Annotated in this window: 63 protein-coding genes, 1 tRNA gene and 1 pseudogene; 24 read left to right on the top strand and 41 right to left on the bottom strand. The window is 66.2% G+C overall.

Translation table 11 applies throughout. From position 1 onward, the window contains the following. Positions 1–50: 50 nt before the first annotated feature. The 4 genes from AC4JJG_RS05585 to AC4JJG_RS05570 form a co-directional block, all read right to left on the bottom strand. A complete protein-coding gene (locus AC4JJG_RS05585; protein ID WP_495399943.1) occupies positions 51–1,055 on the bottom strand; it encodes a glycoside hydrolase family 6 protein in 1,005 nt (334 codons plus the stop codon). Positions 1,056–1,150: 95 nt separating this feature from the next. Further along, positions 1,151–1,603, bottom strand: a complete 453-nt coding sequence (locus tag AC4JJG_RS05580; RefSeq protein ID WP_495399942.1) for a GNAT family N-acetyltransferase — start codon at positions 1,601–1,603, stop codon at positions 1,151–1,153. Positions 1,604–1,616: 13 nt separating this feature from the next. Next, on the bottom strand, positions 1,617–3,143 hold the full coding sequence (locus tag AC4JJG_RS05575) for an acyl-CoA carboxylase subunit beta (RefSeq protein ID WP_495399941.1): 1,527 nt from the start codon (positions 3,141–3,143) through the stop codon (positions 1,617–1,619). 29 nt (positions 3,144–3,172) lie between these two features. Continuing rightward, a complete protein-coding gene (locus AC4JJG_RS05570) occupies positions 3,173–3,868 on the bottom strand; it encodes an alpha/beta hydrolase (RefSeq protein ID WP_495399940.1) in 696 nt (231 codons plus the stop codon). 144 nt (positions 3,869–4,012) lie between these two features. Between AC4JJG_RS05570 and AC4JJG_RS05565 the strand changes: the two genes are divergently transcribed. Further along, on the top strand, positions 4,013–4,489 hold the full coding sequence (locus AC4JJG_RS05565) for a MarR family winged helix-turn-helix transcriptional regulator (RefSeq protein WP_495399939.1): 477 nt from the start codon (positions 4,013–4,015) through the stop codon (positions 4,487–4,489). Between the two features lie 28 nt (positions 4,490–4,517). Continuing rightward, positions 4,518–5,423 carry a helix-turn-helix domain-containing protein gene (locus tag AC4JJG_RS05560; RefSeq protein ID WP_495399938.1) on the top strand — a complete coding sequence of 302 codons (906 nt, stop codon included), beginning with the start codon at positions 4,518–4,520 and terminating at the stop codon, positions 5,421–5,423. Here AC4JJG_RS05560 and AC4JJG_RS05555 read toward each other — a convergent pair. Together AC4JJG_RS05555 and AC4JJG_RS05550 are read right to left on the bottom strand one after the other, a co-directional pair. Next, a complete protein-coding gene (locus tag AC4JJG_RS05555) occupies positions 5,381–6,667 on the bottom strand; it encodes an MFS transporter (RefSeq protein ID WP_495399937.1) in 1,287 nt (428 codons plus the stop codon). The two genes, AC4JJG_RS05560 and AC4JJG_RS05555, sit on opposite strands and share 43 nt — an antisense overlap. Positions 6,668–6,760: 93 nt before the next feature. Beyond that, positions 6,761–7,870, bottom strand: coding sequence for an oxygenase MpaB family protein (locus AC4JJG_RS05550; RefSeq protein ID WP_495399936.1), 1,110 nt, complete (start codon positions 7,868–7,870; stop codon positions 6,761–6,763). A gap of 106 nt (positions 7,871–7,976) precedes the next feature. Here AC4JJG_RS05550 and AC4JJG_RS05545 point away from each other — a divergent pair, with 106 nt between their 5' ends. The 4 genes and pseudogenes from AC4JJG_RS05545 to AC4JJG_RS05530 all read left to right on the top strand — a co-directional run bounded on the left by AC4JJG_RS05545 (position 7,977) and on the right by AC4JJG_RS05530 (position 11,647). Next, on the top strand, positions 7,977–8,570 hold the full coding sequence (locus AC4JJG_RS05545; protein ID WP_495399935.1) for a TetR/AcrR family transcriptional regulator: 594 nt from the start codon (positions 7,977–7,979) through the stop codon (positions 8,568–8,570). 317 nt (positions 8,571–8,887) lie between these two features. Next, a pseudogene (locus AC4JJG_RS05540) lies at positions 8,888–9,043 on the top strand (zinc transporter permease); the annotation flags it as partial. Positions 9,044–9,109: 66 nt separating this feature from the next. Continuing rightward, entirely contained in the window at positions 9,110–10,027 is a 918-nt protein-coding gene (locus tag AC4JJG_RS05535) for an NAD-dependent epimerase/dehydratase family protein (RefSeq protein ID WP_495399934.1), read from the top strand. A 378-nt stretch (positions 10,028–10,405) separates the two neighbouring features. Next, positions 10,406–11,647 carry a lipase family protein gene (locus AC4JJG_RS05530; RefSeq protein WP_495399933.1) on the top strand — a complete coding sequence of 414 codons (1,242 nt, stop codon included), beginning with the start codon at positions 10,406–10,408 and terminating at the stop codon, positions 11,645–11,647. On the opposite strand, the gene AC4JJG_RS05525 is transcribed toward AC4JJG_RS05530, so the two are convergent. From AC4JJG_RS05525 to AC4JJG_RS05480, 10 genes are all read right to left on the bottom strand, one after another. Next, positions 11,644–11,904, bottom strand: a complete 261-nt coding sequence (locus tag AC4JJG_RS05525; RefSeq protein ID WP_495405745.1) for a hypothetical protein — start codon at positions 11,902–11,904, stop codon at positions 11,644–11,646. The genes AC4JJG_RS05530 and AC4JJG_RS05525 overlap by 4 nt on opposite strands. Before the next feature lie 47 nt (positions 11,905–11,951). Next, the gene (locus tag AC4JJG_RS05520; RefSeq protein WP_495399931.1) at positions 11,952–12,458 is read right to left on the bottom strand and encodes a DUF429 domain-containing protein; all 507 of its coding nucleotides are present in this window, start codon (positions 12,456–12,458) and stop codon (positions 11,952–11,954) included. Continuing rightward, positions 12,451–12,876 (bottom strand): DUF6817 domain-containing protein, encoded by a 426-nt coding sequence (locus AC4JJG_RS05515; protein ID WP_495399930.1) that lies wholly within the window; start codon positions 12,874–12,876, stop codon positions 12,451–12,453. The genes AC4JJG_RS05520 and AC4JJG_RS05515 overlap by 8 nt, the downstream gene beginning before the upstream one ends. 55 nt (positions 12,877–12,931) lie before the next feature. After that, positions 12,932–13,909, bottom strand: coding sequence for a glycoside hydrolase family protein (locus AC4JJG_RS05510; protein ID WP_495399929.1), 978 nt, complete (start codon positions 13,907–13,909; stop codon positions 12,932–12,934). Positions 13,910–13,978: 69 nt separating this feature from the next. Continuing rightward, positions 13,979–14,332, bottom strand: a complete 354-nt coding sequence (locus AC4JJG_RS05505) for a DUF1801 domain-containing protein (RefSeq protein ID WP_495399928.1) — start codon at positions 14,330–14,332, stop codon at positions 13,979–13,981. A 245-nt stretch (positions 14,333–14,577) separates the two neighbouring features. Continuing rightward, entirely contained in the window at positions 14,578–14,997 is a 420-nt protein-coding gene (locus AC4JJG_RS05500; protein WP_495399927.1) for a hypothetical protein, read from the bottom strand. A gap of 336 nt (positions 14,998–15,333) precedes the next feature. Continuing rightward, positions 15,334–15,852, bottom strand: a complete 519-nt coding sequence (locus AC4JJG_RS05495; protein WP_495399926.1) for a hypothetical protein — start codon at positions 15,850–15,852, stop codon at positions 15,334–15,336. A gap of 107 nt (positions 15,853–15,959) precedes the next feature. Then, a complete protein-coding gene (ychF, locus tag AC4JJG_RS05490; RefSeq protein ID WP_495399925.1) occupies positions 15,960–17,039 on the bottom strand; it encodes a redox-regulated ATPase YchF in 1,080 nt (359 codons plus the stop codon). A gap of 6 nt (positions 17,040–17,045) precedes the next feature. Next, entirely contained in the window at positions 17,046–18,320 is a 1,275-nt protein-coding gene (locus AC4JJG_RS05485) for an AI-2E family transporter (RefSeq protein WP_495399924.1), read from the bottom strand. A gap of 17 nt (positions 18,321–18,337) precedes the next feature. Next, positions 18,338–18,649, bottom strand: coding sequence for a hypothetical protein (locus AC4JJG_RS05480; RefSeq protein WP_495399923.1), 312 nt, complete (start codon positions 18,647–18,649; stop codon positions 18,338–18,340). A 113-nt stretch (positions 18,650–18,762) separates the two neighbouring features. Between AC4JJG_RS05480 and AC4JJG_RS05475 the strand changes: the two genes are divergently transcribed. Genes AC4JJG_RS05475 through AC4JJG_RS05460 form a run of 4 tightly spaced genes read left to right on the top strand, consistent with a single transcriptional unit; the run spans position 18,763 to position 23,119 of the window. Further along, positions 18,763–20,307 (top strand): Ada metal-binding domain-containing protein, encoded by a 1,545-nt coding sequence (locus tag AC4JJG_RS05475; protein WP_495399922.1) that lies wholly within the window; start codon positions 18,763–18,765, stop codon positions 20,305–20,307. Positions 20,308–20,335: 28 nt separating this feature from the next. Then, on the top strand, positions 20,336–20,872 hold the full coding sequence (locus AC4JJG_RS05470; RefSeq protein ID WP_495399921.1) for a methylated-DNA--[protein]-cysteine S-methyltransferase: 537 nt from the start codon (positions 20,336–20,338) through the stop codon (positions 20,870–20,872). 44 nt (positions 20,873–20,916) lie between these two features. Then, on the top strand, positions 20,917–22,074 hold the full coding sequence (locus AC4JJG_RS05465; protein ID WP_495399920.1) for a DNA recombination protein RmuC: 1,158 nt from the start codon (positions 20,917–20,919) through the stop codon (positions 22,072–22,074). A 34-nt stretch (positions 22,075–22,108) separates the two neighbouring features. Beyond that, a complete protein-coding gene (locus AC4JJG_RS05460; protein WP_495399919.1) occupies positions 22,109–23,119 on the top strand; it encodes a DUF6542 domain-containing protein in 1,011 nt (336 codons plus the stop codon). On the opposite strand, the gene AC4JJG_RS05455 is transcribed toward AC4JJG_RS05460, so the two are convergent. The 5 genes from AC4JJG_RS05455 to trhO all read right to left on the bottom strand — a co-directional run bounded on the left by AC4JJG_RS05455 (position 23,086) and on the right by trhO (position 27,927). Continuing rightward, on the bottom strand, positions 23,086–23,667 hold the full coding sequence (locus tag AC4JJG_RS05455) for a nucleosidase (protein ID WP_495400487.1): 582 nt from the start codon (positions 23,665–23,667) through the stop codon (positions 23,086–23,088). The genes AC4JJG_RS05460 and AC4JJG_RS05455 overlap by 34 nt on opposite strands. Further along, positions 23,667–24,596 carry an SDR family oxidoreductase gene (locus AC4JJG_RS05450; protein WP_495399918.1) on the bottom strand — a complete coding sequence of 310 codons (930 nt, stop codon included), beginning with the start codon at positions 24,594–24,596 and terminating at the stop codon, positions 23,667–23,669. The genes AC4JJG_RS05455 and AC4JJG_RS05450 overlap by 1 nt, the downstream gene beginning before the upstream one ends. Positions 24,597–24,655: 59 nt before the next feature. Further along, positions 24,656–25,756 carry an N-acetylmuramoyl-L-alanine amidase gene (locus AC4JJG_RS05445; RefSeq protein ID WP_495399917.1) on the bottom strand — a complete coding sequence of 367 codons (1,101 nt, stop codon included), beginning with the start codon at positions 25,754–25,756 and terminating at the stop codon, positions 24,656–24,658. A gap of 171 nt (positions 25,757–25,927) precedes the next feature. Continuing rightward, positions 25,928–27,046 carry a CobW family GTP-binding protein gene (locus AC4JJG_RS05440; RefSeq protein WP_495399916.1) on the bottom strand — a complete coding sequence of 373 codons (1,119 nt, stop codon included), beginning with the start codon at positions 27,044–27,046 and terminating at the stop codon, positions 25,928–25,930. Then, positions 27,043–27,927: an oxygen-dependent tRNA uridine(34) hydroxylase TrhO gene (trhO, locus tag AC4JJG_RS05435; RefSeq protein ID WP_495399915.1), complete on the bottom strand. Its 885-nt coding sequence runs from the start codon at positions 27,925–27,927 to the stop codon at positions 27,043–27,045. The genes AC4JJG_RS05440 and trhO overlap by 4 nt, the downstream gene beginning before the upstream one ends. Before the next feature lie 88 nt (positions 27,928–28,015). Between trhO and AC4JJG_RS05430 the strand changes: the two genes are divergently transcribed. Together AC4JJG_RS05430 and AC4JJG_RS05425 are read left to right on the top strand one after the other, a co-directional pair. Beyond that, positions 28,016–28,738, top strand: a complete 723-nt coding sequence (locus tag AC4JJG_RS05430) for a hypothetical protein (protein ID WP_495399914.1) — start codon at positions 28,016–28,018, stop codon at positions 28,736–28,738. Positions 28,739–28,906: 168 nt separating this feature from the next. After that, entirely contained in the window at positions 28,907–29,242 is a 336-nt protein-coding gene (locus AC4JJG_RS05425) for a histone-like nucleoid-structuring protein Lsr2 (RefSeq protein ID WP_495399913.1), read from the top strand. 70 nt (positions 29,243–29,312) lie between these two features. On the opposite strand, the gene AC4JJG_RS05420 is transcribed toward AC4JJG_RS05425, so the two are convergent. Both AC4JJG_RS05420 and AC4JJG_RS05415 read right to left on the bottom strand, forming a co-directional pair. After that, positions 29,313–29,663 carry a DUF2200 domain-containing protein gene (locus AC4JJG_RS05420; protein ID WP_495399912.1) on the bottom strand — a complete coding sequence of 117 codons (351 nt, stop codon included), beginning with the start codon at positions 29,661–29,663 and terminating at the stop codon, positions 29,313–29,315. Positions 29,664–29,712: 49 nt separating this feature from the next. Then, entirely contained in the window at positions 29,713–31,374 is a 1,662-nt protein-coding gene (locus AC4JJG_RS05415; protein WP_495399911.1) for an ABC-F family ATP-binding cassette domain-containing protein, read from the bottom strand. 113 nt (positions 31,375–31,487) lie between these two features. Between AC4JJG_RS05415 and AC4JJG_RS05410 the strand changes: the two genes are divergently transcribed. After that, the gene (locus AC4JJG_RS05410) at positions 31,488–32,609 is read left to right on the top strand and encodes an NAD(P)H-dependent amine dehydrogenase family protein (RefSeq protein WP_495399910.1); all 1,122 of its coding nucleotides are present in this window, start codon (positions 31,488–31,490) and stop codon (positions 32,607–32,609) included. 1 nt (position 32,610) lies between these two features. After that, a complete protein-coding gene (locus tag AC4JJG_RS05405; RefSeq protein ID WP_495399909.1) occupies positions 32,611–33,099 on the top strand; it encodes a carboxymuconolactone decarboxylase family protein in 489 nt (162 codons plus the stop codon). 98 nt (positions 33,100–33,197) lie between these two features. Here AC4JJG_RS05405 and ykgO read toward each other — a convergent pair whose 3' ends face one another. Genes ykgO through mrf form a run of 3 tightly spaced genes read right to left on the bottom strand, consistent with a single transcriptional unit; the run spans position 33,198 to position 34,881 of the window. After that, a complete protein-coding gene (gene ykgO / locus AC4JJG_RS05400; RefSeq protein WP_495399908.1) occupies positions 33,198–33,320 on the bottom strand; it encodes a type B 50S ribosomal protein L36 in 123 nt (40 codons plus the stop codon). A 14-nt stretch (positions 33,321–33,334) separates the two neighbouring features. Next, positions 33,335–33,580, bottom strand: coding sequence for a type B 50S ribosomal protein L31 (locus tag AC4JJG_RS05395; RefSeq protein WP_495399907.1), 246 nt, complete (start codon positions 33,578–33,580; stop codon positions 33,335–33,337). Further along, positions 33,577–34,881, bottom strand: coding sequence for a ribosome hibernation factor-recruiting GTPase MRF (mrf, locus tag AC4JJG_RS05390; protein WP_495399906.1), 1,305 nt, complete (start codon positions 34,879–34,881; stop codon positions 33,577–33,579). The genes AC4JJG_RS05395 and mrf overlap by 4 nt, the downstream gene beginning before the upstream one ends. Before the next feature lie 116 nt (positions 34,882–34,997). Here mrf and rpmB point away from each other — a divergent pair, with 116 nt between their 5' ends. Genes rpmB through rpsR form a run of 4 tightly spaced genes read left to right on the top strand, consistent with a single transcriptional unit; the run spans position 34,998 to position 35,961 of the window. Continuing rightward, the gene (gene rpmB, locus AC4JJG_RS05385) at positions 34,998–35,234 is read left to right on the top strand and encodes a 50S ribosomal protein L28 (protein WP_495399905.1); all 237 of its coding nucleotides are present in this window, start codon (positions 34,998–35,000) and stop codon (positions 35,232–35,234) included. Then, a complete protein-coding gene (gene rpmG, locus AC4JJG_RS05380) occupies positions 35,234–35,398 on the top strand; it encodes a 50S ribosomal protein L33 (protein ID WP_495399904.1) in 165 nt (54 codons plus the stop codon). The genes rpmB and rpmG overlap by 1 nt, the downstream gene beginning before the upstream one ends. After that, positions 35,398–35,700: a 30S ribosomal protein S14 gene (gene rpsN, locus AC4JJG_RS05375; protein WP_495399903.1), complete on the top strand. Its 303-nt coding sequence runs from the start codon at positions 35,398–35,400 to the stop codon at positions 35,698–35,700. The genes rpmG and rpsN overlap by 1 nt, the downstream gene beginning before the upstream one ends. 15 nt (positions 35,701–35,715) lie before the next feature. Next, complete coding sequence (rpsR, locus tag AC4JJG_RS05370) at positions 35,716–35,961, top strand: 30S ribosomal protein S18 (protein ID WP_495399902.1); 246 nt, start codon at positions 35,716–35,718, stop codon at positions 35,959–35,961. Position 35,962: 1 nt separating this feature from the next. Here the strand turns inward: rpsR and AC4JJG_RS05365 are convergent, their stop codons facing one another. Next, a complete protein-coding gene (locus AC4JJG_RS05365; RefSeq protein WP_495399901.1) occupies positions 35,963–36,544 on the bottom strand; it encodes a DUF1707 SHOCT-like domain-containing protein in 582 nt (193 codons plus the stop codon). Positions 36,545–36,702: 158 nt separating this feature from the next. Between AC4JJG_RS05365 and AC4JJG_RS05360 the strand changes: the two genes are divergently transcribed. Together AC4JJG_RS05360 and AC4JJG_RS05355 are read left to right on the top strand one after the other, a co-directional pair. Beyond that, the gene (locus tag AC4JJG_RS05360; RefSeq protein WP_495399900.1) at positions 36,703–37,923 is read left to right on the top strand and encodes an acyltransferase; all 1,221 of its coding nucleotides are present in this window, start codon (positions 36,703–36,705) and stop codon (positions 37,921–37,923) included. Positions 37,924–38,103: 180 nt separating this feature from the next. Further along, positions 38,104–38,244 (top strand): hypothetical protein, encoded by a 141-nt coding sequence (locus AC4JJG_RS05355; RefSeq protein WP_495399899.1) that lies wholly within the window; start codon positions 38,104–38,106, stop codon positions 38,242–38,244. Positions 38,245–38,257: 13 nt separating this feature from the next. On the opposite strand, the gene AC4JJG_RS05350 is transcribed toward AC4JJG_RS05355, so the two are convergent. Next, complete coding sequence (locus tag AC4JJG_RS05350; RefSeq protein ID WP_495399898.1) at positions 38,258–38,668, bottom strand: TIGR03667 family PPOX class F420-dependent oxidoreductase; 411 nt, start codon at positions 38,666–38,668, stop codon at positions 38,258–38,260. 115 nt (positions 38,669–38,783) lie between these two features. On the opposite strand from AC4JJG_RS05350, the gene AC4JJG_RS05345 reads away from it, so the two are divergent. The 3 genes from AC4JJG_RS05345 to AC4JJG_RS05335 all read left to right on the top strand — a co-directional run bounded on the left by AC4JJG_RS05345 (position 38,784) and on the right by AC4JJG_RS05335 (position 40,266). Beyond that, positions 38,784–39,353, top strand: a complete 570-nt coding sequence (locus AC4JJG_RS05345; RefSeq protein WP_495399897.1) for a hypothetical protein — start codon at positions 38,784–38,786, stop codon at positions 39,351–39,353. After that, positions 39,350–39,940, top strand: coding sequence for a cysteine hydrolase family protein (locus AC4JJG_RS05340; protein WP_495399896.1), 591 nt, complete (start codon positions 39,350–39,352; stop codon positions 39,938–39,940). The genes AC4JJG_RS05345 and AC4JJG_RS05340 overlap by 4 nt, the downstream gene beginning before the upstream one ends. Positions 39,941–40,002: 62 nt before the next feature. Then, positions 40,003–40,266 (top strand): HigA family addiction module antitoxin, encoded by a 264-nt coding sequence (locus AC4JJG_RS05335; protein WP_495399895.1) that lies wholly within the window; start codon positions 40,003–40,005, stop codon positions 40,264–40,266. Positions 40,267–40,401: 135 nt separating this feature from the next. Here AC4JJG_RS05335 and AC4JJG_RS05330 read toward each other — a convergent pair. The 3 genes from AC4JJG_RS05330 to pgm all read right to left on the bottom strand — a co-directional run bounded on the left by AC4JJG_RS05330 (position 40,402) and on the right by pgm (position 43,060). Beyond that, a tRNA-Ala gene (locus tag AC4JJG_RS05330) sits at positions 40,402–40,474 on the bottom strand. A 107-nt stretch (positions 40,475–40,581) separates the two neighbouring features. Next, positions 40,582–41,331, bottom strand: a complete 750-nt coding sequence (locus tag AC4JJG_RS05325; protein WP_495399894.1) for a DsbA family protein — start codon at positions 41,329–41,331, stop codon at positions 40,582–40,584. Between the two features lie 88 nt (positions 41,332–41,419). Beyond that, positions 41,420–43,060, bottom strand: coding sequence for a phosphoglucomutase (alpha-D-glucose-1,6-bisphosphate-dependent) (gene pgm / locus AC4JJG_RS05320; protein WP_495399893.1), 1,641 nt, complete (start codon positions 43,058–43,060; stop codon positions 41,420–41,422). 99 nt (positions 43,061–43,159) lie between these two features. On the opposite strand from pgm, the gene AC4JJG_RS05315 reads away from it, so the two are divergent. Next, on the top strand, positions 43,160–43,819 hold the full coding sequence (locus AC4JJG_RS05315; protein WP_495399892.1) for a dienelactone hydrolase family protein: 660 nt from the start codon (positions 43,160–43,162) through the stop codon (positions 43,817–43,819). On the opposite strand, the gene AC4JJG_RS05310 is transcribed toward AC4JJG_RS05315, so the two are convergent. The 10 genes from AC4JJG_RS05310 to AC4JJG_RS05265 form a co-directional block, all read right to left on the bottom strand. Next, positions 43,820–45,622, bottom strand: coding sequence for a long-chain-acyl-CoA synthetase (locus AC4JJG_RS05310; RefSeq protein ID WP_495399891.1), 1,803 nt, complete (start codon positions 45,620–45,622; stop codon positions 43,820–43,822). A gap of 126 nt (positions 45,623–45,748) precedes the next feature. Next, positions 45,749–46,477: a hypothetical protein gene (locus tag AC4JJG_RS05305; protein WP_495399890.1), complete on the bottom strand. Its 729-nt coding sequence runs from the start codon at positions 46,475–46,477 to the stop codon at positions 45,749–45,751. A 22-nt stretch (positions 46,478–46,499) separates the two neighbouring features. Further along, positions 46,500–47,459 carry an MlaD family protein gene (locus tag AC4JJG_RS05300; RefSeq protein WP_495399889.1) on the bottom strand — a complete coding sequence of 320 codons (960 nt, stop codon included), beginning with the start codon at positions 47,457–47,459 and terminating at the stop codon, positions 46,500–46,502. After that, positions 47,456–48,496 (bottom strand): MlaD family protein, encoded by a 1,041-nt coding sequence (locus AC4JJG_RS05295; protein WP_495399888.1) that lies wholly within the window; start codon positions 48,494–48,496, stop codon positions 47,456–47,458. The genes AC4JJG_RS05300 and AC4JJG_RS05295 overlap by 4 nt, the downstream gene beginning before the upstream one ends. Beyond that, complete coding sequence (locus AC4JJG_RS05290; protein ID WP_495399887.1) at positions 48,493–49,599, bottom strand: MlaD family protein; 1,107 nt, start codon at positions 49,597–49,599, stop codon at positions 48,493–48,495. The genes AC4JJG_RS05295 and AC4JJG_RS05290 overlap by 4 nt, the downstream gene beginning before the upstream one ends. A gap of 2 nt (positions 49,600–49,601) precedes the next feature. Next, positions 49,602–50,606 carry an MlaD family protein gene (locus AC4JJG_RS05285; protein WP_495399886.1) on the bottom strand — a complete coding sequence of 335 codons (1,005 nt, stop codon included), beginning with the start codon at positions 50,604–50,606 and terminating at the stop codon, positions 49,602–49,604. Beyond that, positions 50,603–51,616, bottom strand: coding sequence for an MlaD family protein (locus AC4JJG_RS05280; RefSeq protein ID WP_495399885.1), 1,014 nt, complete (start codon positions 51,614–51,616; stop codon positions 50,603–50,605). Before AC4JJG_RS05280 ends, AC4JJG_RS05285 begins: the two co-directional genes overlap by 4 nt. Further along, entirely contained in the window at positions 51,613–52,650 is a 1,038-nt protein-coding gene (locus tag AC4JJG_RS05275; RefSeq protein WP_495399884.1) for an MlaD family protein, read from the bottom strand. The genes AC4JJG_RS05280 and AC4JJG_RS05275 overlap by 4 nt, the downstream gene beginning before the upstream one ends. Beyond that, positions 52,647–53,513 carry an ABC transporter permease gene (locus AC4JJG_RS05270; RefSeq protein ID WP_495399883.1) on the bottom strand — a complete coding sequence of 289 codons (867 nt, stop codon included), beginning with the start codon at positions 53,511–53,513 and terminating at the stop codon, positions 52,647–52,649. Before AC4JJG_RS05270 ends, AC4JJG_RS05275 begins: the two co-directional genes overlap by 4 nt. A gap of 2 nt (positions 53,514–53,515) precedes the next feature. Further along, entirely contained in the window at positions 53,516–54,247 is a 732-nt protein-coding gene (locus AC4JJG_RS05265) for an ABC transporter permease (protein WP_495400486.1), read from the bottom strand. Positions 54,248–54,414 lie beyond the last annotated feature (167 nt).

The raw sequence follows: 54,414 nt of genomic DNA, 5'->3' as shown, positions 1-54,414 counted from the left end.
CAAAACGCGTCCGCGTCGGCATGTCCCGGGTGGGCGAAGTGCCCACGCGGTCAGTTCAGCGCCTCCCACGCGACATCCGGGAGAAACTGTCCGCCGACGCTGCCCACCGCGTTGCCGCAACTGCCGTCCGAGGTGCCGGGCGCCTTGATCCACAGATTGGCGTCCATACCGTCGGCTCCCGGTGTCACCGTCCCCGGCAGCGCACCGATCTTCCGTCCGGTCGGGTTGCACCACGTACCGTCCCATGTCGGGTTGCCGTTCCGGCTCGAATCGACCACGTATCGGGCATTGATCTGCGCGCGAGCGAGATGCCGCCGGATCTCGGTGGCGTACGTGACGATGTCCGGCTGAGGCGCGAACGAACTGACGTTCACGGCAAACCCGACCCGGTCCGATGCGCCCGCCTTCCGCAGCAGCTGCGCCATACGACGAGTACTCACCGACCCGGAGCTCGTCCCCGCTTCCAGATACACATTGGTGGCGGGATTCGCGGTGAACTTCCGGGCGGCGTAGGCGAGCAGCGCCATCCGCTCGTCGAATCCCGCACGGTTCCGGCCGTATTGGCGATCGGCGAACCAGAGGGCATCCGGCTCGATGACGATGACGGACGGATAATTGCCGACCCGACGTGCCACCCGGTCCACCCACGCCCGGTAGGCCGCGCCGTCGACCGACTGATTCGGTGCGCTGATCCCGTCGTTTCGGCCGGGGATGTTGTAGAGCGTGATGATCGGCAGCGTGCTCGTCTGGCGGGCCTTGCGCATCACACCGTTCAGATTCCGGAAGTCGGACTGCTCTCCGGTCAACCAGACCGATACGGGACGGTTCGCCAGTTCCCGCCACATGCGCGGGGTCCGCGGATCCTTCGGGTGATCCGCGAGCCAGATGTGCGCCTGCGAACCCGGATACACCGTGAAGACCCGATTGGCGAGCTTCGACTCCGACGCGGTGAGCGACGGCGTCCAGTGATTCGTTGGCTGCGAACCCGCGCAACCGCTCAACACGGCGGCCACGACGGCGATGACGACGATGGGTACGGGCAGCCGGAATCGCATTTGTCGACCGCGCCGATTTCCCCCCAGAAAGCGGTACACGTGCCCGAGGCTACCAGCGACCGCTCATGGACCCGCGATTCGCGCAGGTCAGGGCGTTACCGCGACTCGGTGGCCGCGGTCAGGTGGAGCAGCGGATACGGCAGACCGTCGCCGTCGACCTCGCTTCGTCCGGTCCGTACGAATCCACGCGCACGATAGAACGCGACGGCGGCCTCATTCTGTTCGTTGACATCGAGCCGCAGCCCCGGAATGTCGTCGAGAATTGCCGCCAACAGCGCCGATCCGACGCCACGACCGCGGAAGTCGTTGTGCACGAACAGCATTTCCAAACGATCCTCGGCAACTCCGGCGAATCCAGCGAGTTTGTCGTCCACGACGGCGACGCTGATGCCGACGTTGGGGAGGTAATCCGACGGCAACCGCTCCTCGATGCGGTCGAGATGTTCGGGGTGCACGAAGTCGTGGGTCGCGTCGACAGCGCTGCGCCAGATCGTGACCAGTTCGGCGTACTCATGCGCACCTGCGCACGGACGGAGGTCGATCGGCATCACGCGGTACTCCTCAGGCACTCTGGGCGCGCCGCAGGGTCGCGGCGACCACCGATCGCGTCTCGGCGGGGTCGATGACATCGTCGATCTCCAGGACGCGCGCCACGTTCAGCGCCTTGGCATGTGCCCGCATGGCGGCGGTCTGCACGCGAACCGTCTCCTCACGTTCCTCTTCCGGCAGTGTCGCAAGGTGTTTCGCGAGCCCCAACCGCACGGCACCCTCGAGGCCCATCGGCCCCATATGCGCGTCGGGCCACGCCACTGTGAGCAGCGGCCGCAAGGTGTCACCACCAAGCATCGCCTGTGCGCCCAGTCCGTAACCGCGGCGCAGCACCACACCGACGAGCGGCACCGACAAGCGAGACCCGATGTTCAGCATTCGCGAGGCCGTCCGCACCAGACCGGTGCGTTCGGCCTCGGGGCCGACCATGAATCCCGGTGTGTCGACGAGACTGACCACCGGAATCCCCCAGCGCTCACAGAGTTCCAGGAAATCGGCCGCCTTGACCGAGGCATCCGATGTCAGTGCCCCCGCGAGATGTGCGGACTGATTGGCGATGACACCCACCGGCATGCCGTCGATGGCCCCTAGCCCGGTGACGATCTCCTTCGCCCAGCGATCCCGTAACCAGATGACCGTGCCCGTGTCACAGAGGATCTCGACGACCGGCCGCACATCGAAGGCCTCCCGATCGTTCTCCGGCAATGCATTTCGAAGATCGGCCTGATCCGCGGCGGCGGCACCGTCGCGAGCATTGCCGCCCCGCAGCAGCCCGATGAGTCGGCGGACGACGTCGACGGCCTCCTCCTCGTCGGCGACGAGGACGTCGATGACGCCGTTGTCGGCCTGTTCCTCCGCCGGACCGATCTCGTCGGCGCTCACCTCGCCGAGTCCACCGCCCGCGATCATCGCCGGGCCGCCCATGCCGAGATTCGCGTCCGGCGTGGCGATCCGGAGGTCCGCCGCACCCGCGAGCGCCGCATTGCCGGCGAAACAGCGTCCGGATACCACCGCGATCCTGGCCGCGACCTCGCCGAGTTGTCCCCACATCCGGAACGATCCGACGTCGAGTGCGGAGACGAGCGGAAAGTCGGTGTCGCCCGGGCGGCCGCCGCCGCCCTCGGTGAAGAAGACGGACGGCAACCGCATACGGGTCGCGATCTCCATCAGACGATCCGTCTTGCGGTGTCCGCGCATGCCCTGCGTGCCGGCGAGCACCATCCAGTCGTAGGACATGACCGCGCAGGGCACACCGTCGACCGTCGCGGTGCCTCCGATGATCCCGTCCGCGGGCGTCTGGGTAACCAGGTCCGCGAGGTCACGGGACCTCTCCTGGGCGGCCGTCGCGAACCGCCCGTATTCGACGAACGAGTCGTCGTCGATCAGATCGGCGATGTTCTCCCGGGCGGTACGCCGCCCGGCCGCATGACGTTTCGCGACCTTCTCGGGTCGCGCGGCGTCGGTGGTGAGGTAGCGCCGGGCGACGAGTTCGTCGAGGCCCTGTGCGGGTTCGGAGGCGGCGTCACCGGGTTCGGTCATGTACGCATCATGCCCCAACCCGGCCTGCGTCATCCGCGGGCCGCACGCTCCACCAGGTCGGCCACCGCCTTGGGGTGAGACACGTAGACCGCGTGACTGCCGGGCGATTCGACGATGGTCATCTCTGCCCGCTCGGCCATGCGGCGCTGCAACGGCTCCGAGAGCATCCGGTCGTCGCGTGCGATGAGGTAATAGCTCGGCTTCGACTTCCACGCCGGCGCCCTCACCGCTGCCTCGGCCGCCGCCACGCCCCAGCCCGGTTGGGCATCGGCCATGAATTGGGTCAGATCCGGATCGAGGTCGCCGGCGAAGGACTCGGCAAACTTCTCGCGGTCCAGATAGAGATAGCCGTCGACGGGCGGCAGTATCGGCGGAATCGGTGTCCCAGAAGGCGGATCGGCGATCAGATCGGTCACCGATTCACCGGACTCGGGAGCGAAGGCGGTGATGTAGACCAGGGCCCGCACCGTCGGATCGCCCCCTGCCTCGGAGATGATCACTCCCCCGTACGAATGCCCGACCAGCACGGTCGGCCCGTCCTGCGCCGCGAGGGCGCGCCGCACGTAGGCGGCGTCCTCGTCGAGCGCCGCGGTCGGGTGCTGGACGACGGTGACACGGAAACCCCTCGTAACCAATTCCGCGTACACCGCCTCCCAGCCCGAGCCGTCCACCCACGCACCGTGGACCAGGACGACGTTCTTCACTCCCCCATCGAGTTCTGTCATGGTTCCCACCCCTTTGATTATCGCGATAATTATTATCGCGATGTAGAGTTTGTACCGTGCGTGGCGAGGTTTGTAAAGCCACGACACATGCAGATAATGGGGACGGCTCGGACCATCGGCTGCGGCACAGAACATCGGGGACATATGAACCACGACGACCAGGGCACGATCCCCCTCGACGATCAGCTCTGTTTCGGGATCTACTCGGCTTCCATTGCCGTGCAACGCCTTTACAAGCCACTGCTGGACGAACTCGGCGTCACCTACACGCAGTACCTGGTGCTGTGCACCCTGTGGGAGAACGGCGGTCTGACCGTCGGGGCCGTCGGCCATCGACTCGCCCTGGAACCGAGCACCATCACGCCCGCCGTCAAACGACTGGAGACCGCCGGCTTCGTGACACGTCGACGATCGGCCTCCGACGAACGTCAGACGATCGTCGAACTCACCCCCGAGGGAACCGACCTGCGACCACGTACCCGTCGACTGAACGACACCCTGCTGCGACAATCCGGTCTCGACGTCCCGCAGTTGATCGCTCTCAACGCCTCGATCCGCGAGCTGACCGACCATCTTCGCGAACCGGACACCGCGTCGTCCGACCGATCCACAGCGGAATAATCCGTCGCGACGCACCGCTGAGCACGGAGTGACGACGCAGCTCGACCATGAGCCTTCCGCCTTCGGCCTCGACCGCGCCCTCGCCGCGGTCGACGCCACGCTGCACGGTTCCCGCGTGGACCCACTGCGCGGCGATCACCCGTTCGGCTGGTCCCATGCGGGTCCCGGCCTGATCTATCTGACCGAGGGGCACGCCCGGGTCGAACTGTCCCGGGACCGTTGCCGCTGCGTGGTCGACATGTCGGCGGGCGACCTCGTCGTCTTCCCCCGCGCGGTATGGCACCGAACCCTGCCACGCACCGACGGGACACTCGCCACGCTCTCGTTCACCTCGGGGGCCCGTTCGAATCCGGTCGTCGACACACTTCCCGACCGGCTGGTCGTCCCCGGCTTCCGGGACCGGGAACCGTCCATCGCGGGGCTGATCGAGGGCATCCGCTGCGACGTGGCGATCACCCGCCGTAGCCGGCCCGGCGATTCGGTCATCTGCAACCAGATTGCGCACACCATCCTCACGGTCGCCATCCGCGCGTGGGTCGAGGGCTGCGCGACACGGTGGTCCGGCCTGGTCGCCGACCCGCACGTGGCCCGCGCGGTCGACGCCATCAACACCGACCCCGGTCGGCCATGGACCATCGAGGAACTCGCCCGCATCGCGGCCATGTCGCGGACGGTCTTCGCCGAGCGTTTCCGGGACACGGTCGGCCAGTCCCCCGCCGCCTACGTCGCGACCATCCGGATGGAAACCGGAATGCGTCTGCTCGAAGCGGGAACGCTGAGCGTCGGCGAAACCGCACGGCAACTGGGTTATACGTCGGAAGCAGGCTTCAGCCGCGCATTCCGCCGCCACGTCGGGGTGACCCCGTCGGCGTGGCGGCGGAACGGCGCGACTCAGCAGCAGGCCGGTTCGGGCCTCCGGTCGACGGTCGCCTGATCGTCACCGCCGACCGGTTGGTCGGCGACCTCGATCACACGCTCATCGACCGTGTCCCGGCCGCTGCGTGCCGAACCGAACAGCAGGCCGCCGACCAATGCGGCCACCGCGGCCACGGACAGCGCGATGGTCGCCCCCGACAGGTCGACCAATAGCCCGCCGGCGCCCGCACCGATCACGATCGCGAGCTGGAATCCCGCCACGAGCAGGCCACCGCCCGCCTCCATCCGGTCCGGCGCGACACGCCCGATCCAGGTGGTCACGACGATGATCCAGGCACCGAACATGAAGCCCCACACCGCGACCGCGCCGATCACCGGAATACGTTGCGGCACCAGCGCAATCACCGCCACGGCCGCCGCGATCCCGAGTGGCACCACATACCGGATCACCGTGAGGTAGCGGTCGATCAGCATGCCGATGATGAAATTGCCTGCGACGCTGCCGATGCCGAAGACCACCAGAAGCGCGGCCGCACCCGAGGCGTCGAGTCCGGGCACCCGTTCGAGCGCGGGGCGGATGTAGGAGAAGGCCGCGAAGTGTCCGATCACGACGAGCACGTGACCGAAGAGCCCGATGCCGACGCCGCGGACCCGGAGGGTGGCACCGAGTGCTCCCAGTCCTGTCGACCTGGCGGGCGGAACGGGTGGCAGTATCAACCGAAGCGCCAGGGCAACGATCACCGACACCACCGCCACGCCGACGAACACCTTCTCCCAGTCGAAGATCTCACTGAGGTAGATCCCCAGCGGCACACCGGCAACCGTGGCCGCCGACGTCCCGGTGTTCACGAGCATCATGGCGCGCCCGAGGTTCTCCGGCCGTGCCAGCCGTGCGGCCACCGCGAGGGACATCGCCCAGAAGCCGCCGATCGATGCCCCCAGCAGCAGGCGAGCCAGGAGCAGCAGCCACAGGTTGGGAGCCACGGCCACCACGATGTTGGAGACCGCCGCGGCGATCGTCAACGATGCCAGCAGGGTCCGGCGGTCGAGTCGCGGGAAGATCAGGCCGATCGTCGGTGCGGTGACGAATCCGACCAGGGCCGTCGCGGTAACGGCTTGTCCCGCTTGACCTTCGGACACACCGAGCGATGCGGCCATCGCGGGCAACATGCTCGGTGGCAGGAATTCGGCGACCACCAGCACGAAACTGGTGAACATCATGACCACCACACCCGACCAGGAGGTCGGGTGTGCCGGTACCGGGGTGTCGACGTGCCGCGTGGGCAGTTCGGTCTGAGTCATACCGTCGAGCATGTCGGAGCGACAGCGCACGCACCTGACCGATCGTCCGCGATACCGGACCGATCGTCCGTAACCGTTCCGGTGAGATGATCGCTAGCTGAAGTCCGCCTCCACCTGGTCGCGTCCGCGCACCGGATCGCTCCCGAGGACGTAGGTGGGCTCCGTGTGCGGACAGGTGGTGCCGTCGGCGACGCGACGGCGGGCGGCCGTGAACTCCGGCGCCTCCCCCATCGTGGCGTGGAGTCCGTTGATCGCGGTCCACACCGCAGCCCGACGAGCCCGTCTCTCAATGGGATTGGGCGGCTGATACATCACGAGCTGCGCCGCCCACGACGGCATCGTGTCCCGCATCGCCCAGTCCACGAAGGCCTGAGCCGGGTTGGTCACGTTGGCCCCCGTCGCCATCGCGTTGCCGTAGGTGAGGCCCAATCGGGGCAGGTAGCCATGCAGGCATTCCAGCGTCTCGGCCTTGGTGGCAGGCAGATCCTCGCCACCGAGAGCGTGCCCGACGCGCACGAATTCGCCGTAGTACCTGTCGAGTTCGGCGCCGCGCAGTGGCCGTGGGTGATAGATCTCGTGGGCCGTCGCGATGCCCCAAACAACCGTGGCGTAGTTCCACCGCAACCAGTCCGGATCGTCGGCGTCGTACGGAAGTCCGTCCGGCCGAATGCCTTTGACGGTGTGATGCATCGACCGCACGGTACGTGAGACACGCTCCGCGGTCTCGGTGGTGCCGTAGGCGGTGCCGATGAAGAACGCCAGCGAATGCCCCAACCGGACGTTCACGCTTTCCGGGCGGACTCGCGGCAGACCGGCCGGGTCGTCCGATCGCTCCACCAGGCGCGAATGGTCCATACCCATCCAGTAGATGCTCGGGTCGAGCCGCTCGAGGTAGGACGCGCACTGCAGGCCGAAGATCAGGGCGGGTGTGTGAGAGTGGACGTACCAGGTAGCACTGTCCGGGCCGAACCAGCCCGGATCACCGTAGGGCGCCTCGAACTCCATGCCGCGGAAGTACTTCGAACGCACGTTCTCGGTGAATTTGTCGTTCAGCCACTTTCCGAAGTACTGATGCGGCAGCGGTACCGGCGTCTTGACCGTGGGCATGCGAACGGCGGGAATGCGGACCGGCGGCACCTTGACGGGTGGCACCCGGACGGTCGGCGGAGCGGGAAGTCGAACAGCATCCAGCAGCGGGGCCATCGTCTCATCCTCCGTTTGTGGTAACAGGTGTAGCCAGACTACGTCTTTGGCCACAGGTGTGGCCAGACTTTCGTGCGGTTACCTGAACGCGTCGTATGCTGGGCCGATGACGAGCCCGACGCGATGGGCAGGCGTGCCGCTGGCGGACCGCCGCGCCGAGCGCAAGACCGCCCTGGTCGCGGCGGGTTTCGACATTCTCGGCACCGAGGGCGAGGCCGCACTCTCGGTACGTTCGGTCTGCCGGGCGTGCGAGTTCCACACCCGATACTTCTACGAGAGCTTCACCGACCTCGACGAGCTCGTCGGTGCGGTGTACGACCTGGTGGCACTCGACCTGACCTTCGCCATCGGCGAGGCCATGGCCGGACTGGGCGCCGGGTCCGTTCGCGCCGGACTGCGCGCGGGCATCCGAGCGGTGCTTGACTTCGGCTCCGCCGACCCGCGTCGTGGACGGATCCTGTTCACCGAGGCGCGCGCCAATCCGGTCCTCGCCGCCCGTCGCGCGGCCACCCAGGATCTACTCCGCGAGTCGGCGCTCGCCGACGATCGCATCCACACCACCGACGCGCTCACCGATCGCGTCCGGGCCGCGATGTTCACCGGCGCCATGGCCGAACTCGCCCAGGAGTGGCTCACCGGAAACCTCGGCGACGAACTCGATGACGTCGTCGACCGTGCGGTCGGCCTGTTGATGCCGTAGCCCGGTGTCACCGATACTCTCGCCACACGGAATTCACCTGAGAGACAACCCAACTGGATAATCCGGCCGGGACCGCTGTGCGGTAAAGAATTTGTGGGCCGTCGGTCGATCACCGCCGCTTCGCTCAGCGGGAAGCATTGCCTGATGGCCATCCGAGGACTAGCTTACGAAGCGAGGGTCCCGGCCCCTCCGGTGGCGCCGCCTACGTTCACTGCGCACGCGGCGCCGCGTTCGACCGGGTGTCGTCGTCATACGACATCGCCGGTCGCCAGCATGAATGTCAGGCAACTTCTGCGAACCAGGGACCAGTGATGACAAGCGCCGATCAACACACCACCGCCGAGCACACGACCGCCGAACATGAGCACGGACCGAACTGTGGCCACGAGGCCGTTCAGCACGGCGACCACGTCGATTATCTCCACGGCGATCACCGCCACGCCCTTCACGGAGATCACTACGACGAACACTGACGGCCGAACCGGCTGCGAGCAGCATCACCATTGCGGTTGCCGCTGCCGCCTGCTGGTGTGGAGGCCATGAAGGTCTTCGTCACGGGTGGCACCGGCGCGATCGGGAAGTACACGGTTCCAGCGCTGGTCGGGGCCGGCCACGACGTCACAGCTCTGGCCCGCACACCGGAGAAGGCCGCGGAAATCACGGCCGTCGGCGCCACACCGGTCACTGTCTCCCTGTTCGACAGCGACGCGTTGACCGAGGTGTTCGCGGGGCATGACGCCGTAGCGAACCTCGCGACCAGGATGCCGCCCCTCCCGCTGTTCATGAGCGTGCGCGCGTGGGGGCCGACCGAGCGTGTGCGCACCGAGGGCTCGGCGGCCGTGGTCGATGCCGCACTCGCGGCAGGCGTGCCTCGGGTCATCCAGGAATCGGTGTCCGTGCTCTATCGCGATGGCGGCAGCAATTGGGTCGACGAGGATTCGCGGGTCGAGCATTACCGCATCACCCGGGGCAACTTCGCCGCCGAGGCCGGCGCGCACCGGTTTGCCGATGCCGGTGGCACAGCGCTCATGATGCGATTCGGCATCTTCCTCGGCGCGACCGCGTCGAACAGCGAAGCCTTGCTCGCACTCGCACGTCGTCACGTCAGCCCGGTGCTCGGAAAGCCGTCCGGGTACTCGCCGTCCATCCATCTCGCCGATGCGGCGACCGCCGTGGTCGCCGCACTCCACGCACCGGCCGGCACCTACAACATCGTCGACGACATACCGCTCACCAACCGGGAGTACGGTGATGCGGCCGCCGCGGCGGTTCGGACCACCCCCTGGTTACGAGCGCCGGGCCGGGCCACGCTGCTGGCCGCCGGTCGCCTCACATCGTTGACCCGCTCACTGCGGGTGAGCAACACCAGATTTCGTGAGGCCACCGGCTGGGCACCGCGCTATCCGAGCGCACGGGAGGGCTGGATCGCCACCGCGGAGGAACTCGGTCTCCGCTGATATCGCCACCGTTGATATCCGTGCCGTACCGCGATGTCCGGCAGGCCATCGTTTGCGGCAACGAGAACCGTAGCGGCGACCGTCATCCGCCGCCGTTTGTACTCCGAGAACTTGTCAGCGACGTCGCCCGGTGCGCACCCGCTTGCGCGTCATACTGCGGGCCGCCGGCGAACACATTTACTTGCGTGCGCCATTATCTATAATTTGCTGTTGGCGAATCGGCATTTATTGGCGGCCCCGGCAATGGTTAATCGAAATGACTTGGGTTACAGTGCTGTCCGTATTCGGATAGCAATTCGAGGCTTCACCAGTGCGAGTGCACGCAAATACCGGTGGCTTCCTGCTGATCTTGCCTGAGGGGATGAGGGGAATTTACGAATGACGTCGTCGAGGCGCGCTTTCGCCAGAAAATGTGTGGCGGTCGGTACCGCAGTGATCGGTGTCGTCGCCGGGCTTTCCACTGTCTCACCAGCCACCGCGGATCCGACGCCGGTTGCCGCACCCAAGCCGCTCGCCGATCGCTTCTATGCCGCCCCGGCCGATATCGCGAAGCACAAGGCCGGTGATGTTCTGGCAGTTCGCGGCAAACCGAACCCGCCCGGCTTCGTCGATGTGCGCACATATCAGCTCAAATTCGCGAGCACCGACATGCAGGGCAAGCGGATCGCTGCGATCACCACGGTCATGGTGCCCAATCGGCACCGGGCAAACGGGCCGCTCCTTTCTTTCCAGCACGTGATCAATGCGACCGGACTGCAGTGCGCTCCGTCGCAGGCACTGTGGACGACCGATCCGAATCTCACGATCCGGGAGGCGCCGGGCCTCAACGTCGCTCTCCAGCGCGGCTGGACGGTCGCGATTCCCGACCATCTCGGTCCCCGCAGTTCGTACGGCGCGGCCAAGCTCGGCGGACAGATCACCCTGGACGGCATACGGGCCGTCAAGAAGTTCGCCCCGGCACGCGCGGCACACAGCCGCGTCGGCCTCGCCGGATACTCGGGAGGCGGCATGGCGTCGGCGTGGGCCGCCGCGCTGCAGCCGAAGTACGCGCCGGATCTGCGCCTCGCGGGCGCTGCGTACGGCGGCGTGCCGATGAACATGATCAAGATGGCCGAGGGCCTGGGCTACAACAACCCGCATCCCGCGTTCGGTCTGGCCTTCGCGGCCGCCATCGGGTTCGCCCGCGAGTATCCCGCCGACATTCCGATGAAGGCCCATCTGTCGCCGATCGGCAAGCGCATGCTCCGCGAGATGGGCAATGCGTGCACCAACGACATCCTGCGTCTGGGCGCCGGGCACAGCGCTCGCCAGGTCACCACCGGCGGACGTGCGATCTTCGACAATCGGTCGGCACGAAAGGTCGTGGAGGGCAACAGCTTGTCGCTGTACCCGGGCATCCCTCGTACGCCGGTCTTCGAATGGCACAGCCCAATCGACGCCCTGATTCCGGTTGCCTCCATCGATCACACCATCGGCCGCTACTGCCGGGCCGGTGCGCGGGTCCAGACACTCAAAACGCCTACGCCCGACCACATGTCGGCCGCGGTCCTCGGCCTGCCGTCCGCGCTGAACTTCCTGCAGGACAGGTTCGACGGAAAGCCGGCGCCGAGCAACTGTTAGTCACCGGTCGCTCGTGACACCGTCGCCGCCACCTCACCGGGTGGCGGCGACGGCGGTCCTGCGGGCAGGCAGATCCAGCCTTCGGTCCGCGCTCGCGGGAGATCCTCCCCCTCGGGCCGAATGACGTTGCCGATCCCGACTTCTCGCGCCATCAGCGCGGCGATCACGGCGTCCAGTGCGTCATCGGATTGTTCACACAGGGGCCGAAAGTCCGCCCAGTGGAGCCACGGCAGATTACGGCCGATCGCATCGATCAACTGCGTACGAGCCGCAGCACCCGTAGCGCGTTTGTACCCTCTGCTGGTCAGGCCCCACCGGGACGCGTGGCTGCCGGATACACCTCGACGACCCTTCCACCACCGGTGCGGTCGACATCGGTACCGGCACTGCGCAGCCGCGCCGCGATCATCGCCCACCGCATCGCCGGGACCGCGATCTTGTCGGACGACACACTCAACGGTGTAAGGCCCGTCCGCCGGTGGACGAACCGGTCCGTCGCACGCTGGTTGACCGATCGGCGCCAATCGATCTCCGTGTCCGGCACCGCGCGCAGAGTATCCGAGTGATGTTCGGCGACAAGAGCAACGAAGCCATCCGGCCACCCGAACGGCACGTCCACGCCCACACGATCACACGCCTCGACGACCTCGAGGATGTCGCCATCGCTCACGCCCACGCGCAGTGACTCGATCACGACCCGTGCACCGTCGTCGCGCAATACGGCACAGCCGGTCTTCGCCGCAGCCGCGGCAAGGTCGATCCCACCCCATCGTGCGGTAGCCGGTCGTTCGGTCAGGACGTGCTTACGCATCCGGACCATCAGGTGCCGGGACGAGAAGCGAGAGATCACCACGTGCGGTGTCGGGCAGCCAGTGCGTCGACCTGATCGCCAGGTCGTGGAGTGCTTTTCCGTGCTTCTGTGCGAGGTCGTCGTTGTGCTGCATCACGTCGATCTCGTTCGCGAATGTGAGAGCGACAAAGGCGCGGGTCTGCTCATCGGTCAACCGCATGTCGTCGCCGGTGAACCGGTCGGCGAGAGTAAACGAATCATCAAGCGGGAACTGCGGATAGGACATCGAACGGTCGCAGGCTCCGTAGAGGTAGACGAGCGCCTCCGCGTCCGGACCGATGACCGCACGTAGCTCACCGCGTTGCCCGGGAGCGATCAGCGCATCGTCGGCGCCACGCGACCGCGACCAGTCGGCGGCGTCATCCCTCCGCGAGGTCATGGTCGAAGGCTACGCCGAAACTCCGGCGCGGCCCGCAACCGCATCGGTCACTGAATCAGCGCTCCCGCAGAATGCCGAAGTGACGGGCCGTTCCGGAGATGCCGGGCAGTTCCCTCGGCGACGACCAGGTGCGCAGTCCGTCCCGGCTGTCGGAGTACAGATACTTTCCGCGGGTGTAGGCATCCAGATAGATCCGCCAGTTCCCGTTCGGTAGCCGGACGACGGCCGGCCCTTCGACGAGCGACCCCCACGGCCCCGGCGCGACGTAGCGATACGGGCCCCCGAGCGATGTCGCGACCGCGTGGTCGATGGTCTTCTTCGTCTCGTTCTTCGTGAACGCGTGATACGTGCCGCCGGTCTTCACGACAGTGGTGTCGATGTGGTCGGCGCGGATACCCAGCAGGGGCACAGGCGGACTCCACACGCGCAGCGACGAGTCGAGTGCGGTCATCCGATACGGCACGAAGCCGCCACCCGTCGACATCGACAGGATGAGATTCACCTGTCCCCCGTCGACGAACCATTCCGGCGCCCAGGCCTTCGTGGTGAACGGCGACAGCGACGGACCGTTACTGGAACCGGCCGACCCCGACGACCCCGGACCGCTCGAACCGCCCAGCAAGCCTCGGCCGTCTCCGGTGCCCGGCAGGAACGCGCAGCAGAACGGCACCGGATAGTTCTGCATGAACGCCCAGTTCACGCGGTCGCGGCTACGAGCGAAACCGATGTTCGCACCGTTGGCCGTGGTGTACGCGACGTAGTACATACCGTCGGAATGCTGGAAGATGCTCGCGTCGCGCACGCGGCCCGACGGCGGCCGGTACGCCGCCCTCCGCACCAGCTGGAACGATGTTCCGTCGGCCGACTTGTAGACATCCATCGCACGATCGGTGGCATTGCTGAACGCCACCATCGTGTACCGCCAGTCGGCCGGCGCGGCAGCGCTGTCGCCGGGAACCGAGACGAGTAATCCTGCGACGACCAGAATCGCCACCACACACGCGGAAAAGGCAGACCGTTTACTTCGCGTCACGAGGGGATTATGTCCGATCGCACGCGATTGCGCTCCGGTTGCGGGACAAACGCGTACCGGTTCATTCCATCAGGCGACTGCGGCGCGGACGATCTCGGTGACCCGACGCTCGGTCGCCTCGTCGAGACCGGTGAAGAACCACGCTGACGGCACCAGTAATCCGTCCTTGGCGTCATTCGATTGCGGAGCGGCCTTCTCACTCACGCCGAGAGTCATCACATCGTCATTCCGGAAGAACACGAGGACCGGAGTGCTCGCCGACTTCGCGTAGCCCGGCATCCCGTACCAGATCCGCGGCTTGAGTTCGGGCGCCGCGGTGGTGATCACCTCGTGCATCCGCTGCATGACGCTCCGCTCGGGTTCATCCATGCCGGCGATCTTGTCGATGACCTGCTTGAGGTTCTTCTCGTCTTTCGCGCTCATATTCATGTCCTTTCGTCGGCCGATGATATATCCACCGGCCCAATGGAATTGGCGCACCACACGGCGCCGCACCCCATCCGGACATGCCCTGATCGATTACAGGTCCCTCCGCGATGATTCAGATGAATGCTCACCTGGAAGCGCAGATGTGGCAGCTGCCTACCACGACACGGATGGTAACAGTCACCGGGCGCAGCATGGATCAGGTCTCGACAGGAGGCCGCCAAACACGGATGCGAATGAAGTTACAATGCCTCTGATCCTGGCACGACCGGCGACAGACTCCGACGCACCGACGCGAGCTCCTTGATCTCACGATGCAGATCGTCACGAAGCGAAACTAAGCCCGTCGTATAAGAGTCGGGATCACGCTCCGCATTCTCCAAGTAGATGTTGCACGCTCGAATCATCCGCGCGAGCGGACGCTGCAGTGGCGGCACCTGCCGCACCTGCCTACGGACGTCTCGAATCTCATCGCGAGCAAGCAATACGCTGGCGTTGGTGCGGGAGTAATCGCTAGAATCTTTCGCACCGATAGTAGTGACTGCCGATCCAGAGAAGGCGCGCCGATGAGCCAGATCGGAAATGAGTAAATTCAAAGCGAGCAATTCACCGCGACGTACATTCAGCAGATAAGTCACATATGCAATCGCGACGGTCAGCACAGCACCTATGACGGCCACGAGTACACTCGGCCAAAATGTCGTCCACATATATGAGATCTTGCCACAGTTCACACCGTCGTTAAAGTTCCCCTGCTTTCGCACGGGACTCGACACCCCGCATGCCGGTGATCCACCGTCGCTCACAACTCTCGCCCCTCGGGGTGTCGCCCGCTCCTTCCGAACGGTACGGCCCGATAAGCTCGGCGAAAATTCGTTTCCCTCTGCAGTGACAGAACCGCAATCACACGTTGGATCGGAGGTCCACCGCGTTCCAAATAATGGAACGCCATGGAACGTTATCGCCGCAGAAGTGACGTTCAGTACCAATAGTGCAGACTACTCACGGCACACCGCCCTGCCAATCCCGATGATTCCGAGCTCTACCGCCGCGTCAACTTTGCGATCGAAACGAATCTTAGAATCTTGTGTACGACACTTGACTCGCACTGCACCGAGAATCATGTCTGCATCTTCGGAATCGAGCTTTCTGATGCGGTCAACGATGTGGCCCGGCAGTGCACGCTCGACCAGTGCCTCGTACTCGAAGAGACGTTTAACTTCAGGTGCGGTCTGTGCTTCAACAAACAGAAGGTGGTGAATGGAAGCTTCGTAGATCGAGGCGTACTGCTGAACCTGCAACTGAACCTGCGCCTGCTTTGCCCAAAGGTTATCTATCCTCAGCCCCTCCCACAGTTTGTACAGGAACCTGGCTGCATAGAATTCTTGCCCAAGGCGATCACGAAGACCTTCATCCTTAATGAAATTGAAGTAGTCAACATGCCAAGAGAGGTCGCCGGGCAAGTCCGCGCTCGCATAACTTACAATGTTCGAACGAGTTGGCTCAGGAAGAGGCATCTGGAGTCCTCAGTCAGTTAGTTGGATACCAGATATTCTGTTGTCATTAGCAAAACCGTATCCGGTGCGAGCCGGCCAGCCCGCTCGAAGTTGAACGGGAAACGGGCTCAGACGTTGAAGCGGAACTCGACCACGTCCCCGTCGACCATCACGTAATCCTTGCCCTCCATGCGAACCTTGCCCGCGGCCTTGGCGGCGGCCATGGAGCCGTTGGTGTCGAGGTCGTCGAAGGACACGATCTCGGCCTTGATGAAGCCCTTCTCGAAGTCCGTGTGGATGACGCCCGCGGCCTTGGGAGCGGTGTCGCCGCGGTGGATCGTCCAGGCGCGGGCTTCCTTGGGTCCGGCGGTGAGGTAGGTCTGCAGGCCCAGGGTGTGGAAGCCGGCGCGCGCGAGGGAGCGAAGGCCGGGTTCGTCCTGACCGATCGAGTCGAGCAGTTCCTGGGCGTCGGCCTCGTCGAGTTCGAGCAGCTCGCTCTCCACCTTCGCGTCGAGGAAGACCGCGTCGGCGGGGGCGACGGCGTCGCGCAACTGCTGCTTGCGGGCGTCGTCGGTGAGGACGGATTCGTCGGAGTTGAAGACGTAGAGGAACGGCTTCGTGGTCATCAGGTGCAGTTCGCGCACCGACGACGTGTCGAAGGAATCTCCTTGCGAGAACAGGGTTTTCCCTGAGTTGAGAATTTCCTGCGCCTTCTGTGCGGCGGCAAGGGTCTCGGCGAGATCCTTGTTCTTGCGGGCGTCCTTCTCCAGACGCGGGATCGCCTTCTCCAGGGTCTGCAGGTCGGCGAGGATCAGTTCGGTCTCAATGACCTCGATGTCGGCGAGCGGGTCGACACGGCCGTCGACGTGCACCACGTCGTCGTCGGCGAAGACGCGCACGACCTGACAGATCGCGTCCGCCTCACGGATGTTCGCGAGGAACTGGTTGCCCATCCCCTCGCCCTCGGAGGCACCCTTCACGATGCCTGCGATATCGACGAAGGACACTGTCGCCGGCAGGATGCGCTCGCTGGAGAAGATCTCGGCGAGACGATCGAGTCGCGCATCCGGGAGTTCGACGACACCGATATTCGGCTCGATGGTCGCGAACGGATAGTTCGCCGCCAGGACGTCGTTCCGGGTCAGTGCATTGAACAGAGTGGACTTGCCGACGTTGGGCAGTCCGACGATACCGAGGGTGAGGCTCACGGACGGTCAGTCTATCTGCCGTGGCGGATCGTCCGAACCGGCGCTGTCGGTCCCCGACGAATCCGGCACGTCCGAGTTCGCGGAGGCCGCGGCGGCGGCCTCCTCATCGGGGTGCGGGTCGTCGTCGGGTATGCCGACATTCCCCGACACCGGCGTGCCCTCGGGAGGCAGCGCATCGCCTGCCCGTTCGGCGATCTGCTCGTTGATGTAGCGCAGGATCACCGCGAGGCAGGCGACCGCGGGCACCGCGAGGAACGCGCCCGTGATACCGAAGAGTGTGCCGCCCAGTGTCACCGAGAGCAGCACGATCACCGCGTGCAGATCCATCGACTTCGCCTGCAGCCACGGCTGCAGCACGTTGCCCTCGAGCTGCTGCACCGCGAGGATGATCGCGAGCACGATGAGCGCCGTCGTCAGGCCGTTGGACACCAGCGCGATCAACACGGCGAGCGCACCGGCGACGAACGCACCGACGATCGGAATGAATCCGCCGAGGAAGGTAATCACGATCAGCACACCGGCCAGCGGCACCTGCAGGATGAACAGGCCCGCACCGATGAGCGCCGCGTCGACGAAGCTCACGATCGCCTGGGTACGGATGAACCCGCCGAGCGTGGCCCACATGCGTTGCAGGACTTCGCCGATATGGGTGCCGGACGGCTTGCCGACGGTCCGGTCCAGCCACGGGATGAACTTCGGGCCGTCCTTGAGGAAGAAGAACACCAGCACCAGCGCGCTGAACAAGGTCACCAGAATCGATGTGGCCGTACCGACCCCACTGAACACGCCGGCAGCGATACTCGACGCGCTCTGCTGGATCTTGTCGGTGATCGTCGAGACGACATTGTCGAGTTGCTCGTCCTTCACGTTCAGCGGCGGACCCTGCACCCAGTCCTGCAGTTTGAGCACACCATCGGTGGCCCGGGACGCGAGATCCGGGGCCTGACTCACGACCGACGGCACGATCAGGGCGATCACCCCGGCGAAAGCCCCGAGGCCGATCAACATCATCAGCAACGATGCGGCGGCGGCCGGCACCCCGTGCTGCCGCATCCACCGCACCGGTGGCCACAACACCGTGCACACGATGATCGCGAACAGCACCGGGAGAACGATCACCCACATCTCCCCGAGAACCCAGAACAGCAGCCACAGAGCTACCGCGACGAGCGCGATCTGCAGGGAGACAACCGACGTGGAGCGCAGCGCGGAAAGCACAACCTGGGCGCGTGTCGGATAGGTGCGTGTTGCGTCGTCTTTCACGCCTGAATCGTCACACACTCAGTCGCCGAACTCCGTCAGCGGCGCCGGAATTTCTTCTCGAGAAATCGGGTCAACTCGTTGACGGCCTCCAACTGAACCCCGTACGGCGAAAGCTGCGGACTGGCCATCGACGGAATCCGGTCATCGCTTTCCCGCTCGACGCCCGGCACCCACGGGCCCGTGCGCTGCGACGACCCGGGTTCGTCGCGAGCCGATTCCTCGCAGGCGGCCCTAATGGTGTCGGGACCGTAGAGGCCCATCATGACCTCCACCGCCCAGGCGGGGAACTCGCAGAGCGGAATGTCCCGTCGGCCCCCGATGCCATTGCCCCCGAAAACTGTGCTCATGAACATCATCATGCCAAAGTGTTACCTGGGTCACTTACACCTTTCGGAAACCGTGTCACGGCCGTGTCCGATTCCCGCCAGAAACCTCGCCGTTCGCCTGGCACTGTGGACCCGTGAGCCGCACCGCAGTCACCCCGTCACTCGACTTCGACAGTTGTTATCGCGCCCTCGCCTCCCGGGACTCACGCTTCGACGGACAGTTCGTCGTCACCGTGCGCACCACCGGCATCTATTGCCGCCCGTCCTGTCCGGCGCAGACCCCGCGGCCGGAGAATGTGGACTTCGTACTCACCGCTGCCGCCGCCCACCAGGGCGGCTTCCGCGCCTGTCGTCGGTGTGCTCCCGACGCCGTTCCCGGCTCACCACGCTGGAACAGCAGTGCCGACCTCGCGTCGCGGGCAATGCGTCTCATCGCCGACGGCGTGGTGGAACGCCACGGCGTCGAGGGCCTCGCCGCCCGTGTCGGCTACACACCGCGCCACCTCAGCCGGGTCCTCACCGACGAACTCGGTGCCGGTCCCCTCGCCCTGGCCCGGGCACACCGGGCGGCCACCGCACGCGTCCTCATCCAGTGCACCGGGATGCCGATGGCGGACATCGCCTTCGCGGCGGGCTTCCGCAGCGTCCGGCAGTTCAACGACACCGTCCGAGAGGTTTACGCCCGCACGCCATCGCAATTGCGGGCGCTGCCCTCCGGCACGGCGCGCGGTACCGGTTCGCCGCTCGGCGGGATCACCCTCCGGCTCCCCCACCGTGAACCACTCGACGCGGCGTGGCTGCGCTGGTTCCTGACGGCGCACGCGATACCGGGCGTCGAGCACGTCGACGAGTCCGGCGGCGCGTGGTCCTATCAGCGCACGATGTCGCTGCCCCATGGTCCGGCACTGGTCACCCTCGCACCCCCCGACGGCCGGATCGCCGGCGGCCAGATCACGGCCCGGTTCGCTCACCTCGATATGCGCGACCTCGGCGTCGGCGTGAACCGGTTGAGGCGCCTGCTCGATCTCGACGCCGATTCCGCGGCGATCGACTCGGCACTCGGATCGGACGCGGTGCTGGGGCGTCTGGTCTCCCGCGCTCGGGGTATCCGGGTTCCGGGATCGGTGGATGCCGGCGAGACACTGATCCGCACGATGATCGGCCAGCAGATCAGCGTCAAAGCGGCGGGCGCCCACCTGACGCGACTGGTCACCGCACTCGGCGAGACCGTGCCTTGGGCCACCGCACAACCCGATTCCGGGCCCGACCGGCTGTTCCCGACGGCGGCGGCCGTCGCCGCGCACGGACGGGATGTGCTGACCGGACCGCGACGCCGCATCGACGCCGTCGTCGGAGCCGCTGAAGAACTCGCCGACAATCGATTGGATCCGCACGAGGGTCTTCCGACGTCTGAATTACGAGACGCATTACTGGCTCTGCCCGGAGTGGGCCCCTGGACCGCCGATTACGTGACCATGCGGGTCACCGGCGATCCCGACGTCCTGCTCGACCGGGACCTCGTGGTGATGCATGCCGCCGACGATCTGGGTGTCGACCTCTCGGCGCACGGATCGCGGTGGTCGCCCTGGCGGTCGTATGCGTCGATGCATCTGTGGCGACACCGCCTGTCGACGAACGAGCCGATACTCCAGCACCACCAGTCCGTGCCCCGCCGGTGAACCGGCCCGACCGAAACCAGGTTCCACGATGACCGAAACAGCCTCCACCACAACCTCTTCCACCGCGTACGCAACCACCCTGCCGACCCCGGACGGCCAGTTCACGGCGGTGGTGACCGACGACGACGTCGTACTCGCCTCCGGATGGACCGGCGATCCCGATTACCTGAACGCGCTCATCCACCGAGCCATCCGCCCCGCGACGATCCGCCGGTCGACGGCCCCCGGTCCGGTGCGCGACGCCGTGGAGGCGTACTACTCGGGGACGCTCACCGCGATCGACGACATCCGGGTCCGTCAACGGTCGGGCGCATTTCTCGAACACGCCTGGGAGGTCCTGCGCACCGTCCCGGCCGGTACGCCCGTCACCTACACGGCCTTCGCCGAACTGGCGGGCAACGCACCCGCGATCCGCGCAGCCGCGAGTGCCTGCGCCCGGAATGCGGCCGCACTGTTCGTCCCCTGTCACCGCGTGCTGCGCACCGACGGTTCGCTCGGCGGCTTCCGCTACGGGCTTCCGGTCAAGAAAGCCCTGCTCGAACGGGAGGCCACCGCCGCTGCCTGATCCGGCGGACCGTTTCTGTCGGACCCGGCGGGCACGATGACGCCATGTCCGTATCGGTACTCATCGCGGTTCTCGCCGGGGGCGTGATCGGCGTCCTCATCGGCTGGCTCGCACACGCGTCGCGCTCGGCTGCCGCCATCGCCGCGGCACGGGCCGAAGCCGACGCGGTCCGCGCCTCGTCGGAGCTCGCCGCGCGGTCGCTGTCGGCGGCCTCCGAGGATGCGGCACGCCGTCAGTCGTCGGCCATCGGCTCCCACGTGTCGCAGATCGTCGATCCACTGCGCTCGGTCCTGGGACAGCTGTCGGAGGAACTTCGCCGCACGGAGCATCACCGGATCAGCGCGTACGCGGGGCTGACCGAGCAGGTACGTGGCATGCACGCGGCCTCGACACAGCTCACCGACCAGACCCGGCAGCTGTCGCAGGCCCTGCACACACCACACATCCGTGGCCGTTGGGGTGAGATGCAATTGGAGCGTGTCGTCGAACTCGCCGGGATGACGAAGCACTGCGACTTCTCCACCCAGGTGTCGGCCGAGACGTCGTCGGGTGCGGCCGTCCGTCCCGATCTGGTGGTGCATCTCGCGGGCGATCGCGACATCGTCGTCGACGCCAAGGTGCCCCTGCAGGCCTATCTGGCAGCTGTCGAAGCGGGCGCACAGGAGCCCGCCGCACGGCTCTTCGCCGACCATGCGCGCGCGATCCGGACGCATATCGCCCAGCTGTCGTCGAAGGCCTACTGGTCCGCGTTCGACAACACCCCGGAGATGGTCGTGCTGTTCCTGCCGAGCGACCCGGTGCTGGAGTCCGCCGTGCGGGTCGACGCCGATCTCATGGAGTTCGCCTTCGGCAAGAACGTCATTCTGGCAACCCCGTCGACGTTGGTCGCGCTCCTGCGGACCGTCGCGCTGGGCTGGCGGCACGACGCGATGGCGCGCGACGCCGCCGTCATCCACCAACTCGGCACCGAATTGCATCAGCGGATCACCGCGGTCCTCGGACACCTGGACCGAATGGGTGGGTCGTTGCGCCGGGCGGTCGAGGCGTACAACTCCACGGTCGGGGCGATCGATTCACGACTGGGCGTGACCGCCCGGCGTCTGGCCGAACTCGATGCCCTGTCCACCGAACGTGAGGTGCAGCCGATCGAACCGATCGATGTGACCGTTCGCTCCCAATGTGCAACATCACCCCGCGCTTGACGGAAAACGGAGGACAACCCGGTACCGTCTAGATGTGTCTTCTGCCCAGCAACAGCGATCCGCGGTGCCTGCGGATCAGCAGTCGGTGTTGCCGACCGTCCGCGGTCTGCCCTGGTGGGGCGCGGTACTCGTGGCCACGGTCATCACCGCGATCGGTGCCGCCATCGACGCGAACAACACCGATGCGCTCGGCGGCGTCTTCAAGTTCTGCTACCTGCTCGGATGTGTCGCGGCCGCACTGATGGTCCGCCGCCGGGCACTGTTCACCGCGGGCGCCCAGCCACCGCTCATCGCCTTTCTCGTCGGTGTGATCACGCTGTACGGAATCAACGCCGATCAGGCGAGTTCCGGATTCAAGAGCCTGATCTTCAAGGTCCTGCTGCCGATCGCCAACGACTTTCCCTGGATGGCCCTCACCTTCCTGGTGACCCTCGGCCTGGTCATCGCACGCTGGTACCTGACACGCGGTGACGCGGCGCCGAAGCGGTCGGGGACGTCGCCGAAGGGTTCCGGAACCACTCGAACCGCCGGAAAGCCCGGCGCCAAGGGCACCGCACGGGACAAGGACGGAAGCCGTCGTCCGCGCCCCGCGACCGGACGGGCCGCGAGCGGATCGACAGCACGCAAGCGCCCGCCCCGGCCGCGGCCCGACGATGCGACCGCCGAACGGACCGAACGCAAGCGCTCGGCTTCCTCGTCGCGGCGCACCGACGCAGCACGTTCCGGCACCCGGCGCACCGACGCTCCCCGGACGACGGCCGGTCAGGCGCGTCCGAAGCGCTCCGACAGCACGTCCGCCGCGCGCTCGGCGTCGTCGGGTTCGCGCGGCGAGGGCAAGCGACCCGCACCGACGACCCGCCGCACCGCGGGTGCGATGCTCCGGGACGAAGCAGGCGAACGGATCGATCCGGTCGGCACCACCGATGCTGCGACCACCGCTACGCGCCCGCCGCGGACCAAGCTCGCTCCGGCGGCGGACCGGGCGGAGCGCAGTGGCGCAGATGCCGCAGACTATCCGTCCACGCGATCCCGTAATCGGGGCTGAACGAACTCCCCCACCCAGTTCCCGATCTGCTGGGCCGCCACGTCCACGAGGGCGGGCCAGTCGAGGGCTGCCGCATCCGCGTTGTCACTGACGACCTTCACCAGTTGCAGGGGAACCCTGAACTCCGCACACACATGAGCCAGCGCACAGGCCTCCATGTCCACCAGATCGGCCTGCTCGGCCAGTTCGTCACGGCGACGCGGATCGGAGACGAAGGTGTCGCCGGAGGCCAGCACGGTGCCGTCGCCGTCCGGAATCTCCCACCGGTCCACGACCGAGTAGCCCATCGAGCGGATGGCCGCACTGGAGATGTCGTGCTCGATCACCACCGACGGGGTGAACAGTCCGGTTCGTCCGTCCCGCAGCGCGCCCGCCGTGCCGATGTTGACGACCCGCTCGATCGGCTGATCGCCGGCCGTCGCCAGAGCGCGGGTGAGCGCCATGCTGGCCCGGACCTTGCCGATCCCGGTCACCAGAAGCCGTGTCCCGGACGGCAGATGCCGCGCCTCCGCCTCGGTGGCGGACACGACCAGCGTCGACGACCCGATCACGCGCTGGGGGTGTCGATATCGGCCTGCGAGACGGCCCGCTTGGTCGCGGGCGCGATACGCGAGAGCCGGTCGAACTGATCGTTGGCAATCCGCATCACGATCTCGTACGGCAGCGCGAACTTCCGCGCCCACCAGTAACCGAACCGGATGTCGAAGGACGTGTAGACCATGTATTTGTTGCGGCGCACGCCTTTCAGGATCGCGGCCGCAGCCTTTTCCGGTGTCACCGCGACCTTGTGAAAATTTCCGATGGCGGCCTTGACCCGCGGATCGTCACGGTCCACACCGACGATGTCGACGGTCTCGACGAGTGGCGTCGCGACGCCCCCGGGGCACACCAGCGAGACGCCGATGCCGTGGCGACGAAGATCGAAACGCAGGACCTCCGAGACACCCCGGATACCGAATTTGCTGGCGCTGTATGCCGCATGCCACGGCAGTGCGAGCAGACCGGCCGCCGACGAGACGTTGACCAGATGCCCACCTCGTCCACGCCGAACCATCTGCGGCACAAAGGATTCGATGATGTGGATGGGCCCCATGAGATTGACGTCGACGAGCGAGCGCCAATGCCGATGCTCGAGGTTCTCGACAGTGCCCCAGGCGGAGATGCCCGCGATATTCATCACCACGTCCATCACACCGACCTCGGCATCGACCTCGTTGGCAAAGGTCCGCACCCACTCGTAGTCGGACACGTCGCCGGCCTGGTGGAATTCCACCGCACCGCCGTCGGCGATGATCTCGGCGACGACCTCGTCCAGCGGCGCCGGGTGCAGGTCGGTCAGCACCAGGCGCGCACCCTCCCGTGCCGCCGCGATCGCGGTCGCGCGTCCGATGCCGCTCGCCGCCCCCGTGATGAGTACCTTCCGGCCGTGCAATGACGGCACCGGAGTGTCCATGATGATCAGATCCCGAATCCCCATGACCTCATGCTAGGGCGCGAACGCGCCGGAGAGCGGATGTTGGCGTCGAGACGCGGAGCTCAGAACGGCAGCTTGCCGCCGAAGAGCCCGTAGACGATCGGCAACATCGCGCTGAGGACCTGCGCCGACACGTCCTGTCCCTGCCCGAGCATCAGCTGTGCGATCGCCGCCGGATCGTCGGTGCCGAGCAGTTGCTGGACGAAGGGGATCACCGACGCGAGACCGGCATTCGGGTCACTCGACGGAGTCGACGTGCCGGGTGCGGCCGGAGCGGCCTGCGGCGTCGCGCCGGGGGCAGGTGCCGCGGCAGGTCCACGCACATACCCGAGGATGCCGTCGGTGATCGCCATGGCGTACTTGAGCTGGCCGTCCTTGCCCGACAGCGATGCCGCCTCCGCCGGATTCGACAGGTTGCCCATCTCGATGAACACGGCGGGCACCTTGGTCAGATTGACGGCCGCGATGTCCGGACGCGTCTGGATGCCGTCCTTCACGCCCGCGTAGTTGGCCGACGGGAAGCCCTTCTTGACGAACGCGTCACGCATGGCCGTCGACGCCTTGCGCCCGTCGCCGGACTGCACGCGATTGACCGTCGCGTCCGGGATGGGAAGCGTCGGCACGATCATGTGGAAGCCCTTCTTGGCGGCATCCGAACCCGTCGATGTGGAGTCGGCGTGCAGGCTCACGGCGACGGCCGCACCCGAGCGGCTCGCGGCGGCCGCACGCTGGTCGACGCATCCGCCCCAGCCCTTGTCGTCGGGGCGGCTGAACACCACGCGAGCACCCTGGCTCTCCACGCCCGCCTTGACGAGCTGCGCGATCTGCCAGGTAATGGTGTGCTCGGGCACGCCGTTGACTCCGGTGGCGCCGGTCGTCTTGCACGGCTTCTTGCCACCGCGACCGTCGGGCACCCGGGCGTTCAGGTTCTTGCCCGCGGCCGAGGCCTGATGACCGGGATCGAGGAAGATCGTCTTGCCGGCCAGCAGATTGCCGGCGGGTGCGGCGGGGGTCGGAGCGGCGTGGGCCTGCGGCGCAGCGGCGGTCGTAATCGTCGCGAAACCGATCGCGAGCGTGAGCGCCGACGCGGCGGCGACGGTCAGGCGGGCGCCCCGGCCCGTGGACATCGGGCGGAACCGGCGGGTCATCTCGGTCTGCGTCATCAGATGTGGGCACCGACGACCTGCGGCCGTGCCGGCACCACACCCCCTTTCGTAAAGTTACGAGGACGACGAAAGCAGCCGTAAACACATCAGCCACTTCAGTCACACTTGTAACAAGTGAAACAGGATCGGGCGCGTTTGAAAAGTCCGGGATCAGGCAGCGACGAACTGTTAGACACCTGTGACATCGGAGGTGCCGGATACCTCGGGTTCGCCGGATTCCGGCGCGGAGGCCGCTCCCGGTAGATAGCGCGTGATGCGCAGGATGCCGTATTCGTCCTCGTCGTCATCCGCGGTGACCACGGCGTTCTCGAGGGCGCGTCGGGTCTCGTCCGCGTCGAGCCCCGCCCCGATCGCGACGATCTCGGTGTGCCGCTCGGCCCCCGCCCAACTCTGCCGTTCGACGCGAACGAAGCCTCCGACGGAGTGCACGATGTATTTCTGACGATGCCCCGGGACGTCGAACGCGACGACCCCCTTGATGCGATAGCAGCCGTGCGGCGGACGCTCCAGCACCGCGGACAGCCGACGCGGATTCATCGGACGGTCGGACGCGAACGCGACCGACTCGTAGGCGTCGTGCATGTGCGCGCCGGGAGTGTGTGTGCACTCACCGCCGTCGGCGTGATCGTGGGACTCCGTGAAGAGTTCGTCGAGGGTCAGTTGCCCGCTGCGCGGTTCGTCGCGGGGCCGTTCCCCCGGATCGAAGAGCAGACCGGGATCGACGGCGGCGTCGACCGCGGTGACCATCGGTGCCGACTCATTGATCGCACGCACGGCCATGACGGTGTCCGCGAGCGCGGCCGGATCGACGAGATCGGCCTTGTTGATCACCACGAGATCGGCGACGGCCAGGTGACGATCGACCTCCGGATGCCGGGCGCGGAGTTCGTCGAGTCCGGCCGCGTCGGCGACGTACAGAAGACCGCCGTACCGCAACCGTGGATCGGTCAGCCCGGTGACCATCCGGATGAGCGTGCGCGGCTCCGCGATACCGCTCGCCTCGATCACGATGGCGTCGATTCCGGCCGACGGCCGCGCGAGCCCGGCGAGCGCCTCCTCGACACCGTCGGCGTCGACGGCACAGCACATGCACCCGTTGGACAGGCTGACCGCGCCGTCGACCTGTCCCGCGATGAGCATGGCATCGACGTTGATCGCGCCGAAGTCGTTGACCAGCACACCGATTCGCGTCCGGTCCGCCGTGCGCAGAAGATGATTGAGAAGGGTGGTCTTCCCCGAACCCAGGTAGCCGGCGAGCACGATCACCGGGATCGCCGACCTGCTCATGCCGTGTCGACCCGCTCGCGCACCGCCTCATCCGCGGCGTCCAGACAGTCCTGGCAGACGACGGCCAGATCACGGCCGAGTTCGTCCGGATAGTTGGCCACCGACCTCGTGGTCGCGCCGCAGCGCGCACAGGTGCCGATCACTTTCGCGCGGTCGGTGAAGTCGACGGTCATCCGGTCGTCGAAGACATAGAGGGAACCCTCCCACAGGCCGTCGTCGCCGTACTCCTCGCCGTACCGGACGATGCCGCCGTCGATCTGATAGACCTCCCGGAATCCGCGGGACCGCATCAGACTGCTGAGCACCTCGCAGCGCACGCCGCCCGTGCAGTAGGTGACGATCGGCCGGTCCTTCAGGTGATCGAGGTGACCGCTGTCGAGCAGAGGCACGAAATCCCGGGTGGTGCGGGCGTCGGTGACGACCGCGTCCCGGAAGCGGCCCACCTCGGCCTCGATCCGATTGCGGCCGTCCAGGAAGACGACCTCGTCACCGCGGGCGTCCACCAATTCGTGCACCTGCTGCGGACTCAGATGCGCACCGCCGCCCACCACGCCGGTGTCGTCGACGATCACCTCGTCCGGCACACCGAAGGTCACGATCTCCGGCCGTACCCGAACCGACAACCGTGGGAAGTCCTGCCCGGTGCCGTCGGACCATTTGATGTCCGCGTTCTTGAACGGGAGATACGTGCGGGTGGACTTGACGTACCTTTTCACCTGGGTGATGTCACCGCCGACGGTGCTGTTGATGCCGTGCGGGGACACGATGATCCTGCCCAGCAGGCCGTGCTGCTCGCAGAGCGACTGCTGCCACAAGCGGATGGCCTCGGGGTCGGCCAGCGGTGTGAACTTGTAGAACAACACGATCTTGGGAGTCGACACAGTGCAAGGGTACGGACCGGCCGACCGACGGCCGCGACGGAGCGGAGTCCGGCGATCGGTCATCGGCCTGGCCACCGCGGTATTCGCCATGGTGATCAGCGCCTGTTCCTTATCAACAGATACTGTTCCATCCCAAATTGTCATCCCACCTACCGATGTGTTGTCGACGGAATCGTCGGCACCCATTTCTCCGACCACCAGCGAGCTTCCGCAGGAAGACAGCGCGTCCGATTTACCGAACTGGACGATCGGTCGGGTGATCTCACTCGCACCCAGAGTTGACAATTCACGTTTCCATCAAGGATCCGTGACCGTGAATTCACCGCTTCAAGACACCTCCGGTTTTCACTTCTCGACCCCTGATCGCGCCGTGAACTGCTCAACCGGCACCAATGGCTCGGCGACCCTGGCGTGTCGTACGAAGACCCGCGGTGCGCAGCAACGCCCACGGGACACGCCCGACAACTGTCGCTGGTCACCCAATCTCGTCACACTCTCGGCCGGTGGCACAGAACAGGGCGCCTGCGCCAACCGGTATCCGGTGCTGTACCGGAGCACATTGCTTGAATTCGGGCATACGATATCGATCGCGCGCTTCTCGTGTCTCAACGAAACCGTCGGCCTGTTCTGCCTCGAATCGCGCTCCCAGGCCGGATTCTCCGTCACCGCAACAGGTTTCCGGAAGATCAATGCCGCCGATCGGGCGCCCGCCGAACTGGTGAGCGCGCCGGCGTCGGGCGCCGCCGACCTCCCGGCAACGGAAGATAACGAGCCGACTCGTACAACCACACCCGCTCGGCCCACTTCCTGATTGAGCCGATAACATTCCCGGACATACCTCGCGGAATGGTGTGGTTCTGTGCGATCGATGTATCTCTTTGGCTATGATGCAACGGAAGCAGAATAGTTCAGTAATGAGCGCGGGTCGCACAGCACGATAACCTGCCCGCAATCAACCGATGAGTCCCAGGAGTTCACCATGGCGAAGAAGGAAATCGTTCAGGTCATCGATGACATCGACGGCAAGGTCCTCGATGAATACGAGACCGTGCGGTGGGGACTCGATGGCAAGGCCTACGAGTTCGACACCTCCAGCAAGCACGCTTCGCAGTTCCGTGACGCGCTGACCAAGTATCTGGACGTCTCGCGACAGACTTCCGCACGCGGTATCAAGCGCGCCCCGTCGGCATCGGCGAGCCGCAGCAAGGAACAGACGAAAGCCATTCGCGATTGGGCGAACCAGAATGGCTATGAGGTCAGCGACCGTGGCCGTATTCCGTTGTCGGTGATCGAGGCGTTCGAAGCCGCCCACTGATCCACCAGCAGACCGAACGGCCGCCCGGCACATCCGGGCGGCCGTTCGGTGTTGATGCCGGTTCGGTCGGTCAGCTCCGCAGAATCTTGTCCATCGACTTGCCCCTGGCGAGTTCGTCGATCAGCTTGTCGAGATAGCGGATCTCCCGCATGGTCGGCTCCTCGATCGTGTCGACCTGCACCCCGCAGACCTTCCCGGTGATGAGCTGCCGATTCGGATTCATGGCGGGGGCCCGGTCGAAGAAGGTCTCGAAGTCGGTTTCCGCGGCGAGTTCCGAGGCGAGTTCGTCCGCGCTGTATCCCGTCAGCCAGCAGATGATCTCGTCGACGTCCGCCTGCGTGCGCCCCTTCTTCTCGGCTTTCGTGACGTAGTGCGGGTAGACGCTCGCAACACTCGTCGTATAGATCCGGTGCTTGGCCATACTCACAGACTCACCGAAATCGTCGGCGAACACCAAACGCACCGACCGCTCATCGCTCCACGACACGTCCGTCCCGGACCTCCCAGCTGCGATCGATCCGCACATGCTCGAGCATGCGTCGGTCGTGTGTCACCAGCAGGAGCGCGCCCTCGTAGGAGTCGAGTGCGGATTCGAGTTGCTCGATGGCCGGCAGGTCCAGGTGATTGGTGGGTTCGTCGAGCACCAGCACATTGGTGCCGCGGGCCTGGAGCAGGGCCAGCGCCGCGCGTGTCCGCTCCCCCGGCGACAGGTCACCGGCGGGACGCTCGACGTGATCGGCACGCAGACCGAACTTCGCCAGCAAGGTGCGGACGTCGGCGGTCGAGTAGTCGGGAACCAGTTCTTCGAACCGCACGACCAATTGCTCGGGGCCGCTGAACAGCCCACGTGCCTGATCGATCTCCCCGATGGCGACAGCGGCGCCGAGGCTCGCCTCGCCCTCGTCCGGGCGAATCGCGCCCAGGAGCACGCGAAGCAACGTCGATTTGCCCGCGCCGTTCGGGCCGGTGTTGCCGATCCGATCCCCCGCGTTGACCTGGAGAGACACCGGACCGAGTGTGAAATCACCCTGGTGCACAACAGCATTGTTCACCGTGGCCACGACCGAACTCGATCGCGGTGCCGCTCCGATGGTGAACTCCAGCACCCACTCCTTACGCGGTTCGGCGACCTCCTCCAGACGCGCGATGCGGCTCTCCATCTGCCGGACCTTCTGCGCCTGCTTCTCGCTCGACTCGGTCGCCGCCCTGCGCCGGATCTTGTCGTTGTCCGGCGCCTTTCGTATGGCGTTGCGCACCCCTTGGCTCGACCATTCACGCTGCACACGTGCCCGCGCGACCAGGTCCGCCTTACGTTCCGCGTACTCCTCGTATTCCTCGCGCCGATGCCTGCGCGCGACCTCCCGTTCCTCGAGATAACTCTCGTAGCCACCGCCGTAGACGGTGTTGGTGTGCTGCGTCAGGTCAAGTTCGAGCACGCGGGTCACGCTGCGCGCCAAGAACTCCCGGTCATGACTGACCAGCACGATGCCGCCGCGCATACCGCGCACCACATCTTCGAGGCGCTCGAGTCCGGCCAGGTCGAGATCGTTGGTCGGCTCGTCCAGCAGCGCGATGTCGAAGCGTGAACACAGCAGTGCGGCGAGGCCGACTCGCGCCGCCTGCCCACCGGACAGCCCGGTCATCAGCGCCGACGGTGTGAGTGCCCCCGCGTCGGAGCCCAGGTCGGCGAGCACCGCGGGGAGTCGTTCCTCCAGATCCGCGGCGCCGGTGGCCAGCCAGTGATCGAGGGCCGCGGCGTAGACGTCCGCGGGATCCTCACCGGAGGTGGACGGTGCGCCGCCGGAGAGCGCGTCGGCCGCGGCATCCATCGCCGATGTGGCTGCCGCACAACCGGTCCGGCGCGCGACGTAGGCGGCCACCGTCTCCCCGGCCACGCGGTCGTGCTCCTGGGGCAGCCAACCGACGAAGGCGTCGGCGGGCGTGCGACTGACCGTCCCCGCCAACGGCGGCAGATCGCCGGCGAGCACTCGCAGCAACGTCGACTTGCCCGCACCGTTGGCGCCGACGACCCCGACCACGTCACCGGGCGCGACGGTGAGGTCGAGATGATCGAAGAGGACACGGTGGGCATATCCGCCGGCGACGTCCTTAGCGACGAGGGTTGCGGTCATGCCGACATCCTCCCACCCGGTGCCGCCGACGGAATGAGGCGTCGGTCGACCGTCGACGTCACTCCGGATGAATTCGGCACGGAGGCCGCGCACGCCACCTACGCTTCGTACACATGGCGAACAGTAACGTGTTCCACCTGCCGATTCCGGTGGTCGTATGGGGAACCGGCAATGTCGGACGTGCGGCGATCCGGGCCATCACCGCGCATCCGGGCCTCCAGCTGGCGGGCGTGATCGTGGCGTCGGAGTCGAAGGAGGGCCGCGACGCGGGCGACATCGCCGACGTCGGCCGCACCCTGGGTGTGGCCGCGACACGTGACGTCGAGGCCGCATTGGCGACACTCGCAGGCGCGGGTGCGGTGGTGTACGCGGCGTCCGGGGAGTTGCGCCCGGACGATGCCATCACCGACATCTGCCGGGTACTGAGCCGCGGCGCCGACGTCGTGAGCCCGTCGGTCTACGCGCTGTACGACCACCGCAACGCGCCCGACGAGATCCGCGACCCGGTGACCAAGGCGTGCGGCGAGGGCGGCACCGCACTCTTCGTGAGCGGCATCGACCCCGGCTGGGGCAACGACCTCCTGCCCGTTCTCGTCAGCGGCCTCGGTTCACAGATCACGCAGATCCGCTGCCAGGAGATCTTCGACTATTCGACCTACGACGCCGAGGACTCGGTCCGATACCTCGTCGGCATGGGGCAGCCGATGGACTACGTCCCACCGATGGTGATGTCCGGCGTGCCGTCCATGGTCTGGGGCGGCCAGATCCGGATGATCGCCCGGGCGCTCGGGATCCGCGTCGACGAACTGCGTGAAGTCGTCGAACGGCAGCCCCTCGCCACAGCGGTCACCACCGCGCTCGGCGAGTTCGCCGCAGGGACACAGGGGGCGCTCCGCTTCGAGGTGCAGGGCATCATCGACGGCGAACCGCGGATCGTCGTCGAACACGTCACCCGCATCACCGGCGAGACCGCACCGGACTGGCCGATGCCCGCCGACGGCAGTGCCGGCGCGCACCGGGTGATCGTCGAAGGCCGGCCGCGGATCGAGATCACCGTCGAGGCAACCGACGAGGGCGGCAATCGATCCGCCGGCGGCAACGCCACCGCCGCCAATCGTCTCGTCAACGCCATCCCCTGGCTGCGCACCGCACCGCCGGGACTGTACGACGGCTTGGACGTCCCGCTCCAGCCGTCCACCTACCTCAGCACGACCACCGTCACCGCAGGGAGCTGACATGTTCATCGACATTCCGGAGGGCAAGGATCCCATCGGCTACGTCTGGGGTGAGATGGTGCCCGGAATCGGCCCTGCCGCAGCAACGTTGGCGACCAGCGTGTACGAACACAGCACGCTCGGACTCCGTGAGTTCGAGGCCGCGCGTCTCCGTATCGCCCAGATCAACGGCTGCCTCTTCTGTCAGGACTGGCGCACCGAACGCGACGGCACGACGGTCGAGGCCGAATTCGACCGGGCCGTCGAGAACTGGCGCACCACGGACACATTCGACGATCGGACCCGCCTGGCAGCCGAATACGCCGAGCGGTACGCCCTCGACCATCACGGGATCGACGAGGAGTTCTGGCGCCGGATGCGCGCAGCCTACGACGACCACGAGATTGTGGAGTTGTCGATGTGCCTCGGCTCCTGGCTGGCCTTCGGGCGATTGAACCGCGTCCTCGGACTCGACGCCGTCTGCGTCCTGCCGAGCCACGTAGGACGGTAAGCGGCGTCGACCAGCGGTCCCCGTCAAAGCCGCCACAGTCCCGATGGCCGAGAGTCACATCCATGCCTGGATCGACTGAGCAGGAAGGGGTTTCGCGATCAGCCCTGGCGGGCCTTGAAGCGGGGATCCTTCTTGTTGATGACGAAGATACGTCCACGGCGCCGGACGACCTGTGCGCCGGGCTTGTTCTTCATGGACCGGACGGAATTGCGGACCTTCATGGTTCTCCTCGATCTCAGTTCATGCCGTAGCGGCGACGGAACTTCTCGACACGACCCTCGCGATCGAAGACCCGTGCGGTACCGGTCCAGAACGGGTGGGAACGATTACTCACCTCGACGGTGATCAGTGGATACGTATTGCCGTCGGACCATTCGATGGTGGCCGACGACGACGCCGTCGATCGGGTGAGGAATTCGTCGCCGGTCACGGCGTCCCGGAAGACCACGGGGTGATAGTCGGGGTGAATGGTGTTCTTCATGATTGCTCCGGTCGGTTGTCGGCGCTGTTCTGGGCGCTCGAAAGCGGGGTCGGTGTCTCGTCGTCCTCGCACGGATCGACGTGAAAGGTGCCGAACGGGTCGGGCATGGCCATCCAGATGGCCTGCCCCAGCGCCATCTCCGCATCGGTGAGACACGCAGCGCGCAAAGCTGATTGGATCTCGGCGGGGTCCGCGTCGTGGACGAGGATCGCCATCGAACTGTGCCGATCGCCGAAGGTGTCGTCCCAGCGCAGAGCCGCCATCGCGAGCCGATCGGCGGATTCGGCGGCACGCTCCTTCTCGGTCATCGACGCGAGCCACGGGCCGCCTTCGGCAACGCGCAGACCGCCGCCTGCGGATTCGAGCCAGAGGGATTCGTCGGGCTGGGTCGCGAGCCACAACCGGCCACGCGCGCTGACCACTCCCTCGAGCAGCACGTCGATGGCCTCGTGCAGCCGCTCCGGATGGAACGGACGATCGGAGTGGAACTCGACAATCGCCACGCCACAGTCCGATTCGAGGGGAGGCATACCCCGTAGGAGCGGGCCGTGCGGATCGTCGATGCGGCCCCGTCGCGCGCTCGGCCCGACGGACGCGAGCAGCCGCGAAGCCAGCAGTGGTGTGATCTTCCGCTGCGGCATTTCCATGATCATCGGCGCCGACGGCGCCAGACGCCGCAGCACGGCCATCAGTCGGGCCGACTCCCAGGCATCGCGGTAGGCGGGATCACAGGCGGCCACCACGAGGGCGTCGGCGAAGGCGACCTGACCGACCGCGACCTGGGCGACGGTGCGCTCGTCGTCGACGGCGGCCTCGAATTCCTCCGACAGCGGTTCGTCACCTGTTGCGGCAGCGAACCATTCGGCCTCGTTCACACACGTCACCGTGGCCGCGATCGCGACATCGTGACCTGCGGGCGCGTCGACGAAGCCGGGCATGCCACTCACGATGACCGAATCGATCGCGAAACTCACCGCTTCGGGCTCCATGGTCGGATCGAGGGCGACGACGATGGCGTCCACATGTGCTCGTCGGTGCAGTTGGCGCAGCAGTGGGAGCAGGTCTTCGCGGAGGGTGCACCCCACACACCCATGTACGAGCTGCATGTCGGTGACCGCGACCTGCTCGGCCCCGTCGAGGTCGACGGACCGAACGGTTCGGACGATCACCCCGTCGCGCAGTCGTGTCAGATCGTGCTGCACCAGCGTCGTACCGGCGACGACCAGCGATCGTGCGGTTCGGCCCACCGCGTCCGCGTCGAGCCCGGATACCAGAGTCACCGGAGTTCGCGTGGCGTCCAAGAACCCTCCCTAGTTGGCAATGATTTTCATTTGACGGCTGCTCACGTTACAGTCGGATCGAAGTTAATGCGAATCGTTGTCATTAGAGATGCGGTCGCGGTCGGAGAGGAGGCGTCGTGTCGGCGCGCTGTCAGGTCACGGGACGAACCCCCGGTTTCGGGAAGCAGGTCTCGCATTCACACAAGAGGACGTCGAGGCGGTGGAATCCGAATATCCAGCGGCGCCGCTACTACCTCGCCGCGGAGGACCGCTACATCACCTTGCGCGTGAGCGCCAAAGGCATCAAGACCATCGACCGCCGCGGCATCGATGCCGTGGTGGCCGAACTACGCCGCCGGGGAGAGAAGATCTGATGGCCCGCAACGATATTCGTCCGATCATCAAACTCCGGTCCACGGCTGGAACCGGCTACACCTACATGACCCGGAAGAACCGCCGCAACGATCCCGACCGCCTGGTCCTGCGCAAGTACGACCCGGTCGTCCGTCGGCACGTCGATTTCAAGGAGGATCGCTGATGGCGAAGAAGTCCAAGATCATCCGGAACGAGCAGCGTCGGGCGACCGTCGCGAAATACGCCGAGCGTCGCGCGGAACTGAAGGAGCGCATTCGCACCGCGAGCACCGCGACCGAACGCGCACAGGCGATTTACGCGCTGCAGGCATTGCCCCGCGACGCCAGCCCCACCCGAATCCGTAACCGGGATGTCGTCGACGGTCGCCCGCGCGGCTTCATCGGGAAGACCGGACTGTCCCGCGTCCGCTTCCGGGAACTCGCGCATCGCGGCGAACTCCCCGGCATCACAAAGTCCAGCTGGTAGAGGAGACGAATCGACATGGCCACGCGCACAACGAAAAAACGGCGGATCGAGACGCCGAAGAACCCACCGCGAAACCGCCTGCACGCCCTAGGGGTCACCGGCCCCGTCGACTACAAGGATGTCGCGTTGCTGCGGCACTTCCTGTCCGACAAGGGCAAGATCCGGTCACGGCGCGTCACCGGACTGACGCCTCAGCAGCAACGGCAGGTGGCCACCGCCATCCGCAATGCCCGCGAGATGGCACTCCTACCGCCCGCCTAGCTCATCGCTTGACGGTCAGCGACGACCCGAAGGACAGTGACCCACGCACGACGATGATCGGACCGCCCGGGCGAGCGGGTGGCCCCGCCTTGTCCTTCACCGTCGACCACCCGGACTTCGCGACATCGATCCGTGCTTCGTGGTCGGAGCCGAGCCGGATCTTCACCGTGCTGACCGAGACGTGCAGTTCGAGTTCGGCCATCGGGGCCAGGAACGTGGCCGACCGCAGATCGAGGTCGAGCGTACCCACCGAGCCGGTGGCCACCATCCGTGGCGGCACCTCCCAGGAACCCTTGCGCCGCACCGTCTCCCATTCGATGTCGAAGTCGAGACGAAGGCCGGCGGCCGCGGCGCTGAACACCGGCGCCGCGGCGACGAGGTCCTCGGGAAAGAGTTTGCCACCGTCGGGCAGGTCGGCCACGACGACCTTCAGGTCCCCGCGCGTACGCGCCGCATACACCGCGCCCGATCGTTCCTCGAACTCGCTGATCTCCAGGTACCCCGTCGAGAACGCATCATTGAGCAAGCTGATGGCGCGTTCCCGTTCGGGATTCCCGACTCGGACGTCGTCGTTCTGGCTCATGAAACTCACCCTAACGGCGACGTCGCGCAGCCCCTGCCGAGCACCTGTGCGTGACAGCGGAAGAAACCTGAGCGTGGCTCCCAGGAACGGTCCGTACACTGCCCGCGGGGAAGGTCGGGAACCGACGACCACCGACGGGCCTTCCCGGGAAGGCCGGTGTGGAGCAGACCCTCGACGACCCAGCGCAGACGACCGTCGACGACGAGCCGGCGGTGCTGACCGCGCCGAATCCGCAGGCCGATGCGACGGAGGCGGAACCGCGGCCCGCCCGGGCGCTGACCGCGGACCTGGTCCGCGTACTGCTGTTCGTCGGTGTGGTCGTGTCCCACGCCGTCAACGCGATCAACAATTCGCCGGATGTCATCCGCGGCGCGGGCCTGGCCGGGACCCTGCTCCACATGACGCGGTACGGGTTCGTCGCGGTGACCTTGTTCGTCCTCGTCCTCAGCATGCGCGGCCGGACGATGTCGCCCGTCACGTTCTGGCGACGCCGGTTCGGACTGGTGGTCTGGCCGTATCTCCTGTGGACCGTGCTGTACCTGATCACCGATCACCTGGTGATCGCCGACAACCCGTTCCCCGGTACGCGGCTGTTCTTCGATGACCTGGGCCGTTCCGTCATCACCGGCGACGGCAAGTATCAGCTGTACTTCCTGCTCATCTCGATGCAGATCTACCTGCTCTTCCCCGCACTGGCGTGGATGCTCGCACGAACGGCGCACCGACCGTGGCGAGTACTGGCCGTCGCCGCGACGATCCAGGTCGCGATGTTCGTCGTCTACCAGTACCTGCCGCGCCCGTCCGGCACGGTGTGGGACGCCGTCTACGAACACAGTTGGAAGACCCTTCCGATGTACGCACTGTTCGTCGCGATCGGTGCTCTGGCGGCGTGGCATCAGACCGCGGTGCAGACCTGGCTGCGCGATCACGCCGTTGTGGTGATCGCGGGCGGCCTCACCGGCGCGGCGGTGAGCATCGGCGCGTACCTGGTCGCGACGCGACCGGAGGACGTGCCGCTGGACGCGACCACCCCGTGGAACCCTCTGCTTCTCCCCTGGCTGGTCGGCGGCCTCGCCCTGCTGTGGCTCGGCGCCATGCTGTGGGACGGTCTACGCGCATCGGGCCGTCGGGTCGGTACGGCTGTGGTTCGCTACGCGACACTGCGAGCGTTCGGGGTCTTCGCCGTGCACCCGCTGATCCTCGACGTTCTGGCCCGGCTCGGCTTTTTTGCCGGTCTGGACACCTGGTTCCCCGGATCGGCCACCATTCGCACCACGGTTCTCATCGTCGCAACGCTCGGATTGTCGCTGCTGCTGGTCGACATCCTGCTTCGTACACCGCTCAGCCGATGGCTTGTCGCGCGCGATCGGATCCACTGAGGCTGACGCGAGGTCGCGACAAGTGCCGGCGGTGTTACTGCGTAACCGTCACCGAAATGCGACGAAAACGACTGTCCTCCGCCGAAACTCGACAAATCGGTGACGGTTACGCGACCGTTGCCTCCGGGACGCCGGAGGTTCATAGTGGAGATACGACTGTCGACATGAGGAGTGAGTCCGATGGCATACGACATAGTCGCATTCGCGCTCGCCGCGGTTCTGCTCGCTGTGGTCATCGCCATGCTCGTGACGGGCCTGGCCGAATTGACCGACCACCCTGAAGCGCCTCCGCATCGTCCACGAAACGCATTACATCACTGAGCTTTTCGGCGGATCACCAACTCCGTACACGCTCCGGACGGATGCGGATCAGCGTCGAGTACGACTCGCGGAAGCCCTCCGCCGACATCGATATGTCGACGAAGCCGTTCGTGTATTTGGCTGTGAATTCGGACCATTCGGCCGGCGACGGCCCATCCGGATCGATACGCGCATGGCCGGTGAATACCGCGACATCGCCTCCCGATGGCGTCGCGTTGAGGTTGAGGGTCACCTGATCGTTAGCGGTGATGTTCCGGATCTTCGCGGTGTTCGGCTGACTGAACACCAGGACTTCGTCGTCGGACCACATGAACCAGACCGGCGTGGGCACCGGGGCATCCTTCGGGGTCACTGTCGTCAACCAGATGACCTGCTCGTCGGCGACACGCTCGGCAACACGGGGCGAGATCTCAAGAGTGGACATACGCCGTGCAACACACTCCAACACGGCCGGATTCCCGTGCCACCGCACGGGCGGTGGCCGGTCTCGTACCCTCGGGTAGAGACGAATTCGACGGGCGAGACAAAGGCGGTAGCGAGTGTTCAAGAGTCTCCACGCGCTACAGGGAGTGCTGGCGGTCCAGCGCGCAGAGATCGCGCAGACGATAGGCGATCGGCCGGTCGGTGTGGCCTCGTGCGAGGTGCTCGACGAACTGGTCGCCAGGATTCGCACGGTCACGGAGGTGGCGGACCCGGACATGCCGGTCACCGTGAGCGGCATGATGACCCACGGCGGCGACGCGCTGGAGCTGATGCGCCTCACGTCGGCAGCCCTGTCGCAACTCGGCACCATCTCGGGTGAATGCAGCGGCGCTGTCTACGCGCTGCGGCAACCACAGATCGAGCTGATCGACGAGGTCGAGTCACAGGGGTACGCGGTGGACCTGGAGACCTTCACGACCGTGACCGACGCACAGAACCGGAACGTCGACGTCCTCGACACCCCGGAAGTTCAGGTCCAATTGGAGGCCGACCGCATCACACGCCTCGAGCAGGCTCGCGTCTACCAGCAGCGGCTGGAAGCGATGGACGCCGAGATCCTGGCCGTCGAAACCGAATACGCGCAACGCATTCGGCAGATCACTACGCCGGGGCCTGGAGAGCAATGACGAGTCTGCGGCAGCCGGCGCTGATTGTCGTTGACGTACAACGCGGCTTCGACGACTCCTCGTTCTGGGGTCCCCGCGACAACCCGGACTGCGAGTCCAACATCGTCGAACTTCTTGCCCACTGGCGGGCGCGATCGTGGCCCGTGGTGTTCGTGCGTCACGATTCAGCCGATCCACAATCGCCGCTCGCACAGGGAACACCCGGCAATCAGTTCAAAGACGTCATTCGTGGCGAACCCGATCTCCTCGTCGCCAAGACGGTCAATTCGAGCTTCCACGGAGATCCGGATTTGGACTCATGGCTCCGAGGGCATGACATCGATCAGGTGGTGATCTGCGGTATCACCACCAACCACTGCTGCGAAACGACGGCCCGACTCGCGGGCAACCTCGGGTACGACACCTACTTCGTCATCGACGCCACGCACACTTTTGACAGGCCTGCACTCGACGGATCGATGATTCCCGCCGCTACCCTGTCGGCCATGTCCGCGACCAACCTCCACGGCGAGTTCGCCACGGTGCTCACCTGCGCCGAACTCGCACTCCGTCTACCGAATCCGCCCACCATGACCGTGGATGGGTGAGCAGGACGATCACTCCTCGCCCAGTTCGAGAAGCGATGCGCCCACGAGAGACGGAGAACATCGTGGCCGACTTCGACCCCATCCACCCCGGCGAAACCCTCGCGGAGGACTACCTTCCCGAATACGGTTTGTCACAGCGAAAGCTCGCCGAACTCCTGCATGTGCCAGCAGGCCGCGTCAACGCCATCGTCAAGGGCACCCGCGCAATCACCCCGGACACCTCGCGTCGCCTCGGTCGGCTGTTCGGCCAGTCCGAGAGCTTCTGGCCGAACATGCAGGTGCGCTACGACATAGAAGTCGCCCGCGCTACCACTGAGGGTGTCTGAGGTCGTCCCGCTCGCCATGGCCAGCTGATCGTCGCAGGCGCGCTGACCGTCGGCGGTAAGGCACTGCGGTCCTGCGGGCTCGACCGGACGCAGAAACCCCGCTCCGACCGATGTCGGAGCGGGGTTTCTCGTGGGTGGAGCTAAGGGGACTCGAACCCCTGACCCCCACACTGCCAGTGTGGTGCGCTACCAGCTGCGCCATAGCCCCGTGTGTAGTTATCGCCCCTGCTCCGGTCGTGCTCAGAGCGTTTCACGGGCAAAGGCGAAACTACACCATGGTGAGGATCTGCAACAAATCCCCTGAACGGCTACCCGTCAGCTGTTACCGCCGAGCAGTTTGTCCAGCCAGCCGGTGCCCTCGAGGATGCCGTCGACGGGCTTGCCGCCGGACAGCACGGTCGGGGTGGCGACCTGTCCGTTGGTGGCCTTGGACAGCTGGTCGCTGGACTCCTCGGCACTCTTCTTCGCCGAGTCGACCTTGGTGCCCTCGGAGATGCACTTCTGGGTCGCATCGGAGGCGCCTGCATCGCCGGCGAGGCGTGCCAGGTCGTCGTTGCTGAGGTCGGAACCGCCGCCCTCCTGGGGCTGGTTCGAGAACAGTGCGGTGTGGAACTTCAGGAACACGTCCTGCTTCTCGCTGTCGCCGACGCAGTGGATGGCGGCACCCGCTCGGGTGGAGTAGTCGCCCGACGGCGACTGCCGGTTGAGGAAGTTCAGCATGTGGTAGCGGACGCGCAGGGTGCCGGCGTCGATCGCCTTGGCGATGGCCGGACCGGACTGCTTCTCGAAGACCCCGCAAACCGGGCACATCGGGTCCTCGAAGACATCGATGGTCTGGCCGGCCGTGGGCGCACCGATGATGAGTGCCGAGTTCTGGTTGAGCACGCCCTCGTCCGCGGTCTCCTTGTTGCGTTGCGAGTTCCACACCACGCCACCGATCACCAGCGCCGCGACGACCAGTACGCCGACACCGACGAGCGCGTAGGTCATCGCGCTCGACGTGGAACGCGGCTGGTACTTGGACGTGCTGGTCCGTGGGACGGGTGGCTTGCGATTGCTGCTCACGACTCTTCCTTCTGTTCAACCTCGGATGCGGCCAACTCTAGTGGGCGGCAGGTAAGAGCATGCTGAGTCCCTACCCGCAGGTCGGACGTCATTCGAGGACCGAATCGACGAGTTCCTGCGCCTGCTGCTGGACCACCGCGAGATGGTCGGCGCCCAGGAAGGATTCGCCATAGATCTTGTAGACGTCCTCGGTGCCCGACGGACGGGCCGCGAACCACGCATTCTCGGTGGTCACCTTGAGTCCACCGATCGGGGCACCGTTGCCGGGCGCATTGGTCAGGGTTGCGGTGATGGGTTCGCCCGCCAGTTCCGTCGCGGTCACCTGATTCGCCGACAGCGCGGCCAGCCGGGCCTTCTGCTCCCGGGTGGCCGGGGCGTCGATCCGCGCATACGCGCTCTCCCCGTACCGGTCGGCCAGTTCGCGGTAGCGCTGCGACGGGGTCTGGCCCGTCACCGCCAGGATCTCCGACGCCAGCAGGGCCATGATGATGCCGTCCTTGTCGGTGGACCAGGGGCGACCACTCAGGGTCAGGAACGACGCCCCCGCGCTCTCCTCGCCACCGAATGCGATGCTGCCGTCGAGCAGTCCACCGACGAACCATTTGAAACCGACCGGCACCTCGAGCAGACGGCGTCCGATCCCGCCGACGACCCGGTCGATCAACGACGACGACACGAGCGTCTTGCCGACCGCCGCTTCGGCAGGCCAGCCGTCGCGGCGGGTGAACAGATAGTCGATGGCGACGGCCAGGTAGTGATTCGGGTTCATCAGTCCACCATCGGGAGTGACGATGCCGTGGCGGTCGGAGTCGGCGTCGTTGCCGGTGGCGATGTCGTACTGGTCGCGCGCGGCCACCAGGGAGGCCATCGCGTTCGGTGACGAGCAATCCATCCGGATCTTGCCGTCGGTGTCCAGCGTCATGAAGCCGAAGGTCGGATCGACCGTCGGGTTCACGACGGTCAGGTTCGGCAGGTTGTAGCGGAACCCGATCTCCGCCCAGTAGCCGACCGACGCGCCACCGAGAGGGTCCGCACCGATCCGGACGCCCGCGTCACGAATGGCGGCCATGTCCACGACCTCGTGGAGTTGATCGACGTAGACGGCGTGGAACGGATAGTCGTCGACGAACTCGCCGTGCCGCGCACGCTCGAACGGGATTCGTTTGACGCCGTTGAGGTTTGCTCTCAGCAACTCGTTGGCGCGGTCGGCGATGGTCGAGGTGATCGCCGAATCCGCCGGGCCGCCGGACGGCGGGTTGTATTTGAATCCCCCATCGCGCGGCGGGTTGTGCGACGGCGTGACGACGATGCCGTCGGCCAGCGCCTCCGGATGGGCCTCGTTGTGCAGCAGGATCGCGTGACTCACCGCGGGTGTCGGCGTGTAGCGGTCCTGCTCCGCGGTCAGGGTGCGGATACCGTTGGCGGCCAACACTTCCAGCGCCGATCGCCACGCCGGCACGGACAGCAGATGGGTGTCGAACCCGATGAAGAGCGGTCCGCTGATGCCCGCACTGTTGCGATAGTCGACTATGGCCTGCGTGGTCGCGAGGATGTGCGCCTCGTTGAACGCCCCGTCAAGACTCGAGCCGCGGTGACCCGACGTGCCGAACACCACCTGCTGCAGCGGGTTCTCCGGATCCGGGCGCACCTCGTAATAGGCCCGCTCCACCGCATCCACATCGATCAGATCCTCGGGGAGAGCGGGTGTGCCTGCGCGTGGATGTGCCATGGCGTCATTGTGCCACCGACGACCCGATTCGCCCGGGGTGAACGGCGCGTGCCAAGGTATCGGCAAGGGTCACGACGAGCACGTTGGAGGATTGTCCGGATGCGTTCACCTGGGCGTGTGCTGTCGCGGGCGAGAGGGGCCCTGCGGGCGTCGACATCGCCGGACCTCCTCGTCCTCGTGCTTCCCGGTGGCACCGACCGCAGTTATCGCCGCTACTCACCCCTGCAGGGGTCGGCGCTGCGGATGTATCCGTTCACCTGGTCCATCGCACTCCGGTTCGGTGACGCGGTCCGGGTCCATCAGGTGCGCTACCGGGTGTACGGGTGGAACGGTGGCCAGGCCAGCCCGATGCCGTATGCGCGTGCTGCCCTGGACAAGCTCACGGCCGAGCATCCCGGTGTGCCGGTGGCCGTCATCGGTCATTCGATGGGCGGTCGGGTCGCCGCACACCTCGCCGCCGATGCCCGGGTGATCGGCGTCCTCGCGCTGGCACCCTGGTGGCAGTACGCCGATTGGCGTGCCATCCGCGACGACGTCCGAGTCGTGGCGATTCACGGCACCGCCGATGAGCGGACCTTCGGCAAGCGAACCGCCAAGGGCATTCGGGAACTCACCGAACGCGGAGTCGACGCAACCTTCCGTCCGGTACCCGGCGGCGACCACGCGATGCTCGATCACATCAGGCTATGGCAGTCCGCCGCACTGGATTTCGTGAGCGACATGCTGACGCTCGCGTGCGACCGCCGACGAGGGTCCTGACTATCGGCCCACCTGCGCGGCCGCCGACGACGCCACATCGGCCAGGTGGTCGGGCTGATATTCCACGTAGGTTGCCGGTTTGCCGCGAAGGACGTAGAGCGGATCCTCTCCGGTATCGGTATATCCCTGGTTGCGGAGATCGACGCGCACGTTCTTGAACGTCGACGTGTGCTCGACATGGTCGATGATCCGCACGAACATCGGAATCGCATACGCGGGCAGGGTGTTTCGTACATGATCGGCCAGTGCGTCCGCGTCGAAGGTCGCACCCTCGGCAAGCGTGACCGCGGCCATGCCCGCCTTGCCGTCGGCACCGGGCACCGGCACGCCGAAGACCACGGCCTGATCGATGAAGTCGCACCCGTTCAGGGCCGCCTCCACCTCGGTGGTCGCGACGTTCTCGCCCTTCCACCGAAAGGTGTCACCGATCCGGTCGACGAAAGCGATATGCGAAAACCCTTGATCCCGAACCAGATCACCGGTGTTGAACCAGCGGTCACCGGCCTTGACGGCATCGGTGACGACCTTCTTCTCCGATGCGGCCGGATCGGTGTACCCGTCGTACTGGGCGCGCGCGTTGATCTCGCCGAGCAGCAGGCCGGTCCCTCGTTTGCCGACCGGGATCACCCGACCGTCGGGCCCCCGCTTGGGCTCCCCCGTCTCCTCGTCGTACTCCACGATGAGGAACTTCAGCGGACTGAAGCCTGCCGACTTCGGAATGCCCAGCAGATTGACGAAGCCGATGTTGCCCTCGCTCGCCGCATACAGTTCCGCGATCCGATCGATGCCGAAACGGTCGGTGAACTCGTCCCAGATCTCCGCGCGCAATCCGTTGCCGACGATCACGCGGACCGAATGTGTTCGGTCCGTGGGCTTCTCGGGCTGCGCGAGCAGATAGCGACACAGTTCGCCGATGTAACAGAACGCGGTGGCGCGGTTGAGGATGACGTCGTCCCAGAATTTCGACGCCGAGAACTGCTCGCCGATCGCCATACACGCACCCGCACGCATGGCCGCCGAGATCGAGACCGTGAGCGCGTTGTTGTGGTAGAGCGGCAAGGCGGCATACATGGTGTCGGTTTCGCGCAACCGCACGCCCATACCGCCGATGCCCTCCATCGCCGCGTGCCAGCGATGATGACTCATCTTGCTGGCCTTGGGATAGCCGGTCGTGCCCGAGGTGAAGATGTAGTACGCGGTCTCTTCGGCCCGGATGTCGTCGGTGATCGCGGGATTGACCGGCGACAGTGTGGCGGTCTGTTCGGTCAGCGTGTCGAAATCGACGACCTGCGCCGGAACGGAAGCCGGACCGACGGTCTCCAGGGCCTCCTCGAGTCCGGGCTGGATCAGCAGGATCTTCGAATCCAGCAGTCCCAGACTGTGTTCCAGAACGTTTCCCCGCTGGTTGTAGTTGACCATGCCGGCGATGGCGCCGAGTTTGACGATCGCCAGCATGGACAACACCACGTCAGGATGGTTCTTCGACAGCACCGCGACCACGTCACCACGCCGCACTCCCTGCGACTCCAGATAGGCGGCGATGCGGTTGGCCTGGGCATTGCATTCGCGATAGGTCCGCGATTCCCCGCGGAAACGCAGGAACGGCCGGTCGCCGTAACGCTCGACCCGCTCCTGGAAGGTCTTCCCCACCGACTGTTTGCGATCGGGCGGCCGGGGGATCATCTTCGGCACGACACCGGCGACGATCCGCCAGTCCCGCCCGAGCTTCGCGATCCCGCGCAGTATGTCGCGTCCCGATACGTCGAAATGGCCTGTCGATTCCGTGGTCGTTGTCGCGGTCATATGGCCTCCCATGGTCCTTCGATGCTCCGCCGCCCGGGTCCGGATCCGTACCGTCAGGCTATGCGAGAACGCGTGTGATCAGAATGAGTTTCCGACGGATTTCCCCGCTCGACGGCGTGGCGGCGACTACTTGCCTGACAGTGGCGCGATGCCGCCGCTGATGTCGGCGATCTGCCAGCCGTTCTTCTCGACGGTGATCGGATAGAGCGCGGTTGTCTTGACCCCCTGCGGGGACTGCACATTGCTGGTCGTCACGTCGACGAAGACCTGCACCTCGTAGGTGTTGCCGTTGCGCCCCGTGATGTCCGAGCCGATGAGTGTGCCCGACGACACCCACTGCAGTTGGCCCAGCAGGTCGCGCAAGGCGGGCTCACTGCTGGTGAACTGATTCATGAGTTTCGGCGCCACCCCTTTGCGGAGATTCCCGAACCACGGGTCGAAGTTGCGGTAGTCGATCTGGGCGGCACCCACCGCGTAGTCGGCCGCCACCTTCTGTGCACGAGCGTCGTCGTCGTGCTGTGTGCGGACCTCGGCGAGTTCGTTCCGGGCGTCGTTGCCCTGCCACAGGCCGACGACGGCGACGACCGTCATCACCACCGCCACCACCGCGGCGGCAATGCCGAACAGCCGCCAGGACCATCGGTTGTTCGACCGCTCGCCGTCCGATGCCCCGTCGGCCGGACTGGACGACCTGGTTGTCGTCTCCGGTTGGTCGGCTCTTGTCGTCGAAGCCGCTGTGTCGGCCGTGCCCGTGTCGCCCGAGCCCGCGTCGGACGTGCCCGTATCGGTCGCGTCCGTGTCGGGGGTGTCGGTCTCGCTGTCCGACGGGCGCACGTCGGTATCGTTGTCGCTCATTGACTTTCCTCCTGATAGGTCATCACCGGGGTGGCACCACCCGGATGCGAAGTACACCGTTCTCGTCGACGATCGTCAGGGCCTTGGCCACGAGTCCGGCCATGTCCATCCGGAACGCGGGGGCCACCTGGGTGAGCGTCGGCTGCAGGACCGCCATCACCGCCGAGGCATCGGGCAGGATCTTCTTGAGGTACTCCCCGATCTTGAGCGTGAACGGGACGATCACGTCGTACCAGCCCTTGGGACCGTCGGTGGATACCGAGAATCTCTGCAGAATGCCCCACGCCTTGGAGAACGGCTCGTTCATCTGGGCCAGCTTCGGCGCGGCATCGCGCAGTGATGACGGCACGCGGCCCGCGTCCATGCGGCGCAGCAGTTCCTGCGCATGCTCGAACACGCCCGCGAACTCGGAGCGGTAGGTGCCGATGGTCCGTGCGGTGCGGGAGGCGAAGTCACCGATCGTCGCCAGATCGCGGTCCCGTCCGCGCCAGCCGTCGGTCACGGTGCGCGCCAACTCGTTCAGGGTGTCGGGATCGAATTGTCCGGTCAGTCCCTGCACCGAGGTCAGCATGTCGGCGACGCTCACGCCGGACCGCACCCGGCGGTCGAGCACCGCTCCGTCCTGGACATACGGTCCGTGGGCGGCCGACGACGTGAACGCGAGGTATTGCTCGCCGACCATGGACAGGTTCTCGATGCTGATGTCGGCGTCGGCCGGGATGTCCGCCGTCGCCTCCACCCGCAGTTCGGCGTTCAGTCCGTCGGACCGGGTGTCGATGCTGCGCACCTTGCCGATCTCGATCCCGTTGTACAGGACCGCCGAATTCGGTTGCAGTCCACCGGAACTGTCGAGATGCACGGTCACCGTGTGGGCATCGGCCAGCGGATTGACCCGCAGCACCCCGACCATCAGGTACGCCCCCAGCGCGAGTGACACCACCACCAGCAGGGCGAGCCCACCGACTCCGCGCAGCCACTTCATCGGATCGCTCCGATCATCCTCAGCACGGCCGCCACACCGCGGGTGTCCACCGGCGTCCCCGCGGCCCGTCCGTCGGGACGGGTCACGTCGACGATGTCGATCGTCGGCGAGCGCAGCCACGGGACGACCCGATCCTCGATGAGCCGGGAAATCCTCGTCATGTCCGCCCCCGACCGCGCGTCCAGTCGAACCGCCGTCGCCACCAGCGGATCGATGACATCGATCACGCCCTTCATCGTGGCGAACCGGGGATTGATGAGGGTGCCGATCGGAACGACGTTGGGCCCCAGCGCATTGAGCACATTGGTGAGCCCAAGGAAGGCCGACACCGCACCGCCGACACGTGCGGGACCGAAGTCGAAGGAGAAGCCCAGACGGTCGCGATTGACGTCCAGGGTGCGGGCGATGCCCGCGATGTCGTCGATGAGTCCGTTGATCGACGCCGTGTCCGATGCACTACGCGCGATGAGTGCCCGCAGCACCTCGATCCCGGTGTCCCGTTCGGTCACGTCGGCGGGAAACGCCTTGTTGGCGTTGCTGATGACGCGCTGGAAGGTTGCGATGGTGCCCCCGTTGGCGAGGGCTGCGATGCCGCCGAGTAGGTCTTCGACCTGTGGTGACACCGAGGTCTTGGACACCGGTATGGTCGCCCCGGCCGGCAACGCCCGACCGGTTGCCGCGCCGGGTGCGGTGAGCGCGATGTAGAAGTCCCCCAGCAGGGTGGCCTGCATGAGTTGGGCCGTGGTGCCGTCCGGGATGGCGACGTCTCCCCGGATGTCGACGGTGGCGATCGCGACCCGCCGGTTGTCCCGGTCGGCCAGCCGGACCTCCCTGAGCACACCGACCCGGGATCCGTTGAGCAACACCTTGCTTCGCGCGGGCAGATTGAGCACCGACGAGAACTCGATGTCCAGCGGCTGTCCGTCGGACACCCGGGTGCCGGGCAGGGGTAGATCGGTCGGCTGTACGGAACAACCTCCGAGCACCACCGTGAGGAGTGCGGCAACGGTCGCTGCCATCAGGCGAACACGGGTCATCGGCGTCCTCCCGCCCCGCCGAGCACGAACTGTACGAGGGCGACGTCGAGCTTCCCCGCATCCCCCGCCACCGGCGTGCAACCGTGCCGGACAACCCGATTCACCTGTGCGCATACCGCCGCGCTCGAGGTCGCGGGCACGCGCACCCGTGGCGGTGCAACCCGCAGTCCGCCCGACAATGCCCCCGCCGCCATGATGCGCTCGACACCCGCCGAGATGGGCGGCAGCTTCTTCAGGATGTCGACGATCGCCTCCACGGGCACCAGATCGAGGAGCGGCATCAGGGCGTCGACCACCCGGAAGATATCCGGTGTGTAGGTGCGGATCACCCGGATCAGGTCCGGGGTGAGTTTCGTCGTGTCCTCCACCGTCGGGTTGAGCACCCCCATCAATTCGTCGAAGGTCTGGGCGAACTTACCGATGTTGGTCAGGCCCAGCATCAGATCGGGCCAGCGCTCCACGAAGAACCGGGTGAGCTGGTCGACGTTGGTGAGAAGCGATCGCAGTTGTGCGTCGCGCAGGGCCGGATCACCGAGTGCGCCCGCGAGGCCCGCCACCGCCTGGTTGAAATCACCGCCGGTGCCGTGCAGCGTCGCGTTGACCTTCGTCAGCGCGTCCCGCACCAGGTCGCGACGTCCGAGTTCCTTGCCTGCCGCCGTGATCTCGCGCGACAACTTCTCGAACGACGCGTACGCATCGCTCACACTCTTCGGGGTGTGCGTGCGGGACAGCGGGATACAGCGGTTCATGTCCCACGCGGGGCCGCTGACCCGTCCCACCGGGATCTCCAGGTGACGATCGGTCACGATCGAGTCTGACGTCGTCACCGCCGACACATCCGCCGGGAAATCGACATCGGTGTGCAGGTCGAAGCGCACCACCACATGTCCGCGTTCGGGTGCGATGTCGGTGACCTCCCCGATCGGGACGCCGCGCATGGTCACGTCGTTACCGCGGTAGAGCCCGACGGAATCGGTCATCTCGGCGCAGCCCGTGGCCTTCGTGCCGGTGACGAAGTCGAAGGTCGTCATCGAGCCCGCGGTCAGCGCCGTCACGGCGACCAGCGCGAGAACGATGCGGCGCCCGATGCGTGGCCGTGTCATGGTCAGCACCTCCGCTCGGGGCTCGGGACGCAGAGGTGCGGCGCATCGGCGACGGCGCCGGATACGTCGATCGTGCCGGTGGCGGCACGTCCACCGACGCCCATCGCCGTGCTGATCTGCGTGACCAGCGACCGCAGCCGTGCGATCAGGTCGTCGATACGGCCGGGCTGCTCCTGCAGCTTCCGGACGGTACTGATCATGTGCTGGAGCGACGGCTCGAGATGTTCGACGAAGGTCATCAGCGGTCTGCCGATGAAGGCAAAGATGGCGCCGATCGACCGGATCGTCTCCACGCCTTCGGCTTTCACCTGATAGGCCTTCGCGCCGACCACTCCGATCACGCGAAGGAGTTCCACGAGGCGGACGCGACCGGAGTTCAGGCCGTTCATGTACTCGTCGGTCAGGGCCACCGCGGCATCGAGATCGTTGCCCCGTTCGCCCACCGCCGTGGTGAGATCACGCATGTCGGCGATGATCTCGCGGATCGCCGACGGCCTGCCGTCGAGAACGTCCTCGACCTTCGCCAGGGTCTCGGCGATCGTGGCGCCGTTCACCTTGTCGACGACCGCGCCGGAATCCGCGATCACGTCCGAGAGGGTGTACGGAACCGTCGTCCGGTTCTCGGGAATGGTGTTGTCCGGCAACGTGTCCGCCCCGGCGGGACGCACGGCGATGTAATGTCCACCGATCGCCGTCAGCAACCGGACGTCGGCCGCGCTCTGATTCCCCAGTCGCACACCGTCGTCGACGCGCAGGGTCACGTCGACCCGATCGGGGTGCAGGTGCACGTCATCCACCTCGCCGACCCGGACGCCCGCGATCCGCACCTCGTCACCACTGCGCAGTCCGCCGCTGGTGGCCAGCCGCACGGTCACCTCGCGATGTCCGAACGGGTCCAGGTAGACCACGCCGCAGATGACCGCGAGCACCACGGCGATGCCGATCCCGACGCATCCGACGAGCACCTGCCGCCTGCGTACCGATCGTTCGTCCCGACGCCTCGTCATCGGCACACCACCACCGGAACGCCGGCAAGCAGGATTCGCGTCATCGGCTCCTGATCCATTTCGCCCTTCGCACAGCTGAAGCGGGTGCGCTGCGACGCCTTCACCGAATCGTCGAGCGCGCCGAGCACCCCCGGCAACCGGACGAGCAGATCGGTGGCGATGTTGACCTGCGGCACCCATTTCCGCAGCATCCGGTCAAGATCGGCGTAGTTGCCGTAATAGGTCCGCTCCAGGGCCTGCAGCAGTTGCCGGACCGGGCCGAGGCTCTTCGCGGCCTGCCGCATCGAACGCTGCAGGGCGTCGGCCTGAGCCGCCACCACGCCGAAGGCCTCCGCCATCCGGTCGATCAGATCGTTGAGTTGCGGCGATTTGTAGCGGATCTCGGCGGCCACCCGTCCGAGCTGGGTGATGACCGTCGAGATGAGTGCCGAACGATCGGACACCGCGGTCGACAGCTTCTGCAACTGCGCCAGCACCGATCCGACGTTGCCGCCTCGCCCCTCGATCACTGCGAGCAGGTTGGTCATCAGACTGTTCAGTTCGTCCGGCCGCAGGGAGCCGAACAGGGGGCGCAGGCCGTTGAACATCTCCGTCACGTCGAACGAGCCGATGGTCCGCTCGACCGGGATCACCTGGGAGTCGCGGACGATTCCCTCACCGGGACCATCGGTCTGCAGATCCAGATACCGCTGCCCGACCAGGTTGAGGTACCGGATCGCGATCTTCGTATTGGTGTGGACGGCACTGTCGGTGCGAACAGTGAAACGGACCCGCGCTTCGGTTCCGTTGTCCGCGAGCCGGATCGACTCGACCTTGCCCACCCGCACACCCATCTCACGGACGTCGTTCCCGACGACGAGCCCCGAAACATCGGTGAACAGGGCCTCATGCTCACGCTGATCGCCCGGCACCGACGGATTCAGGGCCTGCACGACGATCCACCCGGCCACCAGCATCGCGACCACGAAGGCCGCGAAAGCGATGGTGACCCTGGCCGGTACGCGATTCATCGTCCACCTCCGGCCTGCTTGTCGAGCACCGAACCGATCTGCGGCAGCGCCGCCATCGTCGCACCGATCCGCAGACGCACCCGACCGTCGACGATGGGCAGCGCGCGCTCGGTACGGTCGAGCAGTTCGCCCGCGCCTGCCGCGGCCCGCGGAACCGTCGACAGCGTGTACCCCAGGGGCGCACCGAGGGTCAGTGACGCGTCGAGCACGGTCGCCAACTCGGTCGGCGTGGCATTGACGACCTGCCCGAGGGTGATGAAGGTCTGCACCAGTCCGCTGAGCGCTCCCCCGACCTTGGCGGCCTGCGCCGGATCGGCATAGATCTCGGTGCCCTCGACGAGTTCGGTGAACATGCCGATGAACGGATTGACGAGTGCGCCCGCGCCGTTCACCGTGTCCTGGGCAAGACGAAGGATCTGCGCGAACGGCATCTTCTGGTGTGCGCGTGCGATGTTGAAGAGTTCGAAGCCACCCGCGACGAACGGTGCGAGCTGTCCTACCGCCCGATCCACATGCCGCAGCATGGTGTTGACGTCGTCGTCGGTCAGCGTTCGGGTGATGGTGCCGATATCGCGCAGGGCGGCGATCGCGGACACGCCTGCGCTGTCGCCGTCCATGGCGATGACCTCGCCGGCGCGCAGCGCCATGCCCGGGCCGTCCTGGACGAGTTCGATGCCCGAGACGCCGAAGATGTTCGACGGCACGAACCGTGCACCGAGCTTGCCGTCTATCCGCCCGGCCTGGTCGGCGTCGAGGATCAGCGTCATGCGCTGCCGCCCGTCGTCGGTGATCCGGATCGATCCGACGCGGCCGATGAGCATGCCCCGATATTTCACGTCGGCCCCGGTGCTGACCGTGTCGGCGATCCGACTGGATTCGACGGTCACCTCGGTCTGGTCGTCGAAGGCGTGACGGGCGTACATGGCGACAGGTACCGCTACCAGGGTGATCACCACCAGCATGGCAATCCCCCACAGTGCCAGTTCTCTTCGTCCGGGTCCGCGTCCCGAGACATCCGGCGGCGGCCCGATCATCCGGAGAACCTGAATCCGACGTCGGTGCCCCAGAAGACAAGCGTCAACAGCATGTCGAGGACCACGATGAGGATGAAGCTGAGTTTGATGGCCTGACCCGACGCGGCGCCGACACCCTCGGGACCTCCTCTGGCATAGAAGCCCTTGTAGCCGTGCACCAGCGTGACGGCCACGATGAAGACCACGCTCTTGATGATCGCGTAGACGACGTCGACCGGACTCAAGAAGGCATTGAAGTAATGCTGATAGGTGCCCGACGACTGTCCGTGGACACCGGTCACCAGCACCGTGCAGGCCAGGTAGGCGAGAACGAGCGTGATGAGGAACAACGGGATGATGGTCACCACCCCGGCGATGACCCGTGTGGTCACCACGAACGGAATGGGCTGCACTGCTTGGGCTTCCAGCGCGTCGATCTCCTCGGAGATCCGCATCGAACCGATCTCCGCGGTCATTCGGCAACCCGCCTGTGCAGCGAAACCGATGGCCACCACGATCGGTCCGATCTCGCGCGTCGTCGCGTACGCCGACAGGAACCCGGTGAGCGGGCCCATGCCGAACATGTCGAGTGAGCCGTAGGCCTCCACGCCGATCGACGCCCCGACCGATGCGCCGAGGATCACCAGCACCGCCACCGTGCCGCCGCCCACGATGACCGCACCGCTGCCCCACATCATGTCGCCCAGGACCGCGAGGGTCTGCCGCCGATAGCGCTGCAGCGCGAGCGGCACCGACCCGAGCACCTCGACCACGAACCGCAACTGATGCCCGAGTGACGCCAGGAGGCGTTCGGGCACACCCGCCAGATTCATCACCCGCCGTGCGCGCGGGTGACTCGCGAGATAGACATCCAGTCCGTTCACAGCTACCCGACCTTCGCCTGGACGAACATCGAGAGCAGCTGTGTGGCAAGCAGATTGATGACGAAGCTGGCGACGACGCTGAGCACGACCGCGGCGTTCACCGCGTCGGCCACACCTCGTGGACCGCCCTTCGCCTCCAGGCCCCGCTGACAGGCGATGCCCACGACGACGATCCCGAAGATCAGCGCCTTGCCCAGCGCCGCCCAGAGGTCGACCATGCCGGCGAACTGTCCGAAGGAACCGATGTAACTGCCGGCGGCGCCGCCCTGGAACGCGACGTTGACGAAGTACCCGGTGGCCACACCGACGAAGATGATCTCGATACAGATGAGCGGCGCCACCACCATCACCGCGAGCAGCCGCGGCGCCACCACGCGGCGCGCCGGATCGATGCCCATGGTGCGCATCGCATCGATCTCGTCGCGGACCGTGCGGGCACCGAGGTCCGCGGCGACGGCGGACCCGACCGCGCCACCGAGAAGCAGTGCGGTGGCAATGGGCGCGCCCTGCCGCAGCACCCCGAGCGCGCCGGCCGCACCGGCCATCGACGATGCGCCGATCTGCCCGGTCAGACTGCCGACCTGAACGGACACGATCACACCGAACGGAATGGCCACGAGGGCCGCGGGCACCGCCGCCACGGAGACGAAGAAGGTCATCTGCCGATACGCCTCGCCCATCGGCAGCCGCAACGCCGCGGCGTCACGGACGAGATGCCCGAATGCGGTGGCCATCAGGTCGAGCAGGCGACCGAGGGTGGCGATCGGCGCACTGCCGAGCACCGGCCACCGCGACCTCACGCGATGCTCGCGCGATCGGACGATCGTCACCCGCGCTCCCCCCTTACTCCGATGCCTTACCCCTCGGGCCCGGTGTGGGGAACAGTGTTACATATAATTCT

Source organism: Gordonia sp. B8661-1, assembly GCF_059427765.1.
Note: the sequence above shows the minus strand (reverse complement) of the source record. Positions and strands in the feature narration are given on the sequence as shown.

Excerpts from the sequence above, each read along its gene's own strand:
- AC4JJG_RS05585 (WP_495399943.1), bottom strand. The coding sequence starts at position 1,055 with ATGCGATTCCGGCTGCCCGTACCCATCGTCGTCATCGCCGTCGTGGCC.
- AC4JJG_RS05580 (WP_495399942.1), bottom strand. The coding sequence starts at position 1,603 with ATGCCGATCGACCTCCGTCCGTGCGCAGGTGCGCATGAGTACGCCGAA.
- AC4JJG_RS05575 (WP_495399941.1), bottom strand. The coding sequence starts at position 3,143 with ATGACCGAACCCGGTGACGCCGCCTCCGAACCCGCACAGGGCCTCGAC.
- AC4JJG_RS05570 (WP_495399940.1), bottom strand. The coding sequence starts at position 3,868 with ATGACAGAACTCGATGGGGGAGTGAAGAACGTCGTCCTGGTCCACGGT.
- AC4JJG_RS05565 (WP_495399939.1), top strand. The coding sequence starts at position 4,013 with ATGAACCACGACGACCAGGGCACGATCCCCCTCGACGATCAGCTCTGT.
- AC4JJG_RS05555 (WP_495399937.1), bottom strand. The coding sequence starts at position 6,667 with ATGACTCAGACCGAACTGCCCACGCGGCACGTCGACACCCCGGTACCG.
- AC4JJG_RS05550 (WP_495399936.1), bottom strand. The coding sequence starts at position 7,870 with ATGGCCCCGCTGCTGGATGCTGTTCGACTTCCCGCTCCGCCGACCGTC.
- AC4JJG_RS05545 (WP_495399935.1), top strand. The coding sequence starts at position 7,977 with ATGACGAGCCCGACGCGATGGGCAGGCGTGCCGCTGGCGGACCGCCGC.
- AC4JJG_RS05535 (WP_495399934.1), top strand. The coding sequence starts at position 9,110 with ATGAAGGTCTTCGTCACGGGTGGCACCGGCGCGATCGGGAAGTACACG.
- AC4JJG_RS05530 (WP_495399933.1), top strand. The coding sequence starts at position 10,406 with ATGACGTCGTCGAGGCGCGCTTTCGCCAGAAAATGTGTGGCGGTCGGT.
- AC4JJG_RS05520 (WP_495399931.1), bottom strand. The coding sequence starts at position 12,458 with ATGCGTAAGCACGTCCTGACCGAACGACCGGCTACCGCACGATGGGGT.
- AC4JJG_RS05515 (WP_495399930.1), bottom strand. The coding sequence starts at position 12,876 with ATGACCTCGCGGAGGGATGACGCCGCCGACTGGTCGCGGTCGCGTGGC.
- AC4JJG_RS05505 (WP_495399928.1), bottom strand. The coding sequence starts at position 14,332 with ATGAGCGCGAAAGACGAGAAGAACCTCAAGCAGGTCATCGACAAGATC.
- AC4JJG_RS05495 (WP_495399926.1), bottom strand. The coding sequence starts at position 15,852 with ATGCCTCTTCCTGAGCCAACTCGTTCGAACATTGTAAGTTATGCGAGC.
- AC4JJG_RS05480 (WP_495399923.1), bottom strand. The coding sequence starts at position 18,649 with ATGAGCACAGTTTTCGGGGGCAATGGCATCGGGGGCCGACGGGACATT.
- AC4JJG_RS05470 (WP_495399921.1), top strand. The coding sequence starts at position 20,336 with ATGACCGAAACAGCCTCCACCACAACCTCTTCCACCGCGTACGCAACC.
- AC4JJG_RS05465 (WP_495399920.1), top strand. The coding sequence starts at position 20,917 with ATGTCCGTATCGGTACTCATCGCGGTTCTCGCCGGGGGCGTGATCGGC.
- AC4JJG_RS05450 (WP_495399918.1), bottom strand. The coding sequence starts at position 24,596 with ATGGGGATTCGGGATCTGATCATCATGGACACTCCGGTGCCGTCATTG.
- AC4JJG_RS05445 (WP_495399917.1), bottom strand. The coding sequence starts at position 25,756 with ATGACGCAGACCGAGATGACCCGCCGGTTCCGCCCGATGTCCACGGGC.
- AC4JJG_RS05440 (WP_495399916.1), bottom strand. The coding sequence starts at position 27,046 with ATGAGCAGGTCGGCGATCCCGGTGATCGTGCTCGCCGGCTACCTGGGT.
- AC4JJG_RS05430 (WP_495399914.1), top strand. The coding sequence starts at position 28,016 with ATGGTGATCAGCGCCTGTTCCTTATCAACAGATACTGTTCCATCCCAA.
- AC4JJG_RS05425 (WP_495399913.1), top strand. The coding sequence starts at position 28,907 with ATGGCGAAGAAGGAAATCGTTCAGGTCATCGATGACATCGACGGCAAG.
- AC4JJG_RS05420 (WP_495399912.1), bottom strand. The coding sequence starts at position 29,663 with ATGGCCAAGCACCGGATCTATACGACGAGTGTTGCGAGCGTCTACCCG.
- AC4JJG_RS05415 (WP_495399911.1), bottom strand. The coding sequence starts at position 31,374 with ATGACCGCAACCCTCGTCGCTAAGGACGTCGCCGGCGGATATGCCCAC.
- AC4JJG_RS05410 (WP_495399910.1), top strand. The coding sequence starts at position 31,488 with ATGGCGAACAGTAACGTGTTCCACCTGCCGATTCCGGTGGTCGTATGG.
- AC4JJG_RS05405 (WP_495399909.1), top strand. The coding sequence starts at position 32,611 with ATGTTCATCGACATTCCGGAGGGCAAGGATCCCATCGGCTACGTCTGG.
- ykgO (WP_495399908.1), bottom strand. The coding sequence starts at position 33,320 with ATGAAGGTCCGCAATTCCGTCCGGTCCATGAAGAACAAGCCCGGCGCA.
- AC4JJG_RS05395 (WP_495399907.1), bottom strand. The coding sequence starts at position 33,580 with ATGAAGAACACCATTCACCCCGACTATCACCCCGTGGTCTTCCGGGAC.
- rpmG (WP_495399904.1), top strand. The coding sequence starts at position 35,234 with ATGGCCCGCAACGATATTCGTCCGATCATCAAACTCCGGTCCACGGCT.
- rpsN (WP_495399903.1), top strand. The coding sequence starts at position 35,398 with ATGGCGAAGAAGTCCAAGATCATCCGGAACGAGCAGCGTCGGGCGACC.
- rpsR (WP_495399902.1), top strand. The coding sequence starts at position 35,716 with ATGGCCACGCGCACAACGAAAAAACGGCGGATCGAGACGCCGAAGAAC.
- AC4JJG_RS05365 (WP_495399901.1), bottom strand. The coding sequence starts at position 36,544 with ATGAGCCAGAACGACGACGTCCGAGTCGGGAATCCCGAACGGGAACGC.
- AC4JJG_RS05355 (WP_495399899.1), top strand. The coding sequence starts at position 38,104 with ATGGCATACGACATAGTCGCATTCGCGCTCGCCGCGGTTCTGCTCGCT.
- AC4JJG_RS05350 (WP_495399898.1), bottom strand. The coding sequence starts at position 38,668 with ATGTCCACTCTTGAGATCTCGCCCCGTGTTGCCGAGCGTGTCGCCGAC.
- AC4JJG_RS05340 (WP_495399896.1), top strand. The coding sequence starts at position 39,350 with ATGACGAGTCTGCGGCAGCCGGCGCTGATTGTCGTTGACGTACAACGC.
- pgm (WP_495399893.1), bottom strand. The coding sequence starts at position 43,060 with ATGGCACATCCACGCGCAGGCACACCCGCTCTCCCCGAGGATCTGATC.
- AC4JJG_RS05315 (WP_495399892.1), top strand. The coding sequence starts at position 43,160 with ATGCGTTCACCTGGGCGTGTGCTGTCGCGGGCGAGAGGGGCCCTGCGG.
- AC4JJG_RS05310 (WP_495399891.1), bottom strand. The coding sequence starts at position 45,622 with ATGACCGCGACAACGACCACGGAATCGACAGGCCATTTCGACGTATCG.
- AC4JJG_RS05305 (WP_495399890.1), bottom strand. The coding sequence starts at position 46,477 with ATGAGCGACAACGATACCGACGTGCGCCCGTCGGACAGCGAGACCGAC.
- AC4JJG_RS05300 (WP_495399889.1), bottom strand. The coding sequence starts at position 47,459 with ATGAAGTGGCTGCGCGGAGTCGGTGGGCTCGCCCTGCTGGTGGTGGTG.
- AC4JJG_RS05295 (WP_495399888.1), bottom strand. The coding sequence starts at position 48,496 with ATGACCCGTGTTCGCCTGATGGCAGCGACCGTTGCCGCACTCCTCACG.
- AC4JJG_RS05290 (WP_495399887.1), bottom strand. The coding sequence starts at position 49,599 with ATGACACGGCCACGCATCGGGCGCCGCATCGTTCTCGCGCTGGTCGCC.
- AC4JJG_RS05285 (WP_495399886.1), bottom strand. The coding sequence starts at position 50,606 with ATGACGAGGCGTCGGGACGAACGATCGGTACGCAGGCGGCAGGTGCTC.
- AC4JJG_RS05280 (WP_495399885.1), bottom strand. The coding sequence starts at position 51,616 with ATGAATCGCGTACCGGCCAGGGTCACCATCGCTTTCGCGGCCTTCGTG.
- AC4JJG_RS05275 (WP_495399884.1), bottom strand. The coding sequence starts at position 52,650 with ATGATCGGGCCGCCGCCGGATGTCTCGGGACGCGGACCCGGACGAAGA.
- AC4JJG_RS05265 (WP_495400486.1), bottom strand. The coding sequence starts at position 54,247 with ATGGCCACCGCATTCGGGCATCTCGTCCGTGACGCCGCGGCGTTGCGG.